This is a genomic window from Bacillus sp. 22475 (genome assembly GCF_052044835.1).
Classification (GTDB): Bacteria; Bacillota; Bacilli; order Bacillales; family Bacillaceae_G; genus Bacillus_A; species Bacillus_A cereus.
On record NZ_JBQENW010000015.1, the window covers coordinates 1 to 57100 of the forward strand.

The window sequence follows — 57100 nt, forward strand, 5'->3', positions numbered from 1 at the left end:
TATCGTTTCACCGCTTGGATTTTTTCTTTTGAAGAAAATTTAGCTATAAAAAATGCACCTCCAATTGTTAGACTGTGTCTAACAATTGGGGTGCACTTCAATTATCTTGGATGGCTTTTGTTATGTTACGTGTGTAAAGTTATTTTAAAATAACGACAGGGTAATAGGTGAGATTATAACAATATTTGTGTAAGAGAATAAAAAATGTAGATAATTTCGATTTTCAAAAAAATCAATTTGAAAATATGTTTTTATTTTGCAACTAAATATGTTACTATATGTGTGATAAAAACAAAGAGGTCTGACAACTATACTCCACGTAATAACACTCTAATGATTTAAAAATTCAAAAAACTCAAAATTCAAAAATAACAATTGTATTAATGATTAGAGTAAAAATAAGGGGAATGGAGAAATTATGGAGAAAGACACTGCTTTGTAAGGGGCATATTTTATCATCTTGAGCAGAGAGGAGGATGCATAGCATATTGTAAAATATAGAGATAAACAATGAAAAAGTGCTATGCAAATGAAGAGCATGAAGGGACGTTTAAGGCCAGGTGATACGGTAGCAATTGGTTTGATGCTATTTGCATTATTTTTAGGAGCAGGAAATTTAATTTTCCCGCCAGTTTTAGGTCAACAAGCAGGAGAGAATGTTTGGATTGCTACAATAGGATTCCTTGTAACGGGAGTCGGATTACCCCTACTAGCTGTAACAGCTGTCGCGTTTGTAGAGGGGGACTTGAAAGCGCTATCTTCTAGAGTCCACCCTATATTTGCGTTTATTTTCCCATTGATTAGTTATTTAGCAATTGGACCATTTTTCGCGATTCCGCGTACTGGAGCTGTTTCGTTTGAAATGGGTATGAAGCCGTTTTTATCAGAGGCAATGGTTTCAGAGTGGTACATGCTATTTCTTTTCACGATAGTTTTCTTCGGAATAACGTGGTATTTATCATTAAATCCATCTAAATTAGTGGATTGGTTTGGAAAGTTTCTTACACCACTATTAGTATTAATTGTTGCTGTTATTGTCGGAAAGGCAATTATTGATCCAATTGGAGAGCCGGCTGCGCCGTTAGCTGCTTACCAAGAGAATGCTTTCTTTGGTGGATTTATTCAAGGGTATTTAACGATGGATGCAATTAGTGCTCTCGTATTTGGAATTGTCGTTGTACAAGTTATTCGCTCTAAAGGGATAAAAGAGAGTAGCCAAATTGCAAAAATAACAGTCGTATCAGGTATTATTGCTGTACTTGGTTTAACGTTAATCTATTTATCACTTGCTTATCTTGGTTCAACAAGTACATCACTTGGTGTCTCAGAAAACGGTGGTCTTATTTTAACGAATGTTGTAAATGAGCTATATGGGACGAGTGGTAAAGTTTTATTAGGACTTGTTATTATACTCGCTTGTTTAACAACTTCTGTTGGGTTAACATCTGCGTGTGCGGGTTTCTTTACAAACTTATTCCCAAAACTTTCGCATAAAACGATTGTAACAATGGTATGTGTATTTAGTTTAATTGTATCTAACCTAGGTTTAACACAATTAATCGCAGTAACATTACCTGTGTTAATGATCATTTATCCAGTTGCAATTGTATTAATTGTACTTTCGTATTTCCATAAGTGGATTGGGAAGCGTAATACAATTTATATTGGAGCTATTTTAGGTGCATTGTTAATTAGTTTCTTTAACGGTTTAGAAAGTGCGAAAATTAAAATTGACGCGATTTCTAATGTACTACAAATGTTACCGTTATATAACGAAGGAATTGGATGGTTAATTCCATCATGTATTGGCGGGATTCTCGGTTTCTTCTTCTATAAATCAAATGAATCAAGTGAATTACAAAAGAAAGGTGCTTAGGCACCTTTCTTTTTTTGAAGGGGATTTTTGTATTTTGTCTAAGTAATAATTGGGAGGAATGATAAATGGTTAATTTTGAAGATTTTTTAAATTTGGATTTGAGAATTGGAACTGTAATACATGCAGAGGAATTTAAAGAAGCGAGAATACCAGCGATTAAACTAGCAATAGATTTTGGAGAAATCGGGATAAAGCAGTCAAGTGCTCAAATTACGAAAAGGTATAGTCCAGAAGATTTAGTTGGTCAACAAATCGTTGCTGTTGTAAACTTTCCACCAAAGCGTGTAGCTGGATTCAAATCAGAAGTGCTTGTGCTTGGCGGCGTTCCTGAAGCTGGTGATGTTGTGTTACTTCAGCCTAATATGGAATTGCCAAATGGAACGAAAATTAGCTAGGGTGAAGGTAGGGGCTAATATGGATATCGGACGAGAATATTTACAATGTGCGATTTCGAACTTTAAAGCAACAAAGAAGCAAGGGGAACGGGCACTTTCTCAATTATCATATGAGCAAATACAATGGTCTTCTCATGAAGAAACAAATAGTATAGCGATTATTATAAAGCATCTGCACGGTAATATGCGTTCTAGATGGACGGATTTTTTAACGTCTGATGGTGAAAAAACAGATCGTAATCGAGATAGTGAATTTGAGGGATGCTATCATTCAAAAGAAGAAGCCCTTATAGATTGGCAAGAAGGATGGAAATATGTTTTTAATACGATGAATACTTTAACGCCGGAACACTTATTGAAGACGGTATACATTCGCGGTGAAGCACATACTGTCATGCAAGCAATTGAAAGGCAAATTTCTCATTATGCATTGCATATTGGTCAGATTATTTACATTGGGAAGATGTTAAAAGAAAATGAGTGGGAATGTTTAAGTATTCCGAGAGGTCAGTCTGCACGTTATGTAGAGAAAAAACGTTCAATATAATAATAAGAAAGAAACCGATAAAAAATGGGAAATAAGAAAATCAGCCAAATAATAGATGGTTCTGTAATCATAAGAATGCAGCCAAAAATAAGTCCATATATAATAAGAAAGAAATTGAAAAGTGTATTCACAGGGATAAATCGTGAGATGAACACTTGCTGTCGTTTAAAACAATCACTGTGAAATAAATAAAAGCGGAAGTACCATATGGCGGTAACAAGATCTTTCTTTCTCACAATTCTTTTTTTGCATGTATGACAGATAAATGGTGGTTGCATTTCATTACGCTCCATTTTTTATTTTTATAATAATGTGAGACATAAGTAGGTACAACGTGTATGTTCCTATATACGCTCCTGCAATAAGGAAAAATGGATTCAGTAAAATCCCATGAATGCTCGTCATGAAAACTAAATCTTGTATTAAAACATCGTATATATTAATGGAAATAATTGTACCGAGTACATACAGTGCCAAGTACGCAGAAATATGTAGCACAATAGAGATTTTTGGATGCTTAGCGGACAAATAAAAAATGAATGATAGAGCGATTGGTAATATTCCTATTAATAGCTTCAATTCATTTCACCTCATTAACAATATAGCCGAAATTTTAACGGTCTATTCTCTAGGGCTTGTACATAACTTGAAATAGAGAGGTGATAGTATGAATCGGGGCTTTTTTTTTATGAAGTTTACAAGTATGCGTAAGTTAGTTTTATTTGTTATTACTACAGTGCTAGCGACTTTTTTTCTTATTAGTATGATGGTAACCTCTATGAAAGAGACGAAGTCAACGTATTTATATAATTGGTTAAATGAGTTATCGATGAATGGTTACATGTATGTACTTGGAAAAGAGAATCATTATTTTACACAGGAGTATCGAAATTTGAATCAAGATTTTTCAATTTCTTCTTTTCTCTTTTCTATGGCTACAAATATTCGCTTTAATGATGTACGCAGTTTTGTCGGGAAAGAGCTACCCGGGTTTGGTAAGTACGATACAGAAATTGTTATTGCGGGTGAGGGTACAAACTATTCTAACTTACCGATAGAGTCGAGTGTACCTCTTGAAGAAGTAGTGAAAGAACGGACTAGTGGAACTGGACAAGCACCTAAACAAGATACGAATAAAGAGAAAAAACAGCCGTCCCAAACGACCGGGAAAAGACAAGTTGCGTTTATTTATCATACACATAGCTGGGAATCTTATTTACCTTTACTTAACTTAACGAATGACCCGAATCCGAATAAAGCAACGAGTTCTGTATCGAATATTTCTATATTAGGAGATCGTTTCCGTGAACAACTAGAAGGTGAAGGGATTGGAGCTACTAACGATAAGAGTGATGTTGGTCAAAAGTTAATAAGTAAGGGTTTAAACAGTAATAGTTCGTATAAAATGTCACGAGAAATTGTGCAGCAAGCTATGGCTGGAAATAAAGATCTTCAATACTTTTTTGATTTGCATCGTGATAGTGCTCGAAAGAATGTAACGACAAAAACAATTGGAGATAAATCATATGCGAAGCTTGCATTTGTAGTAGGGAAAGGAAATAAAAATTATGAAAAAAACTTACAATTAGCGACAGCTTTACATGAGGCGATTAATAAGAAATATCCAGGAGTGAGTCGTGGGGTCATTCAAAAAGGTTTCCAAACAGGAAATGGAATCTATAATCAAGATTTATCAGGACAAGCGATATTAATAGAAGTTGGCGGTGTAGATAATACGGAGGAAGAATTGAATCGATCAATTGATGCACTTGCTAAAGCATTTGGTGAATATTTTTGGCAGGCAGAAAAAGTGAATGGATAAAGTGAAACTTGAATTAGCCAGGGTATCTATCGATAATTATTAGCTCACTTTAATCTTGGAAAAGCGTAAGTGTAATGCTTACGTTTTTTGTGTTGGTTTGAAATGTGGATAGCAAGATGTCACAAAATGGACATGATTAATAATTATTATAGCGATATCGAAATTTGTCTAATTATAATAGGAGAATTAGAAAGGGATTTTTGAAATGGCAGAGAAAATCTTTTTACAAGGAAAATTTTTATATTATGAAATTGATAGGGTGATTTAGGTGATTAGGGAGATCAAAGTAGAAGATGCAGCATCATTTTTGCAATTAAGTAAGCAATTAGATGAAGAAACGAAGTTTATGTTATATGAACCAGGAGAAAGGAAAACTACAGCTGAGCAACAAGAAAAAATGATCCAGCGATTTATAGAAAATGAATATGCAACAATATTTGTAGCAGTTGAAGATGAGAGAATAATAGGTTTTATATTAGTGAATGGAAATAACATTCAAAGAAAGAGGCATGTGGCAAGCATTGTAATTGGTATTTTGCAAGAGTATAACGGGCGAGGTATTGGGACGAGATTGTTTAAAGAGGTTGAGAAGTGGGCAAAATTACATGATGTATGGCGTTTAGAATTAACAGTAATGGCCCACAATACAAGAGCTCAGGCACTATATAAAAAAGCTGGATTTGAGAAAGAAGGTGTCAAAAAAGCTGCTCTTATTATCGATGGAAAGGACATCGATGAGTATGAAATGGCCAAATTATTAAAATAAGAGGTCGTTATATGAAAAAAAGATGGGCACTACTCGGTATCGTAGCTGCAATAATTATTGTTGGAGTAGCAGGAATCAATTATAAAATGTATAAGGATAAGCAGGCGCGGGAAGTAAGTGTAAATAGTATATTTCCGAAAGCGAAAGAAACGATTGCTAATATGGATGGAGATATTGCGGTAATTAATAATCCGAATTCAATGCTTGTACTTGTGAATAAAAGTAGGCGTTTACCAGATGGTTATAGACCGCCAGATTTAGTTATTCCGAAAGTGCGCTACTCTAGTGAAGGTGATCAAGAAAAGAAAAAGATGAGAAAAGAGGCAGCGAGGGCGCTTGAGGAAATGTTCCAGCAAGCTAACAACGAGCGTATTTTCCTTTTTGCAGTTTCTGGATTTAGATCCTTTGATCGACAAAAAGCATTAAATACGATGTATAAAAAACAAGATGGGGAAGCAAAAACAGCAATGTCTAGCGCGGTTCCTGGCACAAGTGAGCATCAAACTGGATTAGCTATGGATATTACGTCTCAATCTGCTAAATTTCAGTTAGAGACGGTTTTTGGGGAAACGAAAGAAGGTCAGTGGCTTTCTGAAAATGCCCATAAATTTGGTTTTGTGATTCGATACACAAAAGCGAAAGAAACGATTACGGGCTATCGGTATGAACCATGGCACGTAAGGTATGTGGGAAATCCACAAGCTACATATTTGTATGATAATCAACTGACGCTTGAAGAAGTAACAGAGTAAATGATTGAGGGGAGAGACGTATAATGACGATGTTATATAAGAAAAAAGTACATGCATATATTACAAGAGAAAAAGAGGGGGTTATGCAATTACTGGTTTTTAAACATCGTGATATACATGAAGCTGGTATTCAAGTGCCAGGGGGAACGGTTGATGAAGGTGAAACGTTAGAAGCGGCTATATTGCGTGAAGTACAGGAAGAATCCGGATTGCGTCATTTATGTATAGAGCGTTTTTTAGCAGATTACATTATACATGTGAAGGAAAAACAGGAATATGAAAAACGTCACTTTTTTCATGTAACTTTACTAACTGATGTAAAAGATACATGGGAACATATAGTAAGTGCTGGTGAGAAAGATCAAGGTTTAGCGTTTAGCTACGAATGGGTTAATATTGCAAAATGCCCTGAATTAGCAGGGAAACAAGGAGAGTTTTTACACTTATTAGATGAGATATATGTAAAGTAATAAAAGAGTCTGAAGCGAAAGTTCATTCGTTTCAGACTCTTTTTATTTTTCGGGAAATTAAAGGCTTTTTGAATAGATAAATTGAATTTCTTTAAAGGAATATTAGTTTGGAATAGTTGGGGTGAAAAGATGAAAAAGTAAGAGTTATACGCAAAAAAGTTGCTATAAGGGAGAATATAAATGGAGATTCAGTTTAATCCAGTATTAAAAAAAGAATTAACAATTCATGATATACAAACCGAAATGGAATCTGGGCAGTTAACTTCAAAGGAATTAGTGATGTATTATCTTCATAGAATCGCAAAGTATGACCAAGACGGACCGGAAATTAATTCTATTTTAGAAATCAATCCAGATGCTATTTTTATTGCAGAAGCGTTAGATTATGAAAGAAAGACAAAAGGTATAAGGGGTCCATTACATGGTATACCTGTTTTGCTTAAAGACAATATTGAAACGAATGACTCCATGCATACAAGTGCAGGTATGATTGCTCTAGAACAAAATATAAGCAGTGAAGATGCATTTCTCGTTACAAAATTACGAGAAGCCGGAGCGGTAATAATAGGAAAAACAAATATGACAGAATTAGCAAATGCAATGTCTTTTGAAATGTGGGCTGGATATAGTGCAAGAGGTGGTCAAACAATCAATCCATACGGAACGGGCAAGGACCATATGTTTGTTGGCGGATCTAGTACAGGATCTGCGATAGCAGTTGCCGCTAACTTTACAGTAGTATCTATTGGGACAGAAACCGATGCTTCTATTTTGAGCCCTGCTGTTCAAAATTCTGTAGTAGGTATTAAACCGACTGTCGGTTTAATTAGTCGTAGAGGAATTATTCCATTTACTTATTCGCAAGATACAGCTGGACCATTTGCTAGAACGGTAACAGATGCTGCTATTTTGCTAGGGAGTTTAATTGGAGTAGATGAGAAAGATGTTGCTACTCATAGAAGTGAAGGTAGGGCAGAGCAGGATTATACAAAATATCTTAATGTTAATGGCTTAAATGGAGCGAAGATTGGTGTGTTTAACGATGCACCAAAAGATTATTACGAAAATGGTGAGTATGATGAAATCTTGTTTAAGGAAACGATCCAAGTATTACGTAATGAAGGAGCGACAGTAGTAGAAAATATTAATATTCCTTCTTTTCATAGAGAATGGAGTTGGGGAGTGCCGCTTTATGAACTGAAGCATAGTTTAGATAACTATCTTTCTAAATTACCTTCTACTATTCCGGTACATTCTATTTCGGAGTTAATGGAGTTTAATAAAAACATAGCAGAAAGAGCTTTAAAATATGGACAAACTAAGTTAGAGGGAAGAAAAGATTTTCCTAATACGTTACGAAATCCAGAATATTTAAATGCAAGATTAGAAGATATATATTTTTCACAAGAACAAGGCATTGATTTTGCATTGGAAAAATATAATCTTGATGCGATACTGTTTCCTTCCTATATAGCTTCTACTATATGTGCGAAAGCGGGTTATCCGTCTATAGCAATACCTGCAGGATATATGGAAAGCGGGAGACCTTTTGGAATTACGATTGCAAGTACTGCCTTTAGTGAAGGAATATTAATTAAGCTAGCTTACGCTTTTGAACAGGTGACAAAACATAGAAAAATCCCGAACTTATCATGAATAGAATAAGCAAAAAGGACAGGGAATGCCTGTCCTTTTTGCTGTATTTACTACAGTGATAGATTATTCTGTTCTGTTTTATGATATTTTAATAAACTAAAAGATAAACAAGCGGAACATAAAATAAGAATAGAAGCGATGATATAAATTGTACGAACACCGAACATATCAGTAATAATGCCAACACTAAGCATAGATAGTCCAGAGGCTGTTGAAAGAAGTGCACCATGTGCTGTATACATTTTTGATAATAAAGCAGGGGCGACACTTGATTGTAAAACAGTCGTTTGGGAAATATCTCTAATTTGATAACATGGTCCCATTAGAACACATAGGAAAATCGCAATAAATCCGCTACTTGTCATACCATATAAAAATGTAAGAATGCTAAACATAAGAGAGCCTATCGACATGGAGCGTATTAAATTGTTTTGAATATAGGAACTCATTTTCCATGCCAATAGACCACCGATTAACGTGCCAACATAATAACTTGTATTAATATATCCCCACCATTCCTCGCCTTTATGAAGGATAGTCGTAACATATGCCATCGTAATAGCACCAATCCATATTGTCCCTGCGAAAGTTTCAATTAAGTCCATATATGTAACGGTACGGAGAGAAGGATTTTGAAATAAGAGTTTCCAACCTTCCGATAAAGCAGTACTTTTTGAAGAGGGAGGATCTGCTATTCGTTCAGTATGTATGGTACGTAATGAAAAGTGTAATGCAATACATCCCAAAATCATTAACATGTTATTAACCATGAGTGTAGATGTAGCGCCAATGAGAAGAACGATAACACTCGTAAATGAATAAGCGGCGGCTTGCGCAATTTGTGTTGAAAAGGAAAAGATACTATTTACTTTTACTAATTTTTCTTTCGGTGTAAGGCGCGGAAGAATGCTGTATAGTAATGGAGCGCTCCATCCACTACATAATGAAATGAAAAAAATAAAAGTTAATAGAGCTATAATGTTTGTGGATAAGACCGGAAACAAAATCATTAATAATAGTAAAAAGACTGTTTTTAGCCATTGTAGCGTATATAACAACGTATAAGACGGAAAACGATTTATTATAAGTGGTGCAGAGATGTTAGCAATTAGATTTGTGATAACTTGTAATAATGGAAAAAGAGCAGTAATAGTAGCTGATTTAGTTGCTATATAAATATGAGTTGTAATAATCATTACATATACGATGTCAGCGAGAGTAATGCATGTTTTGGAACCTAAGTAGTAGGTTAGTGACAGGTTTCTCAATAAGAATAACACCTCATAAAAATAGTATTTAGTAATTAGAATAATTGTAATTTAAAAAATGAAATTTTTAAAGAATTTAATTTTTTGTCACTTTTTGAAAGGGATTTTCATGTATAATGAAGAATATATTGATATAGTATTATATTAATAATCATTGTAACAGTGAGTATGTACAATAGCTTGTAGCAAACGCCCAAGTGTAAGAAAGGGCGGATAAACCATTCTTTTCTTCATATACATATAGAAAATGAGAAAGAAAGTGAGGGTTGCATATGGCTGCTTGGGTAATTTGGTTTATAATAGCTGGTATTTTATTTATTGCAGAAATGTTGTCGATTACATTTTATATGCTTTGGCTTGGAATTGGAGCTGTTGTCGGAGGTCTTATTGCTTTATTTGCTCCTGATGCACTACTGTTACAAGTTACTGTTGGTGCAATTGTAAGTTTAACTTTGACATTCTTTACGAAAAGAATTTCAAAAAACTTTCGAGAAGCAAAAGGTTTTACTGATACAGTAGATATGCTTGTTGGTAAAAAAGGGATTGTTATGCAAGCGATTACAAATGAAGCGAATGGTATTGTGAAGGTAGATGGAGATACTTGGACAGCTATTGCAGATTCTTTAATTGATGCTGGAGAAAAAGTCGTTGTTATAAAGAGGCATAGTACTATATTACAAGTGAAAAAGGAGAGTGAATAAACATGGTAGCATTAACGTTAACGATTATATTCGCGCTAATTGTAGTAACATTTATCGCATTAACAATTAAAATTATTCCTCAGCAAAAAGTTGGGGTTGTTGAAAGATTTGGTAAGTTTCAACGTATAATGCACCCAGGATTAAATATTTTAATCCCAATTGTGGATCGCGTTCGTGTATATCACGATTTACGTATTCAACAAACGAATGTACCACCGCAAAAGGTAATTACGAAAGATAATGTGCAAGTAGAAATAGATACAATTATTTTCTATCAAATTGTTGAACCAGAACTTGCGACATATGGTATTTCAAACTATGAATATGGTGTGCGTAACATTACTTCAGCAACGATGCGTCAAATTATCGGTAAAATGGAATTGGATGAAACGTTATCTGGTCGTGAAAAAATTTCAACAGAAATCCGCTTAGCGCTTGATGAAGCAACAGAAAAATGGGGCGTACGTATTGAACGTGTCGAAGTTGTTGATATTAACCCGCCAAAAGATGTGCAAGCATCAATGGAAAAACAAATGAAGGCTGAGCGTAATAAACGTGCAATTATTTTAGAAGCTGAAGCAGCAAAACAAGATAAAGTTCTTCGTGCTGAAGGGGAAAAGCAAAGTAAAATCTTGATGGCTGAAGGGGATAAAGAAGCGCGTATTCGCGAAGCTGAAGGTATAAGAGAAGCGAAAGAATTAGAGGCACAAGGGGAAGCGCGAGCAATTGAGGAAATCGCAAAAGCGGAACAAAACCGTATTGAATTGCTTCGTGAAGCGAATTTGGATGAGCGTATCCTTGCTTACAAATCATTCGAATCATTAGCTGAAGTTGCAAAAGGACCAGCAAATAAAGTCTTTATTCCGTCTAATGCAATTGAAACACTTGGTACTCTTGGGGCAATTGGAGAAATATTTAAAGAAAAACAAGCGAAGAAACTACCTTCAAATGATACAGGAAAAGAACAATAAAAGTGAGGAAGAGAAATGGGATACCATTTCTCTTTTTTTGTGCGTATATTCCGAAAAGCTTGTACATATCCATGTATAAAGAAGGTGATGCAGTGAAAAAGTATGCAACTCGAATACATGGGAAGAAACTGATTTCGTTACTCCCTTTATATGCGCTAATAGTAATTATAATAGCGTCGATTTTGACGTCACTTTTACATACAATGAAATCGAATTATGCAAATCAATGGTTTGGAAAAGTATCGATGCAAGGTTTTGTTCAAATGATAGAAAGTGAGAATCGCTATTACGGATTTGATTATTTTAAGCAGAATAAAAGAGAGTCAGTTGGGAATTTAATGTTCTCTATTGCGACAGATTTGAAAATTAAAGATTTAAGAACATTCGTCGGTAAAGAAGTACCTGGTATGTCAAAGTATTATTCTAATATTATCGTAGCTGGGGAAGGGACAAACTTGACGAATATCCCAAATGAATCTAGTGTACCGATTGAAGAAGTAACGAAAGAACGGGAAGTAGCAAAAGATAAAGTTACAGAAGCGGAAAAGAATAATCCGGTTCAGAAAAAGAACGGAGCGAAAAAAGGTGAAAGTGCAGTATATATTTATCATACACATAGCTGGGAATCCTTTTTTCCATTATTACCAGGGGCAACTGATCCATCTAGCCCAGATGTAAATGTGTCCTTACTAGGAAAACGTATGAAGGAACAACTTGAGGGGCAAGGAATTCCAGTAATTCACGATAAAACGAATATGGGTGATTTATTAGCGAGTAAAAAGTGGGTATGGTATCAGTCATATAAAGCATCTCATGAATATGTAAAAGGAGCATTAGCACAAAATAATAAAATTGCGTTTCCGATTGATATACATCGTGATGATCAGCGTAAGAAAGTAACAACAAAAGTAATTAATGGAAAATCGTATGCAAGATTATATTTTATTATTGGGATGGAAAATGAAGGCCGTGCTGAAAATGAAAAAATTGCAAGAGCGATCAATAGTTATTTAGATGAAAACTATTACGGATTAAGTAGAGGGATTTTTCCGAAGTATAAAAAAGATGGAAATGGCGTTTATAATCAAGATCTATCGAAAAATGCGATGTTAATTGAAGTTGGTGGTGTTGATAATACGTTAGATGAATTATATAACACAATTGATGTGTTAACAGAAGCGTTTAGTAAATATTATTGGAATGATGCGGAAAAAGTGAATGGATGAGGGACGGGAGACCGTTCCTTTTTATTTTGAAATCTTAAAATATGATATAATAGAATTTTGTGAATGTTAAATAAAGGGGGAGAGAGAAACATGCAAATACTACTAATACGCCATGGAGAATCAGAAGCTGATATTTTACATGTGCATGAAGGACGAGCTGATTTTGAGTTGACTGACAAAGGGAGACGACAAGTACAAAGACTTGTACAGAAAGTGAAAAAAGATTTTGCACCAGATTTCATTTGGGCAAGCACATTAAAACGCGCTCGCGAAACGGGTGAAACATTAGCAGAAGCAATTGGTTGTCCAATTCAATTAGAAGAGGAATTAATGGAGTTTAATAATGGAATACAAGCTGGCTTATCATTTGAAGAAGCAAAGAAATATCCAGAGCCAAAATTTCTTCATGACCGTTTTGAAAACGGAGAGTCATTTATTGAGTTTCGAATGAGAATAGAAGGGATTTTTTCTAAAATTGTGACAGAGAATACATATGATCGAATTGCGATTGTTGCCCATGGAGGCGTAATTAATAGTCTATTACGTGCATTTTTCAATATGCCAATTTCAATGGACTACTATTTCAAAATGGGAGATACGGGAATAAGTTTAATTGAAATTGAGGGTGAACAAAAAACGGTGCATTTCATTAATGATACGAATCATTTGGACGGGATGTAAAGACTTATGTACAAAGTTGCATTTTTTGATGTTGACGGTACGCTTTTAAGCGAGATTGATAGAAGTATGCACGAAAGTACAAAAGACGCGGTACAAAGATTAATAGATAAGGGGATTCACGTAGTTGTTACAACAGGGAGACCATATAGTTTATGCTCACAATTTAAGGGGCTAGGCATAAAAACGTATATTTCTGCAAATGGTGCACATATAAAATATGGGGAAGAAGTTATACATAAATCAGTACTTTCAAGCGAAATCGTTCATGATATTTCAAATTTTGCTGAATTACATGGTCACAGTGTTTCTTACTTTACAGAAGAATTTACAATGAATGATATTGCCTCCAAAGATGAACGTGTCATACGAGCGTTAAATGAAACTTTAAATTTAGAGCGGTATCCTGACAAAGTTAAAAATTTGTCAGATGAGATGTATTGCATATGTCTGTATGCTGATGAAGCAGAAGCTCAAAAATTCATTGAAAGATATCCAGCACTTACGTTTGACCGTTTTCATGGTTACGTTATGAATGTATTGGAAGATAGTAAAGTATCGAAGCTAACTGCAATTCAAAAAGTATTGGAACATTTAAATATTAGTAAATCAGAAGCCATTGCTTTTGGTGATGGTGGAAATGATATTGAGATGTTGCAGTATGTAGGATTAGGAGTTGCGATGGGAAATGGTGGAGAGGAGTTGAAGAGAAGGGCTGATTTCGTTACAACGAAGGCGAGTGAAGGCGGAATTTCTTATGCCTTAAAGAAGTTGCGAATTATTTAAAACTAATAGTTAGTCAGTGTGAAAAATCCTGTTTTAATAATGGCTTTTGTTAATATGTATACTGTTTTAGGGAATTATTTGAGCTCTCCTACTTACAATTTAACTGCAGAACAAATCCTTTATTTTCGCTTAGCAGGGCTGTTTGGTATGTTGCTGTCACCACTTGCAGGTCGTTTAACAAAGAGGTTTGAAGTAAGAAAGGTTCTTCAAGGAGGATTGTTGATTGCTATTTTTAGTCTAAGTTCAATGGGCTTTGTTTCGGATCTATCTCTACTTGTAATGATGAGTGTCTGTTTTGTAATAGGTATTGCTATATCCGTTCCGTCTTTAGTTTCTCTTGTAGGTCAATTAGGAGGGAAAGCAAGGGGAATATACTTTTATTTTATTTTTAGGTACTAGTATAGGACCTATCATTTCTATTTATCTTATGAAAATAGGAGGTTATGCTCAAACATTTATTTTATTAGGAATGATACTTTTTATTGGTTTTGTAGCTTCTCTATTTATAATTAATGAATGAGTGGAAAATCACTCAAATAAAGGAATGCGAGGATCTTTCATATGCTCGCATAATAAAATATGAATTTGTCCACGATGATGATAAAAGTGTGCAACGATTTCAAGTAACCATTCAAAGCGCGAATAAGAAATCCCCCAATAGGCAGTCATAACTTCTGCTAATTCTATTTGGGAGTAGGAAAGAAATGTTTTAGAGAGAAGGTTGTATCCTTCAATCATCGTTTGTTGCATGTGAGCAACTGTTACGGGCATATGTTCTATATAAAAGGTATGTAATTCTTTTTCTGAAATACCATTTAAAATGAGTAAATCAGCATGACAAATAAGAGAAAGATGTGCACATATTTCAAATAATGATCGTTTTGAGTGAATCGGTTGTATTTTTAAATCGTTTTCACTATATTGGTTAAGCATATAAATAGAAGTATCGATTGCAACTTTTAGTTGATGCAATGCAGATTGAACAAACATTGTAATTCTCCTCGTCTCCGTATATAATAGTTTCTTGAGGATATTATATCATACTAAAAATTCCGAAAATTCTAGTAGTTTGACTAGCATAATGAAAAGTATTATATTGTAAAAGGTCATATGAAACGTGAAATAGAATGGAATGCAATTATTGAGTTAGGAGTTAGACCAATGAGTTTGAAATATGGAAGAGATACAATTGTAGAAATTGACTTAAATGCTGTAAAACATAATGTAAAAGAATTTAAAAAACATGTAAATGATGAAGAAATTAAGATGATGGCTGCTGTAAAAGCGAATGGGTATGGCCATGGGGCAGTTGAAGTTGCCAAAGCTGCAATTGAAGCGGGAATACATCAACTTGCAGTTGCATTTGTAGATGAAGCAATAGAATTAAGAGAAGCAGGAATTACTGTACCAATTTTAATTTTAGGATACACACCAGTAGCGGCTGTAGAAGATGTAATTCAATATGACGTTATGATGACTGTTTATAGAGTAGAAGATTTACATGGTATAAATGAAATTGCAAACCGTCTTCAAAAGAAAGTACAAATTCAAGTGAAAATTGATACAGGAATGAGTCGTATCGGTTTACAAGAAGAAGAAGTTAAACCATTTTTAGAAGAATTAAACCGTATGGAGTATGTAGAGGTAGTAGGGATATTTACGCATTACTCTACGGCAGATGAAATCGATAAATCATATACGAATATGCAAACAAGTTTATTTGAAAAGGCTGTTAATACAGCGAAAGAATTAGGAATTCAAATACCATATATTCATAGTTCAAATAGTGCGGGATCAATGGAATTAAGTAACACATTTCAAAATATGGTACGCGTTGGAATAGGAGTGTACGGTATGTATCCATCAAAAGAAGTGGATCATTCAGTCGTTTCTTTACAGCCTGCGTTGTCGTTAAAATCAAAAGTAGCTCATATTAAACATGCGAAGAAGAATCGTGGTGTAAGTTATGGGAATACGTATGTAACAACTGGTGAAGAATGGATTGCGACTGTACCAATTGGTTATGCTGATGGTTATAATCGTCAATTATCTAATAAAGGCTATGCGTTAATTAACGGGGTTCGAGTACCTGTTATTGGCCGTGTTTGTATGGATCAGTTAATGTTGGATGTTTCAAAAGCGATGCCAGTACAAGTAGGAGACGAAGTAGTATTCTACGGTAAACAAGGTGAAGAAAATATCGCAGTAGAAGAAATAGCGGATATGTTAGGTACAATAAACTATGAAGTTACATGTATGCTAGATAGAAGAATTCCGCGTGTCTATAAAGAAAATGACGAAACAACTGCAATTGTAAATATATTAAGAAAAAACTGAATCATTTCGATTCAGTTTTTTTATTTTTTTATTCATATCAAATGCGAATATACCCTCGTTATGTAATACGGAGTAAACTTTGCGAAACACACTTTTTAGTTCAACTAAATTAAACTATCACCGGCAGAGATGACCAGTCCCGCAACAAAGATCTAATATACGAGAGTAGGGAAGAGCATCTTGTAAAACGAGGTTGGATAGGAGTATTCAACAAAATGTCCCCAATGTTTATTATAGATGTCTGCTAAAATATCATAATTAAAATAAATTGTTTTTTTAACATATGTATTCACCTAAAAATTAATTAAATTATAATAGTCATGCCTCGTGTTAATTTCAAAACCACATTGTGTATATAGTTTTAAAGCGTGGATATTTTTCGTTTCGACGTCTAACTCAATTGTTGAAACTCCTTCTGTAATAAGAGTATGTACTATATTACAAAGAATATCTTTTCCGTATCCTTTACCTTGATAAGAAGGGTGAACGGCGAATCCTGATAGTGTAGTAGATTGCTCTTGTTTAGAAACTGTAATTGTTCCTATCACTTTTCCAGCAATAAGGGCACTGTAAACTTGATGGGAAGATGAATTCATCATTTTTTGTAACCATGTAGCCGTATTTTCTACTGAATCACCAAAAGCTTTACTAGAAATTTTAATAAGATCAAGAAGTGATTCTGAAGGTGCAAGAGTAAGCTGTATATTATTATCTGTTGTTTTTTGAATTTCGTTTGTTTTGAACTCCATACTATATTCACTATATAAATATGGTAACTTCATATGTTTTACAAATTCATTCCCAGAAATAGAATCCCCATTAATAATAAGAAGAGCTTCATCTGTCTCTCTATTTTGTATTTCTTTCATTGCAGTTTGTAAAAGGATAGTTCCGAAACGTTGTTTTCTAAAATGAGGATGTACAAAGCCTATTAGTTCAAGCTTTGTTGGTCTTTCGAAATCATACATATTTAAAGCGCCAATTAATTGAGTACCGTTATAAAGAAGAAAATCGTTTATATAATCTTCATTTCGATTTTTTAAAAAGTTGATATGTAAATCTGAAGAGTAATCAAGATTGTCTTGTTGCCCACAAATATAAGCCAAATTCTTCATTTGCTGTATTTCACTTTCTGTTACATAACGCTTTTTCTGAATATCCATTGTATACTCCCTCTCATTTGTATTTAAAAATAGGATGGGTGACTTAACCATTTCTTTAATTCCACATTACCTTGCACAGATAACAGTCGGTATAAATAACGATAAGGCTGTCTATATTCTTCTAATTGAGGAATAGACATAATTGTTTCGTAACCACTTTTAAAGGCATGTGCTTCTTTTTCGGTAAGTGCATATTCTAGTCCGATAAAATCAAGCTCTCGCGGAGCAACAGCGTAAGCTTCAGTATCTATTAAACCTGTAATAGTTGTACCGTCAGATAAAAATTGAGTAGGATCCATATCAATTAAGACGAGTGTAGATTCCTTTGGTACGGACAGGGAAGAAAGTTGTGATTCAAAAGTAGGGAATGCATTTTGTATGCTTTCATCATCGGAATAAAACATATTCACAAGCTCTTTACTCACGTTTAAAATATGTGATTGGAATTCATCTAGTGGAACTTGGAACTTGCCTGACGGATTTCCTATGAAATCGGCTTTAAATTTATGTATTTCTGCAAGTCCTTTTCCTAGGCTGAATAAAATAGAATCTGGTTGCTCGATAAAAGATTGAACTGTGTTACCTACTAACTTTTCGACCACCACAAATTCACGGCCATTTAAAACATGTTTTTCTAATATTGTTGGGATAGGAAGATTCGTATGTTCTTGCAGCAATGTATGTACAGTTTCTAAATGATGGACGTTCCTTGGATCAATTCCAAATAGATTTTTACATCCCCACCAAAAATCATTATTTGGTTCTTCATTCATTTTAGAAGCACGAACGATAACTTCTGTATCTTCTGTTTGAACGAGAAAAACATCACTTGCATGATCTTCATAACCTGGGTGCAAGGCTTGAACGGATAGAATAGGTGAATTGAATAGTTGTTGTAACATGAAAAGACTCCTTTTTCTGTAAATTCCATAAATTCATTATATAACAGATGATGTGTTATGAGGATAAAGATAAAAAGATAGACAGCATACTTACATTTATAGTGAAAACTCATTAAAAATATTATATTTCTCTATTTTTGTATGAATTGTCTAAAAATAATGGTGGTAATACTTGAATGTAAGACTCGTATCTTTAAATCTATGAAGAGTAAAAGTAAAATTAAGCATTCATTTATAAGATTGTGAATCACAATAATGTAGACTATAGAAAATATTTCTCAATAATAAAATGAAGAGAAAAGCATGAAGAAGTAGAATGCATTCATTTATAATAGACTTAAATTAATTAATATAATTAATTGTTAATTTTATTATATTAATTGGATAGGAGAGAATGTTATGGCAAATGTACTCGTAATAAATTTTCCTGGGGAAGGTCATATTAATCCGACTTTAGCTGTTGTAAGTGAGTTAATTCAGCGAGGGGAAACAGTTGTTTCTTATTGTATTGAAGATTATAGAAAGAAGGTTGAAGCAACAGGTGCGGAATTCCGAGTGTTTGAGAATTTTCTCTCTCAAATTAATATTATGGAACGAGTAAATGAAGGTGGGAGCCCTTTGACGATGCTATCTCATATGATTGAAGCATCAGAGCGTATTGTTACTCAAATTGTAGAAGAAACAAAAGAGGAAAAATATGATTATTTAATATATGATAATCATTTTCCAGTAGGACGTATTATAGCGAATATTTTACAATTACCAAGCGTTTCATCCTGTACAACGTTTGCTGTTAATCAGTACATTAATTTTCATGATGAGCAAGAATCGAGACAAGTAGATGAAATGGATCCATTATATCAATCTTGTTTAGCGGGAATGGAAAGATGGAATAAGCAGTATGGAATGAAATGTAATAGTATGTATGATATTATGAACCATCCTGGTGATATTACGATTGTATATACTTCAAAAGAATATCAGCCACGTTCAGAGGTATTTGATGAATCGTATAAATTTGTAGGTCCATCAATTGCTACTCGAAAAGAAGTGGGGAGTTTTCCTACCGAAGATTTAAAAAATGAAAAAGTGATTTTCATTTCTATGGGAACAGTTTTTAATGAACAACCTGCTTTGTATGAAAAATGTTTTGAAGCGTTTAAAGATGTTGATGCGACAGTCGTATTAGTCGTTGGTAAGAAGATAAATATAAGTCAATTTGAAAATATCCCGAAAAACTTTAAGTTGTATAATTATGTCCCGCAATTAGAAGTTTTACAGCATGCTGATGTATTCGTGACACATGGTGGTATGAATAGTTCGAGTGAAGCGTTATATTACGGTGTTCCATTAGTTGTAATTCCGGTAACAGGAGATCAGCCATTCGTTGCAAAACGATTGACTGAAGTAGGGGCAGGAATAAGACTTAATCGCAACGAGTTAACTTCTGAATTGTTACGTGAGACTGTAAAGAAAGTAATGGATGATGTGACGTTTAAGGAGAATAGTCGTAAAGTGGGAGAGTCGCTTAGAAATGCCGGTGGATATCAAAGGGCAGTTGAGGAAATATTTGAATTAAAAATGAAGCCGTACGTAAAGATTAAATAGATGTTAAAAACACACTTACTTTTAATTTGTAAGTGTGTTTTTAGTATTACGCGTTACATGTGTTACATAAAAATAGCGATAAAGGAGAAACTTTTTGTATATAAATCGATACCTTTGAATTAGTAGTAAAATTACGTTAAAATAATACTAAGAAAATATATAAGTTTTGGGGGTAATGAATGAAGAAAGTATTTGAATACGTATTATTAACAATTGGCTCAATTATAGTAGCAGGTTCATTAGAGCTTATTTTAGCACCTAATGGATTAGTAGATGGCGGGGTAACGGCTATTGCTATTATGGCAAATAAAGTCGCAGGATTGCCGCTTTATGGTGTGTTCTTAGGAATTAATATCCCAATTTTATTATTTACTGCAAAAGTAATGGGAAAGAAATTTTTTATCCGTACATCTTATGCGAATGTAGTTACAACACTCGGATTAATTTATTTAAAACCATTTCCAGCAATTACGACTTCTGAGTTATTAATTGTACTTTATGGTGGAGTACTGTTTGGAATTGGTGTTGGGATTGTTGTTAAAATGGGTGGAGCAATTGACGGTTCGGAAATGTTAGCAGTTTGGATGAATAAACACTTTAATGTACCGATTAGTACATTTTTACTTGCAGTAAATGCAGTTATTTTCATCTTTGTTGCCATTTTATTTTCAATCGAACAAGCGATGTTCTCATTAGCAATTTTCTATATTGTTACGAAGATGATTGATTTTATATTAGATGGTATTAATCAAGGTAAGAGCGTTATGATTATTTCTGGTAAGAATAAAGAAATAGGCGATTTACTTATGAAAGAATTGCAACTATCTGTTACGTATCTACATGGAGAAGGTGGTTTTTTAGGGGAGCATAAGAGAATCATTTATTGCATTACAAACCGATTCATTTATCCGAAAATGAAAGATCTCGTTCTCTCTGTAGATCCAGCCGCTATAATCGAAGCTTCCTATTCAACAGAAACGACTGGTGTGAAACGTCCGGGAAGGAAAGCTAGGTCAGGTGAATAACTAGAAGAAGGCTGTCCAAAAAGTTATTTTGGAACAGCCTTCTTTTTTATTTTGTTGAATTGTTAACATGTTACAAGTTAAACCCACTGTTAACAAGTTTCCTTGCAACTAGGGAACCAAGCGTTTTTCAATAATATAGCCAACGTTTCAATTTTATTTTCTGGAATGCTACCAAAACCGAGTAATACGTATGATTCCTTACGTAAATCATTCACGAAATCATATGGAGAAAGCGGGTATAATTTAACGCTTTGTTTTTTAGCGGATTCAATCAGTTCGTTTTCATTCATACTGTTATGGACACATAAAACAATATGAAGTCCGGACTGTTCGCCAAGAATTTGAACATTAGCCCCCATTTCTTTCATAATGGATTTTACTAACGCATGATGTTTTCTTTTATATAGTGTACGACTCCGGTTAAGATGACGTTCCCAATTCCCGCTTTGTATAAAGTTAGCAAAAGCAAGTTGTTGTATTGTAGCGACTGTTTGTTTAAAAATTCCATGCAGTTCTTGATATGTTTTTAAAAGATGTGGTGGTAAAACAACATATCCCATTCGTAAAGAAGGTAAAAAAGATTTTGAGAAAGTCCCCATATAAATAACGCGTTCATTTGAATCAAGACTTTGCAAAGAAGGAATCGGCTTACCAGCGTAGCGAAACTCACCGTCATAGTCATCTTCAATAATGTATCCGCTGCAATCAGTAGCCCACTTTAACAATTCTAATCTTCTAGATAAAGGCATAATAATCCCGAGTGGAAATTGATGTGATGGTGTAACGTATGCGACATTGGCATTTGTATTATATAAGCTAGAAATATCAATACCTTTTTCATCCAATGGTATGGGATGAATTTGTCTATCACAGCTTTTAATGATTGCGTGTATACGGTGAAATCCAGGGTTTTCAATGCCGTATTCTTTTGTAGGGCCAAGCAGTTGAAGTAGTAGCCAGAGAAGTGGCTGCGTTCCGGCACCGATCACAATTTGATCAGGTGAAGAATGTACACCGCGAGAATGATATAAATATGTTGATATATGCTCTCGAAGAGCGAATTCACCTTGAGGGTCTTCTTTGGCAAATAGTGCATTTTCGTATTTAAGAATGGATTCTTGTAATGCTCGTTTCCAATTTGTAATCGGAAATGTATTTTGATCAATAAGCCCTTGGCTACAATCATATTCGAATTTTTCGTCTATTAAATTGCTCGTCTTCATTGCTGCATTTCGTTTTTTATTTGGGATAACGTCAATATCTAAATTTGCTACAAAAATACCCCGTTTCGGTTTACTTTCTACATAACCTTCAGCTAATAATTGTTGATAAGCTGATTCAACAGTAATGCGGCTAATATTAAGTTGTGATGCTAAATTTCTGTGTGAGGGTAGACGTGTGCCGACAGAAATAGTCCCTTGTATAATTTCAGCTTTAATATATTCGTAAATTTGCAAGTAAATAGGTGTGTTACTTTGTAATTGCAATGGGATAGTAAAATCCATATAAAACTCTCCTTTAAAACTGTCCTTATAAAAAATACTTAAACTGTCACTTAAGTAAAGGGCAGTTACTTTCTATAATAATGATATAACATTTAGAAAATTAAATAAATAGTTGGGGAGAGTTAAAAATGAATGTTAAAGAAGTAGTAACGGAAGAGCAATTACATGAAGTATTACCTGTTTTACAGCAATTAAGAACGAAACTTTCAAAAGAGGAAACAAGCTCTTTATTTCGAAATATGAAAGAAGAAAATTATAAATTATTTTCGCTGCGTAATGAGGAGGATGAAGTTGTTAGCCTTGCAGGTGTAGCGATTTGTACGAACTTTTATAATAAGAAGCACGTTTTCGTATATGACCTTGTAACAGCAGACACACATCGTTCAAAAGGACATGGAAATGTATTACTTTCGTATATAGAGAACTGGGGAAAGGAAAACGGATGTGAATCTATCGTCCTCACATCAGCATTTGCAAGAATTGATGCGCATCGTTTTTATGAAAGAGAAGGGTATGATAAGGTGAGTTATTCTTTTCATAAAGAATTATAAATAATAAGAAGAAGCTGTCCCGCAAAAGTTGGGAACAGCCTCTTCTTATTTATTAAGTTATTATTGAACGGTAAATAGGTTGTAAGTTATGGTATATGTATTTGAAAAGGTTATATAGTGTATTTTGTCGAATTGTTTTAATTTAATAAAGAGAATGATTGGAGCGCTTATACTTGAAGAAAATAAAGAAACTATCAATCCCTAATGATGCTAGAGTTATCGTCATATCTGATATTCATGGAGAATTAAATCTTTTAAAAGAAGCACTACATAAAGTTAACTTTAAAGATGAAGATTATTTAATTATTAATGGAGATCTTTGCGAGAAAGGACGAGATAGCGTAGGTGTAGTAAACTACGTTATGAATCTTGTAAAGAACAATTCAAAGGTTCACGTTGTTGAAGGAAATTGTGAAGTTTTAGTTGATGCTCTTCTAAATGCAAATCCTCGTCTTATTAATTATTTATGTACGAAAAAGCATTCGATTTTTAATGAATGGCTAGAGCAATTGGATTTTTCAGTTCATGAAGGCACTTCAATTCGTGAAGTGAGAGAAGCATTGCTAAGTGAATTTTCACAAGAACTATATTGGCTAACGGAGTTGCCAACAGCGATTGAAACAGAAGATTATATTTTTGTGCATGCCGGGCTAGAAGATAGAGTAGATTGGAAAGAAACAGAGCGCAAAAATGCGATAGCAATGCCAGAGTTTTTTAATAAATCACATAAAGCAAATAAGTATGTAATAGTTGGTCATTGGCCTGTCGTAAACTATTCTGAAGAAGCACCGTCTAACAATCCAGTTATTGATAAGGAGAAAAAAATTATTGCAATTGATGGAGGAAATGCAATTAAAGAAGCAGGACAATTAAATGCATTTATCATTCAGAGGAAACAAACGGGCGATACGTTTTCTTATACATATGTAGACTATTTTCCAGGGTACGAAGTAATAGCGGATTTTAATGCGAATTCAGAAATGCAGGGCGGAGTGACATATCCGTATTATTACATAGAGCCTATCGAGAAGATGCAAGATTACACAATATGTAAGCAAAAGGAAACAAATAAATTACTCACTGTAAAAAATGAATACATAAAACAACTTGAGTCAGGTGAATATACAGTGAAAACTGATATTTCTTGTGCGCAAATAAGCGTTAGAAAAGGAGATATCGTTTCTCTCATTGATGGTAGTTGTTCAGGATATGATTTAATTAAAAAAGATGGTGTAGAGGGGTGGATAGAGAAAGGCATTTTGCTTGAGCTGAAATAGGAGGGATGTAACCTCCTATTTTTTATTGCCTATTTTGCGCCTTCGTACTTCAATTAACCTTTTAAATTAGTGGACTGCCTGCTGTCTTTAATAAGTAAATAAATCGTACTCGGTAGAATGATAAGCGTCATTCCTAAAAGAATTGCTAGTATGCCATAACCTCTATAGGGAGCAGAAACGCTAAAAGGAAGTATCGCTAAAAAAATCCCTGCTATCATCATTGAAATACTACTAATATTTGAAGCTCTTTTTTCGAGGTGCTTATCATTCCATTCTAATGAAACGGTTGATTTAGTCGTATCAATTTTGGAACTGAAATAACCTATTAATATAAATAAAAGCCCTAATGCTAAAAATATGAAATGATCAAGAGGAAGTGAAAAGCCAAGAGCGATGAGGGCAATGACAATATCGACAAAAAATAAGAATAGTAACATTGTGTTGCCGATCCAATGGAGAAATTTCTGGTTACTCGCTGCTTTAGATAAAGCTAAAAATACAAAGAATAAGAAGGAACATATAATTATATTTACGATTACAAAAGTGCTTTTATCCATTGTTGATGTAGGCGTTCCATTGAAGTCCCATTTCGTAACAATATTTGATGGTAAGAAGAAATATAGAATAATATTTGTCGTAATAATAGTGAGAAATAAAGCAATACTAAATTGATTATTCATTGAATCACCAGCTTTCTAAATCAATAATTGGTATCTTATAACAAAATTATACAATATAATATATGATATTAGTTTTGATTTTTCTGAAAAAATATTATAATTATATATGAAATAAAGGTGAATGCAGGAGGGAATTATGCAAAACGTTGTATTAAAGGGGAAGAAAGTTACAATTCGTACAATAGAAGAATCGGATATAGAAACATTATGGAATATCATATTTAAAGAAGAAAGCCCAGAATGGAAGAAATGGGATGCGCCATATTTCCCGTTCTCAATGCAAGAATACTCTTCCTATAAAGAGAAGATGCAAACTCGTTTGAAAGAAGAACCACTGTCAAATTTAATTATAGAAAATAACGGTCAAATCATTGGGACAGTCGGGTTTTATTGGGAATATAAACCGACGCGTTGGTTAGAGATGGGGCTTGTGATTTATGACCCAACATACTGGAATGGTGGATACGGTACAGAAACATTGACATTATATAGAGATTTGCTATTTGAAAAAATGGAGATTGGTAGAGTAGGAATCACGACTTGGTCTGGCAATGAACGAATGATGAAAGTAGCAGAGAAAATAGGAATGAGCTTAGAAGGTAGAATGCGAAAGTGTCGTTATTATAACGGAACATACTATGATTCTATTCGAATGGGAATGATTCGTGAAGAATGGGAAGCACTATGTGTAACGAAGGGGTGAGAAAGATTGTACGCTATTATTGCTACATTTGATCGTGTGTTTACTAATAAAATTACAGAATTGCAAAATGAATTAACGAATGTAATTGGAACAAATCAATTAGCTGGAGTAGAACCTCATATAACGATTGCGGATTATAATGAGTTAGATGTTAATTTGTATATTGAAAAATTAAAGGAATTTGTAGCTATTCAAGAAAGTATGTCTGCAGTCACTTTTCCTTCTGTTGGAACTTTTCCTACTAACGGTACGATTTTTCTAGCTCCGACTGTTACCGATGAATTGTTAAAACTTCATCATTCTTATCATGATTATTTTAAAAATTTTCATGACAATCCAAATCCATATTACGTACCGGGAAAATGGGTTCCGCATTGTACGATTGCGAATCATTTGAATTCAACTCAGTTTTTAAGTGCGATGGAGTATATATATGAGAATTTTGATGTTACAACAGCCTCGATTGAAAAGTTAAAATTAATTAAGGTGAATTATGAAAATGGTTCTGCCGTTTTTTCTAGTATATTAGCAGAATGTAATTTAAAGAGAATGGAGACATCGAGATGACATATATAATTAGAGAAATGAAGCAAGAAGACATTCACGCTGTACAATCAGTAGCAAAAATAGCTTGGCATGATACATATGAAGGCATTATTCCGAGAGAAATTCAAGACAGTTTTTTAGACGAGGCATATTCTGATGAAAAAATGAAATACCGCCTTAAAAATACACATTTATTCGTTGCGGAAGAAGAGGGTGAAGTAATAGGATTTGCGAACTTTTCACCTGTTAGACTACAAAATGAAGCAGAATTAGGTGCGATTTATTTGTTACCAGGTCAGCAAGGGAAAGGGATAGGAAGTGCTTTATTACAAAGAGGGATTAAGGCATTAAATGGGATACGGAAATTGTACATACATGTAGAAGCAGCAAATGAAAAAGGAAAACGCTTTTATGAAGCGAAAGGTTTTGCTGAATTAGAGCAATTTGAAGAAGACTTTGAAGGACATTTGATGCAGACAGTAAGGATGGTTTTATACATATAAGGAGGACTAGAAGTGAAGATTTTTGATTTTAGTGAAAAAGCGGGAAAGCGTATATCAGTATTTCAATCTAATTTCATAATGTCAAAAATAGTAAACCACCAAGGGAATGTACATATCTGTGCTATGCATTTACACGAGAATGGAATCATCGGTAATCATGAAGCAGTTGTATCACAGCTGCTTCTTATTGTTAATGGAGAAGGGTATGTATGTGGGGTAAATAAAGAAAAGATAAAGATAGAGGCGGGACAAGCTGTGTTTTGGGAGAAGGGAGAGCTCCATGAAACAAGTACAGAACACGGATTAACAGCAATTGTTATGGAAGCAGAGAATCTTGAACAAGCGATAGTAATGCCTATTATTCAAGGGGAGTTGTGAAAAATGATAATTAAGGCGAATCAAGAAGATACCAATGAAATATTAAAATATGCGGCTCAATCGCTTTTTGAAGGGACGAGAGGGGATTGTCAATTAAGTACCGAGAAAGCGATTGAAATTACAAAGCCGATTGTAGAAAAAGGAGCATATTATTTAATCATTAAAGAAGCAAATAAAGTAATGGGATGGATATTAATAGGGGAAAATACAGACTATTTTTCTCGTGAAAAACTTGGATTTATATATGAATTGTACGTTTTCCCAGAATATCGCGGGAGAGGATTATCGCGAGAACTGATGGAAGCTGGTATTAAGGAATTAAAGGAGAAATATTCAGAAATTAGGTTGAATGTATTTGCTGGGAATTTTGCAAAAGAGATGTACGAAGAGTTTGGGTTTGTTGAAAGGCAGTTAATTATGACTTTGAAGTGAGTATAATAGTCTGAATGAGGGAAGCGCGAAAGCATGAGAAAAGAAAATGAGTATGTAGCGTATTTACAAAGTGTGTATCCTGAACTACAAATAAAATCGGCACATGTAAATGAAATTGGCCAAAATAATGATGTTTTAATTATAAATGATAATATAGTATTTCGTTTTCCGAAATATGAAAAAGGTATTCAAAAACTTCGAGTAGAAACAAAGTTACTGGAGAAAATACGACCATTTATTACGATCCAAATTCCTGATCCAAGTTATCAAAGATTGCAAGATGAAGTGCTAGGAAAAGTATTTGCAGGATATGAAATGATTGAAGGGGAACCGTTTTGGAAAAATACTTTTACGGGAATAAATGATGAAAAGCAATTACAGAAACTTGCGTGCACATTGGCGGGATTTTTAAAGAATTGCATGAAATTCCGTTATCCACATTTGAAGGTATTATGCAAAATGATAGTGCTGATATATATGCAGAAACAAATAGTTTATATAGTCAATTAAAAGATTATGTTTATCCATACATGAGAGAAGAGGCAAAAAGAGAAGTTTCATTATCTTTTGAAACGTATTTAAATGAAGAGAGCCATTTTAATTTTACATCGAGTCTTGTTCATGGGGATTTTGGCATGACAAACATCTTATATAGTGCAACAAAAAAGGATATTTCAGGGGTCATAGATTTTGGTGGTGCGAGCATTGGAGATCCTGCTTATGATTTTGCAGGTATATTAGCTAGTTATGGAGGAGAGTTTTTACAACTATTTGCAGCACATTATCCTAATTTAGAAGCAGTAAGGGAACGAATGTATTTTTACAAAAGTACATTTGCTCTTCAAGAAGCATTATTTGGTGTACTAAATAATGATAAGAAAGCCTTTGAAGCTGGAATAGCACAGTATGTATAAAAGCCGATTTTAAATCGGCTTTTAATTATCGATACATCGTCCACATCCCAATATCTTTAAACCCTAATCGTTTGTAAATACGTCCAGCAGCTGGATTGTTATAAAACAAACAAAGCGTTCGGCCTTCATTCGTAAAGTCTTGAATCATTTTTTGTAATATGAGCGAAGCGTATCCGCTTCCGCGATAATTCGGATGTGTACATACGCCAACTACCATAGCGGATAATGAATTTTCAGCGGAAGTAGAGGCGGATGCAATAATAGCACCGTCTTTTTCAATATAATATGTGCGTCCTGTATTCGTTTCGATAGCCTGCCTTAATATTTTCTCTGATTCATTAGTAGTCGGAAATTCAGCAATGTCACTTCGTAATTTCATAATTCGTCCTATATCATCGAGTGAGGCAAGTTTAATTGTTTCATGAATTGGTGTGCTAGGTAAGTTGTTGTCATTTAGACATTCACAAAAATACATTTCATTTTTGACGCCTAATTGTAGACTTGGAGCAGTTTCAAACTTTTCTACAATAGTTGACTTACCAGAGAGTTTAAGCGGCTTATATCTGGAAAGAAGTGCCTCATAATCAGTGGTAACAAATTCTTCTTTACTATAGGGTATAAATGCCTCATGAAAGCGGAGCAAAATTGATTTTAATGTTCCATTCTCTTTAAATACTCCCCATAATTCTTGAAAATCTGTGTCATAACCGAAAGCTTCAATGTCTCCAATAATAAACAAGTTAAGGGCTGCTTCTTCTTTTAGGTAAGCGAATACTTGTTCATGTTCTTTCTTTGTTAATTTTCGCATCATAACGAATCGACCTCTTTTTTTATTTTTCTAAATATTACAACTTGAATTTTTTGAAATCAATATAAAATTTTATGTTTAGTTCACAAACTTTCGGAAAAACTAGGAAAGATATGACAAAGGAGGTTATGAACGGTGGATCATCCAATTCAAGGGTTAATGAAAGCGGCAATGGAAAATTTAAAAGAAATGGTTGATGTAAATACGATTGTTGGAGAGCCTGTTCAAACGGCTGACGGTGGTGTGGTGTTAACGGTTTCTAAAGTGGCGTTCGGTTTTGGAGCAGGAGGTTCTGATTTCCAAACGAATGATGGACAAAGAGCGAACGGTAACCCTGCATTTGGTGGCGGTAGCGCGGGTGGTGTTTCGATTACACCAGTAGCATTTCTTGTGGTGAATAAAGATGGAGTAAATATTCTTCATTTACAAAATGCGACACATTTAGCAGAAAAAATGATTGAATTAGCTCCACAAACAATTGATAAAATTCAATCGATGTTCCAAAAAGAAGAAAAGAAAGAGGGAAATCATCATCCTCAAAACCCTGATGAAATCCTTTAAAAACGCCTGCTTATGAGCAGGCGTTTTTTCTTGTAATCACTATGTAATAAAACACATGAAATTGTAAATAGTTTTTGAAGTTTTTTCTATGTTTCTAAAATTTTTCATGTTAAAATATGCTATAGAATTGAAACATATAAAACGAAGGTGGCTAGGTGCTTTGTCTGGAGGATCTGACCAAGTAAAGAATATGATATATATTAATGGTAATCGTCGAGGTCATTGTTTTATTACATCAGGAATTACGTTTAAAGAGTTTGCGAGTAACATCCCTTCACCGCTTCATCAAGTGTTGCTTTTGAAGCACAACTTTGAATGGACGGATTTTCATTATCATACTTTATTTGAATATGTTGAGGAAGAAAATATACATAAGTTAATTCAAGCAGAGATTGATGAATTTGATGAATTTTGTTGGGTAGATTTTGATGATGCAAGCGATTTAGATGAATTAGAGCCGAAAGAAATTGCAGAATTATTATATTTGGCTCACAAAAAAGAACCACTTGCAAGAACATTCTTTCCGTTACTGAAAAATAGATTTGTTTATTTTTCACATGATGACGGATGGTACAACAAAGTGTATTATCGTAGAATTGCCGATTTTGTAGGAATGTTAAGTAAAGTCATTCCGTATAAACTCGGTGCTTTCGGTAAGAAACGTTTTTCTTTCTTTCAAAAATCAAAAATTTTCCCAGCAATTTCAAAAGAATTGATTATGGGACTTATTCCACTAATGGAAGATGGTCTTTACATAGATCTAGCAGGGAAGATTGAGTCAAGAAGAGGTCTTGAAATTCCGGTATATGTAGTTGGTTCGTATGAAAGTACGGATGAGGTGCTAGATAATATCGATGAATTGAAAGAGGAAGCAACAGAAACAGGTTGGCTCATTTTTGATAAGAAAGAACAAGAGTGGCAATGGGTTGTTGACTAAGAAAACTTGGCGCATGAAGTCAAGTTTTCTTGTCATTTGAAAGGAGTACAAATGAAGAAATATTATACAATTGTGGGTATTGTAAGTATTATTCTCGTGGCAATATTACTTATAACTTGTCCGAAAGAATCAGATTTTAAAGTGTATGTAGAGGATAAGTATGCGTTGAATTGTAATGAGAGTAGTTTTGAATGCACGCAAAATGTAGATGGTAAAAAAGAAAAACTACAATTTGAAAGTACAGATGCACGAAATGGTGTATTCTTTATGACTGTAAAGCAAACATTTAAAACAGAAGCTGGTGTTTCAAAAGAATATAGCGGAGTAGGAATGTTTGGTACATTTCTTTTTGTTTCAGAGAAGACTTTCTAGTAATAGAAGGTCTTTTTTTTATGCTTATGTTCATATAGATGAAGTAAGACAAGCATAGGAGGGATAGCGATGAAGAACACATGTATCGTTTGCGGTGGTGAGGAGTTTTTTTCCTCAACATTATATGCACGTACGAAACAAGATTGGGCATATGCACCAAACATGTATCGGTTTGAAAAAGTATTTATTGAGCATAGGGATGAAGAAAATTATCCAGTGTTTCAAGAAATTACAGCGAAACATTGTTGTGGATGCGGTCATATTATGTTGTATCATGAATGAACACACCAAGTATAACTTGGTGTGTTTTTTTAAAACGCTGACAAAGCAAGCGGATAAAGTAAAGTAAATAAAACAGAAAAACTACCAAAACCAATTGCTGTATATCCAAGTGTTCTTGCTCCGAAATTGACAGCTAATAGGCCAACTAAAATTGCTAGGGAGCCGAGCGTAACTGGATAAAAAGCAATGGAGAATAACGAAAGAAATAAAGCGACATAGCCTACCATTGCGCCGGTATTTGTACCTTCTATCTCATTTGCAATTTCTTTACGCTTATGTCTAATTGGAATGCCAGCTGGTGATATTTCAGCAGCATACTCTTCGTTTTTTTCACCACTTTTAAAATGATGATTTCTCTTTCTTCGCATGTACATCCCTCTCTTTCAATTGGGTGTATCTATAGTATCTTTCAAAATGAGAAGAGCATGAGTATGAGTTAAACCCAAGTAAAGCAAAAAATGGAGAATACGTATTCCATCGTTAACATATCCATTTCCTATTGAAGATAAAGTGCGGGATTTTTTCCATCACGACTGATTATCAGCTAGCAACAATTGGATTTTTATGAGCAGTTCTCTCCCATTAACTGGTCCGCATCCATTGAATTTTGAGGTAGGTGTCTTACTGCAAGCGGGATAAAACAGGAATTTTGGAAAATGATGTAGAATGAAATGAATGATAATACGTGAAGGTAGGGGAATGTATGACAACATTTAATTGGCATGAATCAGCAGAGAAGAAATGGGATAGTAGTGCGGAGTTTTGGAATAAAAATAGTCAGGAAATGTGGGATAGCGGGAGTAGGAGCACAATTATTCCGTTTTTTGAACAATACGTAAAGAAAGAAGCACAAGTGCTCGATGTTGGTTGTGGTGATGGGTACGGTACATATAAATTAAGTAGCGCAGGCTATAAAGCAGTGGGAGTAGATTTATCGGAAGTGATGATTCAAAAAGGTAAGGAGCGCGGAGAAGGACCAAATTTATCTTTTATAAAAGGAGATCTTTCTGCATTACCATTTGAAAATGAGCAATTTGAATCAATTATGGCAATTAATTCTTTAGAATGGACGGAAGAGCCATTACGAGCATTAAATGAAATAAAGCGTGTGTTAAAGAAAGATGGATATGCATGTATTGCAATTTTAGGACCGACAGCAAAGCCACGAGAGAACAGTTATCCTCGCTTGTATGGAAAAGACGTTGTTTGTAATACGATGATGCCTTGGGAATTTGAACAGTTAGCGAAAGAACAAGGTTTTAAAGTTATAGATGGCATCGGCGTATATAAGCGCGGAGTAAATGAGAAGATGTTAGGTCAACTACCTACAGAGTTACAACAATCGTTAACATTCTTATGGGTATTTATGTTAAAAAACGTATAAAGAAATGAAAGAATTTTTAGGAGGTAAATAAGTGCAGAAAATACAAAAAACTGATACAATATCATCAGAACCAATTAAAGGGGGACTAGGGTATATGACAACTACTACAACAGTGAAATCCGATATTGAAATCGCACAAGAAGCGAGTATGAAGAAGATTCAAGAAATTGCAGCTGATTTAAATATTTTAGAAGATGAATTAGAGCCATACGGGCATTATAAAGGTAAGTTATCTCTTGATATTTTTAAGCGCTTACAAGATGAGAAAGACGGTAAAGTTGTTTTAGTAACAGCAATTAACCCAACTCCAGCTGGAGAAGGTAAATCAACAGTAACAGTTGGTTTAGGTCAAGCTTTTAACAAAATTGGTAAGAAAACAGTAATTGCACTTCGTGAACCATCTCTTGGACCGACGATGGGATTAAAAGGTGGAGCAGCAGGTGGCGGTTTTTCACAAGTCGTACCAATGGAAGACATTAACCTTCACTTTACTGGAGATATCCATGCGATCACAACTGCTAATAACGCATTAGCAGCGTTTATTGATAATCATATCCAACAAGGGAACACACTTGGAATTGATACGCGTAAAATTGTTTGGAAACGCTGTGTTGACTTAAATGATCGTGCCCTTCGTAACGTAGTAATTGGTCTTGGTGGACCTGTACAAGGTGTACCACGTGAAGACGGTTTTGACATTACAGTAGCATCTGAAATTATGGCTGTATTCTGCCTTGCAACAGATATTCAAGACTTAAAAGCGCGTCTATCTCGCATCGTAGTTGCTTATAACTTTGCAAATCAACCTGTAACGGTTAAAGATTTAGGTGTAGAAGGTGCGTTAACGCTATTATTAAAAGACGCATTAAAACCAAACTTAGTACAAACATTAGAAAATACACCAGCTATTATTCATGGCGGACCATTTGCGAATATTGCTCACGGTTGTAACAGTGTTATCGCTACGACAATGGCAGCAAAATTAGGTGATTATGTTATTACAGAAGCTGGATTTGGTGCTGATTTAGGCGCTGAGAAGTTTTTAGATATTAAAGCTCGTGCAGCTGGCATTAAACCAGAAGCAGTTGTTATTGTTGCGACGATTCGTGCGCTTAAAATGCATGGTGGCGTAGCAAAAGATCAATTAAAAGAAGAAAATGTAGATGCATTAGCAAAAGGTATGGAAAACTTACAGAAGCATGTTGAAACAATTCAAAGCTTTGGTGTGCCTTTCGTAATTGCAATTAATAAATTCATTACAGATACAGATGCAGAAGTTACATACTTACAAGAGTGGTGTAATGAGCGTGGCTATGCAGTATCCTTAACAGAAGTTTGGGAGAAGGGTGGCCAAGGCGGAGTTGACCTTGCTGAAAAAGTACTAAAAGAAATCGAAAAAGGTGAAAACAACTACGCACCACTTTATGAATTAGAATTACCATTAGAAGAAAAAATTCGTACAATTGCTCAAAAAGTGTATGGCGCAAAAGATATTGAATTTGCTCCGAAAGCACGTAAGCAATTAGCTCAATATGAAGGAGAAGGTTGGAGTAACCTACCAGTTTGTATGGCGAAAACACAATACTCTCTTTCTGACGATGCAACAAAATTAGGTCGTCCATCTGACTTTATCGTTACAATTCGTGAGTTAAAACCATCTATCGGTGCAGGCTTTATCGTTGCGTTAACAGGTACAATGTTAACAATGCCAGGTCTTCCAAAACAACCAGCAGCACTTCAAATGGATGTAAATGAACATGGAAAAGCAGTAGGTTTATTCTAAAAGGTTGTAATTCATCTCGTTTATCTGTAAACTATATATACATCAAGTGGCGCCTTTCCATCGAAAGGCGCCTGTTTTTTGGAGGAAATTATGTTTGATCCAACTGCTTTTGACAATTTAAAAGTAATCGTAGAAGGTGCTGTGTATGATTTTGATCTACATGGAGATATTCTTGTAATAGATCGAAAAGATATGATGGACCTTGCCTCATTAAGTCGTATATATCATATCTCATTTCAATTAACAGAACCGTTCGAACCATTAGTAGAAGCAACATTTTCATTATCTGTGGATGCAAAGAACTTGTCTGGTGAAATACTAGAAGTGCCTCAGTTTACACCAGGTTGTGAAATGAAGCTAGCATTTTCATTCCCGTTAGAACAACCAGAAGTAGGATGCGAAGAAATTGAAACTTTAATGCGTTCTATATGGGGAAAAGAAAGAATGATTATGCAGAAAGTTTCATACGAATATAATAAGCAAGCGATTTCATATCATAATAAGGTAGAGGTTCTATTTCAAAAAGCGATTACAGAAGACCATGTTGATGATTTAATAGCTGTTATTTCACACATGATAGAAACGGTGCGAACAATACAGCATTTTCTTCAAAAATAGAGATAAAGGAGAAAAACAAATGATAAAAGATATGCAACCATTTTTACAAGAAGCTTGGGAGAAGGCTGGTTTTAAAGAATTAACTGAAATTCAAAAACAAGCGATTCCAACTATTTTAGAAGGACAAGACGTTATAGCTGAATCTCCAACTGGAACAGGAAAAACATTAGCGTACTTATTACCCCTTTTACATAAAATTAGTCCTGAAGTAAAACAGCCACAAGTTGTTATTTTAGCTCCAACGCGTGAACTTGTAATGCAAATTCATGAAGAGGTTCAAAAATTTACAGCAGGAACTGAAATTTCAGGTGCATCTTTAATTGGTGGTGCAGATATTAAGCGCCAAGTTGAAAAATTAAAGAAACACCCAAGAGTAATTGTCGGTTCACCAGGCCGTATTTTAGAATTAATTCGTATGAAAAAGCTAAAAATGCATGAAGTAAAAACAATTGTATTTGATGAGTTTGATCAAATTGTAAAGCAAAAAATGATGGGCGCAGTGCAAGATGTAATTAAATCAACGATGCGCGATCGTCAATTAGTATTCTTCTCGGCGACAATGACAAAAGCGGCAGAAGATGCGGCACGTGATTTAGCAGTTGAACCACAATTAGTACGTGTAACACGTGCAGAATCAAAAAGCTTAGTTGAGCATACGTATATCATTTGTGAGCGACGCGAAAAAAATGATTACGTAAGAAGAATTATGCATATGGGCGATGTAAAAGCAGTTGCTTTCTTAAACGATCCATTCCGTTTAGATGAAATTACTCAGAAATTGAAATTCCGTAAAATGAAAGCAGCGGCTCTTCATGCAGAAGCAAGTAAACAAGAGCGTGAAGCAACGATGCGTGCTTTCCGCGGTGGAAAATTAGAAATCCTACTTGCTACTGATATTGCAGCACGTGGAATCGATATTGACGATTTAACACATGTAATTCACTTAGAATTACCAGACACAGTAGACCAATACATTCACCGCTCAGGACGTACTGGACGTATGGGTAAAGAAGGAACTGTCGTATCTCTTGTAACTCCACAAGAAGAGCGCAAATTACTACAATTTGCGAAAAAACTAGGCATCGTATTTACGAAGCAAGAAATGTTCAAAGGAACATTTGTAGAATCGAAGCCACCAGCACCTAAGAAAAAGAAACCAGCATTTACTGGGAAGAAAAAGCCTAGATAAATAATGGGGAAGGCGTAACTATTTGTAGTTACGTCTTTTTGTTTGTAATTGAATAACAAAGGGAATTTAAATGTATCTATCTTATAAGAAATATCGATAAGGGTGAATCATTTCTCATTTAGTTTGTACAAGGAAGTAATATAAGAAAAGTCGAATATTAAACTGATGCGAAATGATAAAAAGAAGGTTCATATATGGATAGGAAATTAGGAATGTTTTTGAATACGAAACATATTGAAGTAAACGAAGGAATACAAAAAGCAAGGGAATGGGATTTAGAATATATTCAATTATATGCTATGAATAAAAACTTCAACTTAGCTAATATTCCAGTGGTAGAATGGACTGCTTTAAAGAAAAGCTTATCTTTTAATGGAATAAAGATTCCATCATTAGCAATTAGTTTTGGAGAAAATGGAATTACAGGAACAGAAGTTGACAGTGCAATAAATCAGATTAAATATATTACTGACAGAGGTTTGGAGCTGGGAGCAAAGATCATAACAGCTCATATTGGGAAAGTTCCAGATGATGAAAAAAGTGAGTGCTATGATAAAATGATACGGGTTTGTTATGAGATAGGGGAATTAGCATTCAAATTTGGGGGAGTCTTTGCTATTGAGACAGGATCTGAAAAAGCAATAGTATTAAAACGATTTTTAGAAAATGCAAACTCGAAAGGACTAGCTGTTAACTTTGACCCAGCAAATTTAATAAGTGATGTAAATGAAAATCCGTTAGAAGGTTTATTACTATTAAAAGATTATATAGTACAAACTCATATTAAAGATTGTAAAGAAGTGAAAAGTAATAGTTCAAGTAAGTATATAGAAGTAGCAGTAGGAAATGGTGAAGTGGATTTCGATATATTCTTCAAAGTATTAGATGAAATTGGATTCGACGGATATAACATGATTGAAAGAAACAATTATTTTGACGAACTGGATGGGATGAGTCAGTCGATAAATTTTGCAAAGAAGTACATACCAACTCAAAAGGAATAACGATACCAGCTGTAGAAAGCTACATAGAATGTAAAAAAACAATAGGAGGAATACAAATGATTCATAAAGTAGGACAAATTATGTTATATGTAAATAATCAAGATGAGGCAGTAAATTTTTGGACGGAAAAGGTAGGGTTTCATGTAGTTGCAGAGGAAGATAACAAGCAAGGAATGAGATGGATTGAAATTGCTCCAACTAACGGTGCTGAAACGAGCATTATATTACATAATAAAGAAGTTATTTCGAAAATGAGCCCAGAATTAAATCTTGGTACACCGTCCTTAATGTTCTTCTCAGAAAATCTGGATCAATTATATGCAGGTTTAAAAAATAAAAATGTTACTGTTGGAGAAATGGTAACTATGCCTTCTGGTAAAGTGTTTAACTTTGCTGATAGTGAAGGGAATTATTTTGCGGTTATGGAGAAGAACCAATAATAATATTGCTATGTGAAAATCCCCCTCAAATATATTGAGGGGGATTAAATCTTTGAAGTGGATTTTTCATGAGAGAGTTGTTTAATAAAAAATGCACCTTTTTCAATAGCGGTTTCAATGTAACCGACAATTTGATTAAACGTAAACACCTGTAAGACTTCATGCAAATGTTGCTCAGGATACAACATATCTTCAAAAAGATACTTTCGAAAAGCTAAAACGTTTTCTTTAGAAACCTCTTCAATATCCACAATGTGAGCCTCTTGATTGAGAAGAGAGAAGAGCTGTTGTTCTTGATCGTAATGATGAAGCAACTTTGCATTTAACAGTTTAAAATCGTTATAGTACAGGGGTGCGATAGTTTCGTCATTCTCTATTCTATTTTTTAGCCATGGTAGAAAAAAGCCACTTAGCCAATTATCATCGGCAATGAGGTGGGTATAATAGCCTAAAATAAAGGGGGAATCTATATGTGCTTCGTATTTATGAAAGAATGAATCATAATCTATTCTTCTCGTATAGTTCTTCGTTGTACCAGCGTAAAAGTGTGAAGTTCCTTTTTCTTCTGCTGAATGAACCGCATCAGGGGCTACCCCTCCAAGTAAGAAAGAAGTTTTATCTTGAATACATAGTTTCTCAGCAATACCGTTAGCGATAATAACATGCATAATTCGTGATCCCATGAATGCCACCTCTGTTTCAAGTATTCATTTCAGGAAGAAGACTGAACAGTTAGTATTACTTTCCCTATACTTTTTCTACTTTCGACCCATTCATGTGCTTTCCCTGCATCTTGAAGGGGAAAAGATTTTGTAGCTTTAATTTGCAAACTTCCGTCACGCAAATAACGGAAAACTTCATTTGCCGTTTCTTGGAGTAGTTCAGGGCGTTTTTTCCGTGTAGTGCCAAAGCTAAAGCCTAGTATAGAGCGGCAACTTGCGTGTAAATCTTTCGTTTTGAAATTGCCAATTTTACCGCTTGCATTACCGAAATGAACGAGGCGACCGTAATAAGCTAGGCAGTTTAAACTTCTTTCAGAGACAGTTCCAGAAATAGAGTCCAAAATTATATTCACTCCTTCTCCGTTTGTCAGCTCATTGACTTTCTCTACAAAATCTTCATCTTGATGACAAATAACATAATCAGCTCCAGCATCTAAAGCGATTTCTTTTTTCGTTTCACTTCCGACAGTACCGATAACTGTTCCAGCCCCTAATCGTTTTGCAAGTTGAATCGCGGTAGTACCAATCCCGCCAGCAGCCGCATGAATGAGTACAGATTCACCTTGTTGAAGCCTTGCAACATTTGCGAGTAAATTATAGCTTGTGAAAGATACGATCGGACAAGCAGCTGCAGTTTGAAAGTCGACTTCATGGGGTAAAATGAAAGTGAGATTTTCATTTGAAACAACGTACTCTGCGTAAGATCCATTTTGAGGAAAAGCAATGACACGCTGTCCAGGTTGAATATTTTTCACATGAGAACCGACGCGTTCTACAATACCAGTTGCATCTATTCCTGGAATAAAAGGTAGTGCTTTATTTCCTTTTTTGCCATAACGTGATTTAATATCAGCGAAATTTACACTAGTAGCAACTACGCGAATTAAAACTTGATCTTCTGAAATAGCCGGTATATCAAAATCTGTATATTTCATCACTTCAGGACCACCGAACGACGTTACAACGATAGCTTTCATTATATGTCCTCCTAAATTTGACTATATAAATTATTTTAAATCTTTATCAGAAATTGGAAAATTATATAATAGTTATGTGTGGTTATAAGTGAAGCTTATGAACTCAGTGGATCATTATATTAATTTATATAAAAAACTTTTTCGGAAAAATCGAACGAAATATGAATTACCTGCCAATATATAGTGTAAGACAAAGGAGGGCTGGAATATGAAGGGTGAAATAGATTACGCACATTTAATTCAATTAACTTTATCAGGCAATAAAGAAGCGTATAGCGAATTGTATGATGTAACGATTCAAGAAGTATATAAAACAGCACATTTTTTAATTGAAGATAAAACGGATGTAGATGATGTCGTTCAAGAAGTATACATACAGCTATATGAATCGCTTCGTAAATATGATAGCGAGAAACCATTTCGCCCTTGGCTAATTGGGCTTGCGATTAAACAAATTCATTCTTATAGAAGAAAGAGGTGGATGCGACTACGAATTATGAAAAAAGCAGAAGAGCAAAGAAAGCCAGTGCAAATTGATTTTTCTAACGATGTTGTAAGTAAAATATCAAACCAAAAACTAATCGAACTCATTCATAAATTACCGTATAAATTGAAACAAGTTATTATCTTAAGATACTTATACGAATATTCACAAGAAGAAGTAGCACAAATATTACATATTCCAATTGGTACAGTGAAGTCTAGAATTCATGCGGCATTAAAGAAACTACGTCAAAAAGAGCAAGTAGAAGAAATCTTTTTAGGAGAGGTAGGGAATGTGAAATGAGTTTAGATTGTAGAGTTAGAGAATCTATACGAGAAGAAGCGAAGGGGATTGTTGCCCCGCCAGAGTTAAAAGAAAAAGTAATTGTTCAAATCAAAATGAATCGCGGGGGAAATAAGGTGAAGAAACGTCTTATCGCCGGAGTGCTTGCAGCAGCATTTTTAATCCCTACGACCGGTTTTGCATATCAATCTATTATGGCGGATGGTATATACGGATCTTTTGAGAATTTAAAAAAACACGCCGGAGCGATGACGTTAGAAGCGTATATGCGTTTTAATGCAAAGTTATCAGAAGCGAAAGATGAAATGGGCACGAAGGAATATGAGGAGTTTACAAAAGAACTAAAAAAATTAACAAATGCAAAGCTTGCGTACGGAGATTCGAATGGTAATATAGATTATGATGGATTATCACCAGCAAAAAGAGAAGAAATGAAAAAGGTAAGTATGGGCCTTCAACCATACTTTGATAAATTAAATGGTCATAAATCTAGTAAAGAAGTATTAACGCAAGAAGAGTTTGATCGCTATATGGAAGCTTTAATGACACATGAAATAGTACGAGTGAAGACAAAATCAACTGGTGCAATAAAAATAGAAGAAGTACCTGAGGCGTACAAAGAAAGATTTATTAAAGCGGAGCAGTTTATGGAGTATGTAGATGAAAAGGTGAGATAAGTAAAAAAGCTCAAAGCTTTAGCTTTGAGCTTTCTTTATTAAAAGAAAATAGAGCATTCAATTATATTTTTTCATCGTTGCATGATCCTTTTGTATAAAACAATCTAAAAGGGAATAACCAGCTATTAAACTAATAATCGTAACAAAAGTTGTATTTATTAGAATAATATTAACTAAATAAGGTAGGTATTCGGCAAGTGGTGAAAAGAGTAGTGCTGGGGAAAAGGAAATGAATAGTGTAGGCACTGTAATAGCAATAAATTTATCCGGTTGAAAGCTCCAGTTTTGTTTACTCGTTTCGCGATTAATAGATTGAAGGAATCGTAATAAAATGCCAACTATAAGAGGGAAGAGTGTAAAGTAGAATAATCTTGGATAAACGTTAAAGTTCACTTGTGCATCTGTATCTAAATAAAATTGAATTTTTACTCCTACAAATAATAATAAGACGATAAATAATGTGAAGCAGAGGTATAGCATCACTTTTTGCATTATATTCCACCATCCTTTACTCAAAATATATTCGAAAAAAGAAGAGATATACAATAACTACTGTTGTATATCTCTTCTTTTACTGTTAGTTAATAGTGGAGTTTGCTTTTTCTTGCTTCGTGAAATAATCAATAATGCCCATTGCGCTAATTTCTATATCTAGATGTAAAATATTATAGACGGAATGATCTGATGGAACGTTTAACTTTGTAAGATGAGAAGAGATTTTATCCATTAACAAAGTTTGTAAAGCTTTAGTTGCTTCATCGAAATCATTATACTTTTCAAAGACTTCCTTACCAGTATGAACGAAAATAGGTAGCCAATATTCCAGTTGATTATATACTTCTGTAACATGAGAGGATGCGCCGTAATGACCGAAATAAATAGTATCTACATTCATACTTTGAATGTGATTTTTAGAAGTAATCATCGCATCTGGTTGGAATTGTGAAGGGGACGTTGATGGTAGATATAACTCTACATCAACGTCTGCGAGTTCTCTATAATAAATTCCAATTGTATCGCCAGTAAAAATCCCGTTTGTTAATGAATCGTGAATGCTAATATGGTGCTTCGCATGTCCTGGTGTATCATAAAATGTAAGGGTGCGGTCTTTTGCAATTTTTAACGTATCACCATGTTGTACAATATGAACACGTTCTTCTTCAATTGGAAGAATTGGATCAAAGAGTTTATCGAAATCTTCTTTGTAGACAGCTTTTGCACCTAAAATAAGTTTTGTTGGATCAATCATATGACGAGCACCACGAGAATGCACATATAACGTAGCATTTGGGCACTTTTCCATCATTAAACCAGCTGCGCCAGCGTGATCTAAATGCACATGTGTAACGATAATGTTTTTAACATCGTTTAAATCAATATGTAATTGTTGTAAGCCGTCTAAAATATACGGAAGAGAAGGGGCTGCACAAGTTTCAATTAAAGTAATATCGTCACCTAATAAAACGTACGTACCTGTTCGTTCATTATGCTGTAAATCGAAATCATCAATAAGATATAGGTGAGAAGATAATTGCTCTACTTTTTTCATAGTTACCACTCCTTATATACTGCATGTTTTTATTATACGCTAAAATAGAAAAAAGGCAGAAAACGAAGCTCGTCTTCTGCCTTTTTGTAATATTATTATTTCGTTTGTTGTTTATTAATAGACATAATGAACAGTCCAACAATCCCGCCTACTAATGGAAGCATAATCTCTCCTGCTAAATTAAAGTAGGAGCTTAAGAATAAACCATTTACATCGATTACCCAGCCAGTAACATACAATAACATCATATATAGTACGAAATAAAACTCGCGATTTGAAATCGTTTCATGTTGTGCAGTTTTCATAATGAACACCATCCTTTTCTTTTATAATGGAATATAAACTGTCACATTTTGTTCACATTTCAATTGTAAAACTTTCCATCATAAAAGTCTAGTAGTTTGTGTCGAATTTCCGAACAGAAATAAAGCGCTATCATTACAACTTATAAGTACGTAATAAGAGCTGTATATTCACGAATGTAGTATAGTATAAACATAGAATGATAGTGAAGAGAGGGGCAAAGACAATGACAGTTTATGATTTTTCAGCTAAAACAATTACAGGTGAAGAAAAATCGTTAAAAGATTACGAAGGAAAAGCACTTCTTATTGTCAATGTAGCTAGCAAATGTGGTTTCACACCACAATATAAAGGATTACAAGAGGTATATGATAAATATAAAGACCAAGGACTCGAAATACTCGGATTTCCTTGTAACCAATTCGGGGGACAAGAACCAGGTACAGAAGCGGACATTACTAGTTTTTGTGAATTAAACTACGGTGTAAACTTCCCGATGTTTGCAAAGGTTGATGTGAAAGGTGATAAGGCTCACCCTCTATATACATACATGACAGAACAAGCACCAGGTTTACTTGGTATGAAAGCAGTGAAATGGAATTTTACGAAGTTTTTAATCGGAAAAGATGGGAAAGTAGTAGGGCGTTTTGCTCCGCAGACGAAGCCGGTAGATTTAGAGGTTGAGATTGAGAAGGTGCTTGGGGAATAAGTAGGAGTCATTACTTGGATTACTTCCGCTAAATAGCTCGTTTAATTTTTCTGCAACTAATTCTTGCATGCTTGTTAGTACGTGATTGTACGTATACAATGTCATAAAGATATCCATATGACCTAGAAATTCATGTTAATAGTTTGTTATCTTAGCGTTATAGTGGAATTACAAAATTCTATAACGTTAAGATACAATGGAATTACTGAAGAACAAATTGAAGGTATAGTCGGTCAAGCTACCGGCTTTTTTCTTTAGGAACGGGGAGATATTCTGGATTTGTGTTCGTAAGCGATTGTAAATCCCACACAAAACTTAAAATTTCAGGGCTGGAAGTTGAGGGGATATTCGTTATATTTTGTATTCCCTCCATTTTAAAAAAATAATGAAGACTAACGCCTTTTATATTGGCAGTAGCCTTCGTTATTAATAATTATGATAAAAATCTGTGTTTTATTTTCGTTACAAGTTATCGCAATATTTAGATTTAACACTTAATGCTTTGTAACTAGCGTTTATTATTTATTAATTTTATTAATGATATTATTTAAACCCTCAAATAGTGCATCTTTGACTACTTCAGTATAATTACTATAATTATCATTTTTTTCGATTATTATATCTATGACTTGTTTTAACTTCCCATCAACTATAATTGTTAACCCTTGTAACTTTTCACCAGTTTTCTCATTTTCAAATTCTTCATTTAATATAGTTACTACATCTTTATTACTCATACTATTATCATCCTTATCCTGTTTAAATTATAGTGAAAATAGATTAGTATTAGACTCATCAATCCAATATTTCTCTGATTCAGGTATAAATTCAGTAAAATCTTCATATCTACCATCCCAATCTTTCGGTACATATTCTTCATATGATGCTGGTTCTGGAAACATTGAATATAGTATTTTATCATCAAAGTTAATTAATAACACAGGACTAAAATCTAATAAATCTGCTCCTTCATTTTTACTTTTAATATTTTCAAGTAATAAATAATTTAATTCTTCTTTAGTTGTGTTATATTTTTTGATCCTTGGTAAAAATGATTTTACATTTTCATTATCTAATACTTTTATTCCATTTCTTTCTTCAGTTTCATCAGTACCTTCAATGTTTATACCTAAATTTTTATATGCATTATCTAACTTATTATAATCTAAAAACCATAATTCTTTATCTGTTACATACCATTTTAATTCATCATTATATATCACTGCTACAACAATATTTTCTGCATAAAGTGGTTCTAATACCATAATATCCTCCTTTTATTATCACTTTATAACCTTGCCATTTTTGGCGTATTCTTCTATCCATTCAATCCAAGGTGCTGGCAATTCATAAGAATTTCCTGGCGTTGTTGGGTCAACTATTTTCGGGGCGGTTCCTCCTTGGTTTAGTGGATTTGATTTATACCCTTTTTGAGGTATCGCATTTTCATTAATAAAATCATCTAACGATTTAGGTATATCAAATTCAACTATCTCTGCATTACTTCCTCTTTTATTTAAGAAATATTTTGCATGCTCATCATTACCTGTACTTACATTTAAATTAGCTTTTTTATTAGGTATTTTTACATTACTATTTTCATCTATATTTATTCTAGTTCTACTTGCATTTGGAGGGGTTCCACCCTGGACACGCCTATAAGTGATCATTTCCTCTTCAACTTGTGTAATCCTCTTAGTTGCCTTAGAAGCTTCAGTTGCCCTATCAGCATTTTTAGCAGCTTCAACCGCATTAGTAGTCATTTTCACGCCTTTTCCGACTTTAGCCAGTTTTCCAAAAGGTGTGAGCCCAGCTACCGCCATTCCTCCAGCAAATATTCTATCCCAAGTGGAAAGTTTTTCACCAGTAGAGGGATCAATTCCATCCCAAGCGCGTCTAATATCATATTCACCTGTCAATTCTCCTGCTATATCTCTAGCCAGCTTATTTCCGTCAAAACCTTTCTCTTCCATTGCTAGTTTACCACACATTGCACCCTCTACCACTGCTATATCTTGATTATCTGCATTGCGAAACTTTTCAGCAATTCTTGTTAATTCTTCTTCAATATGTGAGATTGCATTGGTAGCTGTAAACACACAAGGTATTGCGTTATTGAACATTTGAACGAAATTTTGATTAGATGCGCCTGTCCATTGATAACATATGTTATCAATTTGATTGCGTAAATTTTTATGTATAGATTCTAACATGTGCTTTGTATCATTTGCACGTTTTGCAACTTGTTCTAATTCTTCAGGTGTTATCTTAATCTGAACCATATTTATCCTCCCATCCTCGATTAAATTATGACCCGTGAGGATAAATATGTAAATATCTAAACGGGTAAATGTCAGTATTTTCTCTATTTTTTAACGTGATAATTCTTTTTAGTATTATTACCTTTATGTATTACGCTGAATTTTTAGATGTTTTAACAATATAATTGGTATTATAAATAGTTATATTGTAATGTAATTTTCCGAAGTTTCTAATTAGGGAAAATGGGAAAGTAGTAGGGCGTTTTGCTCCGCAGACGAAGCCGGTAGATTTAGAGGTTGAGATTGAGAAGGTGCTTGGGGAATAAGTAGGAGTTTCACTTTATTAAAAAACGTCTCAAAGAACAATGTAGTTCTTTGAGACGTTTTCTTTAAACTCAAATTTTCAAGATTAAATAACTGTATCAAAGCCATCTGATTTAGGTAGAGAAGCTGCTTTTTTCATAAGCACTTCCCATAAGTGTACGGATTTCTTCCATTCTACCGTAGCCTGCCCCTGTTTATACATAGCGTTCTCATAACTGGCAGTAAGTTGTTGCATATCGGCCGAGTTGTAAAGTGTATCGATATGGAGAGCGTATTCTCGGAATGTTTGACTTTCACCCCGTGGTATGCCAATTCTCGCAAATTGTTTTAAAAGTGCACCGTAAGCTTTTTGATAAACAGCATCATCTTTTCGGTATTTATAGAAATGAATAATAAGAAATGTCATCCATTTCATTCTAGTGGTGAAGAGAATGTATCCTATAATACTAATTAGTATCGTAGAGAGGAATACGTACCACCAAGAAAAACTAGTTTTAGAATTTGTGACCTTTTTAGTAGAAGCTTCTTCTGTATTTTCAATTAAACTTTTAAGTTTTGCTTCATTATTTCGTTGTTGTATTTGCTCGTTATTAGAATTATTTGCTTCGCTATTTTGTGAAATAGGAGCAGGCGTATTATTTATAAAATTATAGGGATTAGTAAATCCTTTTGTTGGTTCGAATGGAATCCATCCGTATCCTGGGAAATATACTTCGACCCAAGAGTGTGCGTTATCGTTCGTGATTGTATAAACATCCTCACCTTCTGCAGAGGCAAGTGTATTGTCAAGAGTTCCTTCTGTATAGCCTTTTACCCAGCGAGCAGGAATCCCGGCAGAACGAAGTAGTACAATCATAGACGTCGAAAAATTATTACAGTAGCCGCTTTTTGTATCGAAAAGGAATTGGTCTACATAATCTTGGCTTTTGGCAGGGAATAAGACATTCGTTGATTCGTATGTAAAAGAGTTGTCTGTGAAGTAATTTTCAATAGCTAATACTTTATCATATCGGTTGTCTTTATCATTTGTAAGATTGACAGCCAAGTCTTTTACGCGCTGTGGTAATGACTCGGGAAGTTGTGTGTACTTTGTCATAAAATAAGGGTTTGTTTCTTGACCTTCATTTGTTTTTACAGCTTTCAAGTTTTCTATGGAAAACTCAGGGATCTCATATGTTACTTTATACGAATGTAAAGTAGTAGAAGAGTCTCCATTCATTGTATAAATTTTTTCTGAAAACGGGTCAACACTGTATGATACATCAGAAGAAGCCTCAACTGATACTAATCCTGCTGGATAGGTAAGGTGAGGGTAACTTTTTTGCATGGTAATTGTTGCCTCAGTAGTTTCCGTTTTTGTATTTTGTTCGTACCAGCTTACGACGTCGTTTTTATTTTTAAAAGAAACCTTTTTCGGATTTTCAGAAACTTCCCAGCCTTTTCCTGTATAAAAATCTTTTGTTTCTACTCTCCAATATTGTTTGTTTTGCGCTTGTGCTGTGAAAACAGTTGTAGGATCCGCCTTATAAGGACCGCCTAATCGTGAGTCATCTAAACCATACCCAATTGTAGAAACTTTTTGTTCTTTACTTGCTTCATATGTGTTGAATTTTAAAAAATCCATTGGGTTTGACCATTGAGGGCCAAATTTTGGAGCAAAGTATGCGATGGTTGCTAATAATACAATAAATATTGTAAGTGGTCTAAGTAATTTTGAGGTTTCCCTAGCATGATTTTGTATGTGTTCACGCTCTTTTATTCGTTCTACTTGAAGAAGAATAAGCATAAAAAAGCCGATGACAACAGTCCGAATAATAGCGTAGTTTGCATTGTATAAATGTAAGTTATGAAAAGTTACGATATAAATAATAGTCAATACAAGGAATAGAAACCCACGTTTTTTATGAATTATCCAAAATGAAGTGAAAGAACTCAAAAACCAAAATGATAGAAAAAATAAAAATGTCGGAAAAACTGGAGAAATATCTAGTAAATTCCCTTGGAAAAACAGGGAGGAATTTCGAAACATATCAGAAAAGAATGTTGTTAGCCAAGATGGATTTATAAAAGCATTTTTATAATACAGGGAATGAATGATAAATAAGACTGTGACAATTTTTATTGGAATCTGCCACCTCGTTTGAAAAAAAGAGAGAGCGAAGCAAATTCCTATAAATGTTACGAAAATATCTAATCTACCTACATTTGTAATACCTATAAGAGGTCTTAGCCATTCTAGTAAAAGAAGAAATACACATGCATGCATAAAGAATCTGTTCGTATCCCACTTGTATTTTGTTTGTAATGTTATCATTTGCTCACCTCAAAAAACACGTTTGTATACCGGTTTTCATAAACCATGTTTACAAATATTTGTCGTTTTTTTAGAGTTTCTATTATACTGAGTTCTCGGTGTGAAAGTTGATTTGCTTTTTCTTTCACGACAAACACCATACATTTTCTATTTTTTATAGCGGCACAATCAGCCGCCTTTTGAATATCGGGAGAAAGATTACTTGTCACGAGTATAATCGTGACGGGCTCATAAATTTTTCTTAGTTCCATTTCTACACTCTGGGAGAGCGGGAATACACTGTCTGCTTGTACTTTTGCTAAATGACAAAGGATTTGTTGTAACTGCGTATCTCCATTGTTTAAAGGGAAAATAGTTTGTTCTTTTCCAATAGACACGAATGATGCTGGTGAATTTTGTTTCAAGACAGCCCTTACGATAGAGGCAGTAAATGTGACGACTGATTCGAATAGAGGAGACTCGGTTCTGTCTATGAATATCATGACATTATGGCTGCGCTGTTGTTCAAACTCTTTTGTCATAATATTGTTTGTTCGTGCAGTTGCTTTCCAATCAATCCATGAAAAGCGATCACCAGGTTTATAGTCTCTGACACCGACAGAGATTGTAGAGTCTTTTGCTGAATTTATATTTGCTGAAAGCGCTCCTTGTTCGAAATGATTTTCCAATTGTCGATATGCTATATCTACATACTGGGGATAGACTAAAAATGTATCTGGAACTGAAAAAGTTACTTCTTTCTCTATCATGCCGAATAAATCGCCAGTTTTGACACGAACGCTTGAAAAAGTGTGCTCGCCTCTAGGGATTGTGTCAATAACATATTGAAACGAAATATTTCGTTTCAATCCTGGGAAGAGTACTACCTTATTCATCTTTGTTTGTTTACAACTTATAAATTGTGGTGGCAGTTCATCTTCTATAACTAAATAAAGTAAGGGAAAAGGAAATTTTCTTTTTATTGTAATCGTGCTTACAAATTGTTCTCCTACTACATATCCATTTTGGTTTGTTATTCGTTTTACTTCAGCGTCCCGTAAAGCGTAGAAGGGGAGTAGTAGCGAATAAAGAGCAATGGGAATTGTGCTGTAAAACAAAAACCAACTTACAAACCCTCCTTGAAACATAGCGTACACAAATGTTAAGACTAGGCAAAAAGGGAGTAGCAATAACTTCGTAACGTGATATAGCGCTCGCAGTATTCGTTTCATCAAGGGTTCATCGTCCTTTGAGTCGGCACAGTAGTTCGTGCAACGATTTTTGCGATAACTTGTTCTCCAGTTATTCCTTCAAATTTTGCTTCCATTTTTAAAATGAGTCTATGTGCTAAAACGTAAGGAGCTAAAAATTTAACATCGTCTGGAATAACATAATTTCTGCCATGGATAAATGCATAAGCTTGTGAAGCTTTCATTAAAGCAATTGAGCCACGTGGACTTGCACCTAGCTGTATAGAACTGTACGTACGAGTCTGATTAACAAGTTTTACAATGTAAAGCTTAATTGCTTTGTCCATACTTACTACCCGCACGCTTTGTTGTAAATAAAGTAATTCTTTTATTGTAGTAATGGCCTGTAATTGAGAGAGTGGATTTGTTTTTTCCATCCGGTTTAAAATTTCAAATTCTTCTTCTGGTGTAGGATATCCCATTTTTAGTTTCAATAAGAAACGATCGAGCTGAGCTTCTGGTAGAGAATATGTTCCTTCATATTCGACCGGATTTTGTGTAGCCATGACAAAGAACGGCTTTGGTAAAGGCCTTGTAATGCCATCGATTGTAATATTGCCTTCTTCCATACATTCAAGTAAAGCAGATTGTGTCTTTGGAGATGTACGATTAATTTCATCAGCAAGTACAAAATTCCCCATAATTGGTCCAGGCTTGAACTCAAATTGGAGCTCTTTCGGATTATAAATAGAAACTCCTGTTACATCTGACGGCAATAAATCAGGTGTAAATTGAATTCGCTTATAATCAGCATCAATGGATTTAGAAAGAGCACGTACTAGCATTGTTTTCCCGACACCAGGAACATCTTCTAATAGCACATGACCGTCAGCTAAGAGAGCTGTCAAAGCTAAGATCGTTTCTTTTCGTTTTCCGACCATTATTTTTTCAATATTATTGATTATTTTTTCTACAGTGGGATGTAATGAATCAAGCTGGGGCATCGTAATCCTCCTAATGTTATTATCGTTTTCTAATCTATTTAGTGGACATATTTCTAATTCTATTTGTAGATAGTAAAACTTCTACCTTAAATTCTGAGAATATTCAGATTATTTATTTCGATTACATCTAGTATAATTGTTTCCGTAACTAAGGGCAATACAGTAAATAATGATTTGTAGTTTTATGTAAAATCAGACTCGATATAAAATAATAACATTGGGAAAAAATTTTTTACATACAATTTATACTCTTTTCCTTATGGCAGTTTTGAAATAATATCAAAACTCTTTTTCTTTTGCAAAATAGTCGATACCTCAAAATACCATTCTCCTAATAATTAAGATTAACCATAATCTTTACAACGGAACACAAGATTTTCTCACAAACTTATTTTCTACTGAATTTTTGACAATCTCTTGAACTGTGCGAAATGTCACATCTGTATTTTACAACCTCTCTTATAGTAAGGGTATGTAAGAGAGACGTATTAAAGGAGTGAACAGTATGAAGAAAAAAACTTCAGCACTAATGAGACGTTTAAAATATTTTTCACCAATAGATCGTTATAACGATAATCATACACAAGAAACATATGAAGATCGCGAATGGGAAAATGTGTACAGAAAGCGTTGGCAGCATGATAAAGTAATTCGTTCTACACACGGCGTGAACTGTACTGGTTCATGTAGCTGGAATATATATGTGAAAGATGGAATTGTGACGTGGGAAGGGCAGGAGCTTAACTATCCAACGACAGGTCCTGATATGCCAGATTTTGAACCGCGAGGATGCCCACGTGGAGCAAGTTTTTCTTGGTACATTTATAGTCCACTTCGTGTGAAATATCCGTATGTACGTGGTGTTCTTTGGAGTATGTGGCAAGAGGAACTACAAAATAACGAGTCACCACTAGATGCTTGGAAAAGTATTGTGGAAAACCCTGAAAAAGCACGTAAGTATAAGCAGGTGCGTGGTAAAGGTGGATTTATTCGTGCGAATTGGGATGAAGTATTACAACTCGTTTCAGCTTCTCTACTTTATACAGTAATTAAATACGGGCCAGATCGAAATGTTGGCTTTTCACCAATTCCAGCTATGTCGATGTTAAGTCATGCTGCTGGTAGTCGTTTTATGCAACTTATGGGTGGGCCGATGCTTAGTTTCTATGATTGGTACGCAGATTTACCACCAGCTTCTCCGCAAATTTGGGGCGATCAAACAGATGTACCAGAAAGTAGTGACTGGTATAACTCTGGTTACATTATGACATGGGGTTCAAATGTACCGATGACGAGAACACCAGATGCTCACTTTTTAGCAGAGGTTCGATATAAAGGAACGAAAGTCGTTTCTGTCAGTCCTGACTTCGCTGAATCTACAAAGTTTGCGGATGATTGGATTAGTGTGAAACAAGGTACAGATGGTGCACTTGCGATGGCAATGGGGCATGTGATCTTACAAGAATTTTACGTAGATAATCAAGTGGAATATTTCACAAAGTATGCGAAGCAATATACTGATTTTCCTTTCTTTGTCACATTGAAACAAAAAGGAGATCAATTCGTTGCTAATCGTTTCTTAAACGCTGCTGATATTGGACGCGAAACGAAGTTAGGAGAGTGGAAACCTGTTCTTTGGAACGAGAACACGAATGATTTTGCAACACCTCAAGGCACAATGGGCTCACGTTGGGATAACGAAAAGAAATGGAACTTGCGTTTAGAAGATGAAGAAACAGGTGAAAAGATTGATCCACGTCTTTCTTTACTTGGAATGGAAGAAACGATTGGAACGGTACAAATTCCGTACTTCTCTGATGATGGAAACAAAGTATTAGAACGTACAATTCCAGTGAAAAAGGTTATGACAGAAGAAGGCGAAGTGTTCGTTACAACTGTATACGACTTAACGTTAGCAAATTACGGGGTGAACCGAGGGTTTGGCGGACAAGAGCCGAAAGACTTCAATGATGATGTACCGTTTACACCTGCATGGCAAGAGAAAATGACAGGAGTGAAACGAGAACTAATTATTCAAATCGCTCGTGAGTTCGCACAAAATGCCGCTGATACAAATGGTCGCTCGATGATTATTGTTGGAGCTGGTATTAACCATTGGTTTAATTCTGATACGATTTATCGCGCAGTTTTAAATCTTGTTCTTCTAGTTGGGGCACAAGGAGTAAACGGCGGGGGATGGGCGCATTATGTTGGTCAAGAAAAGTTACGACCTGCAGAAGGATGGCAAACAATCGCGATGGCAAAAGATTGGCAAGGGCCACCAAAATTACAAAATGGTACGTCTTTCTTCTATTTCGTAACAGATCAATGGCGCTATGAAGATACACCTGTTGGACATTTAGCATCACCAATTGAAGGTAACTCACGTTATCAACATCACGGTGATTACAATGTATTAGCAGCACGACTCGGCTGGTTACCTTCTTATCCAACATTCGAGAAAAATGGAATTGAATTATATAAAGAAGCTGTTGCTGCTGGTGCAACAACGCAAGAAGAAATCGGAAAATATGTTGCACAAAAATTAAAAGAAAAAGAACTGAAATTTGCGATTGAAGATCCTGATAATAAAAACAACTTCCCGCGCAACTTATTCGTTTGGCGTGCGAATTTAATTTCAAGTTCTGGTAAAGGGCATGAATATTTCTTAAAACATTTATTAGGTACAACAAACGGATTAATGAATGACGATAGTGATTCATTACGACCAGAAGAAATTAAGTGGCATGAAGAAGCACCAGAAGGGAAGCTTGATTTACTCATTAATTTAGATTTCCGTATGGCTGGAACAGCGCTGTATTCTGATATCGTCTTACCTGCTTCAACTTGGTACGAAAAACATGATTTAAGTAGTACAGATATGCATCCATTTGTGCATCCATTTAATCCAGCAATCGGTTCACCGTGGGAAGCACGCTCTGACTGGGATATTTTCACTTCACTTTCTAAAGCTGTGTCAGATTTAGCGAAGAAAATAGATCTTGAACCAATGAAAGAAGTTGTTGCAACACCACTTCTTCATGATACACCGCAAGAATTAGCGCAACCACTTGGCAAGATTAAAGATTGGAGTAAAGGTGAATGTGAACCAATCCCGGGTAAAACGATGCCACAAATTCATGTTGTTGAAAGGGATTATAAAACGATTTATGACAAAATGACAGCACTTGGACCAAATGCCGGAAAACAACCGATTGGTACGAAAGGGATCTCTTGGTCAGCAGAAAAAGAGTATGAGCAATTAAAGAGCAAATTAGGAGTTGTTCGAACGGATACTATTGCGAAAGGTTGCCCAGACATAAAAGAAGCAATCAATGCTGCTGAAGCGGTATTAACGCTTTCTTCTACAACAAACGGTCATATGGCAGTAAAAGCATGGGAAGCACTTGAAAAACAAACAGATCTAAAATTACGTGATTTAGCGGAAGAACGTGAAGAAGAATGCTTTACATTCGAACAAATTACAGCACAACCGAAAACAGTAATTACTTCTCCGGCCTTTACAGGTTCAGAAAAAGGTGGACGACGTTACTCACCGTTTACAACAAATGTGGAACGTCTTATTCCTTGGAGAACGATAACTGGTCGACAATCTTTCTACTTAGACCATGACATGATGAAAGAATTTGGTGAAACGATGGCAACATTTAAACCAATTCTGCAACATAAACCGTTCCGTAAGTCACGCCCTGAAGTAGAAGGGAAAGAGATTACACTAAACTATTTAACACCGCATAATAAGTGGTCGATTCATAGTATGTATTTCGATTCATTACCGATGTTAACGCTGTTTAGAGGTGGTCCAACTGTTTGGATGAATAAAGAGGACGCTGCAGAGGCTGGCGTTGCTGATAATGATTGGATTGAGTGCTTTAACCGTAACGGTGTTGTCGTAGCGCGTGCTGTTGTAACGCACCGTATACCGAGGGGAATGGCATTTATGCACCATGCGCAAGATCGCCACATTAACGTGCCTGGTACGAAATTAACAAGCACCCGTGGGGGAACGCATAATAGTCCAACCCGTATTCATGTTAAGCCAACACATATGATTGGTGGATATGGCCAATTAAGCTATGGATTTAACTATTATGGTCCGACTGGGAACCAGCGTGATTTAAATGTTGTAATCCGTAAACTGAAGGAGGTAGATTGGCTTGAAGATTAAAGCGCAAGTCGGAATGGTAATGAACCTAGATAAATGCATCGGCTGTCATACTTGTAGCGTAACGTGCAAAAACACCTGGACAAATCGTCCAGGTGCGGAATATATGTACTTCAATAACGTAGAAACGAAGCCCGGAATTGGTTATCCGAAACAATGGGAAGATCAGGAGAAATATAAAGGTGGCTGGGAATTGAAAAATGGTGAAATTCAGCTGAAATCTGGTTCGAAAATGAAACGTCTTATGAACATTTTCCACAATCCAGATCAACCAACAATTGATGATTACTTTGAACCTTGGAATTATGATTATGAAACATTAACAAATAGCCCGCAGCGTAAGCATCAACCAGTTGCTCGTCCGAAATCAGCAATTACAGGCGAATTTATCGACAAAATTGAATGGGGTCCGAACTGGGAAGATGATTTAGCTGGTGGACATATAACAGGATTACAAGATCCGAACGTAAAGAAAATGGAAGAAGAAATTAAAACAGATTTTGAAAACGTCTTTATGATGTATTTACCACGCATATGTGAACATTGTATGAATCCGTCTTGCGTATCATCTTGTCCATCTGGTGCGATGTATAAACGTGAAGAAGACGGCATTGTTCTTGTAGATCAAAATGCATGTCGTGCTTGGAGGTTCTGCGTATCATCTTGTCCATATAAAAAAGTGTATTTTAACTGGCAAACGAATAAAGCTGAAAAATGTACAATGTGTTTCCCACGTATTGAGGCTGGTATGCCAACAATTTGTTCAGAAACATGTGTGGGACGTATCAGGTATATTGGGGTAATGCTATATGACGCTGATAAAGTAAAAGAAGCAGCTTCTGTTGAAGACGAAAAAGATTTATATGAATCTCAGCTTACTGTTTTCCTAGATCCAAATGATCCAGAAATAGCAGCTGAAGCGAAAAAACAAGGCATTCCTGAAGAATGGATTAAAGCAGCACAACAGTCACCGATCTATAAAATGATTATCGATTGGAAAATTGCTCTGCCTCTTCATCCAGAGTATCGTACAATGCCGATGGTTTGGTATATTCCGCCGCTTAGCCCAATTATGAATATGGTGGAAGGGAAAGGCAGTAACTGGCAAGCAGAAGAGATTTTCCCTGCTATCGATAATATGCGTATTCCAATTCAATATTTAGCGAATTTACTCACTGCAGGAGATGAATCATACATTCGTCTTACATTGAAGAAAATGGCTGTTATGCGAACGCATATGAGAGCGCTGCAAATTAATAAAGAGCCAAATGAAGCTGTATTAAAAGAACTTGGTTTAACAAAACAGGATGTAGAAGATATGTATCGTCTTCTTGCTATTGCGAAATATAAAGATCGTTTTGTTATCCCGACTTCTCACCGAGAACAAGTTGCAGATTTATATAGTGAACAAGGAAGCTGTGGTTTATCATTCGCAGGTGGCCCAGGCTCTTGTATGACAATTTCTTAAATAAAGGGGGCAGCAAATTATGAAACAAAGTTTACGAACTGCTTTTTCTTGTTCTTCATTCCTTCTCTCCTACCCGGAACTCGGGTGGAGTGAAGCTTTAACTGAATTACTAGAAGAGATGGAAGCGATTGAACAGGACGATGTTAAAGCTTCACTTACAACATTTATAAAACAAGCGCTACATAAAACGAACGATCAACTTATTGATGGTTACGTATATACATTTGATTTTGGTAAAAAGACGAATATGTATTTAACGTATATGAACACTGGTGAACAAAGAGAAAGAGGGATTGAATTACTAGAGTTAAAGCAGCATTATAAAAAATCGGGTTTTGAAGTAACAGATAAAGAACTACCTGATTATTTACCGCTATTACTCGAGTTTTTTGCAAATGCAAATGAGCTAGACAGTGAACCAATTATGAGTAAATACAAGGAGAATATACAAGCATTACACGTTCAGTTAAAAGAAGCAGGTAGTATGTATGAACCAATTCTTGCGGCTGTTCTACTCGCTATCGAAGCATGGGATGTACAGACAAATTAGAAAGGAGAGTTGTTAAAATGATGAATCAATTTCTATGGGTATTGTTTCCCTATATCATTTTTGCAATCTTTATCGGTGGACATATTTTTAGATACAACTATGATCAATTTGGATGGACATCAAAATCTAGTGAACTATTAGAAAAGAAAATGCTCCGAATCGGAAGTCTATTATTCCACTTTGGGATTATGTTCGTAATTGGCGGTCATGTTATGGGGATATTAATTCCAGAAGCTGTATACCGTTCGATAGGTATTTCTGAGCATACGTATCACATAATGGCA

At 34.8% G+C, this 57100-nt stretch carries 61 protein-coding genes and 4 pseudogenes (1 of these 65 cut by a window edge); 43 read left to right on the top strand and 22 right to left on the bottom strand.

The genetic code is table 11. From position 1 onward, the window contains the following. Positions 1-538: 538 nt before the first annotated feature. The 3 genes from brnQ4 to ACTJJY_RS20885 all read left to right on the top strand — a co-directional run bounded on the left by brnQ4 (position 539) and on the right by ACTJJY_RS20885 (position 2818). Positions 539-1876, top strand: coding sequence for a branched-chain amino acid transport system II carrier protein BrnQ4 (gene brnQ4, locus ACTJJY_RS20875; protein ID WP_396530541.1), 1338 nt, complete (start codon positions 539-541; stop codon positions 1874-1876). Between the two features lie 65 nt (positions 1877-1941). Then, the gene (gene csaA, locus ACTJJY_RS20880) at positions 1942-2271 is read left to right on the top strand and encodes a chaperone CsaA (RefSeq protein WP_061661195.1); all 330 of its coding nucleotides are present in this window, start codon (positions 1942-1944) and stop codon (positions 2269-2271) included. After that, a complete protein-coding gene (locus tag ACTJJY_RS20885) occupies positions 2252-2818 on the top strand; it encodes a DUF1572 domain-containing protein (protein ID WP_015055115.1) in 567 nt (188 codons plus the stop codon). The genes csaA and ACTJJY_RS20885 overlap by 20 nt, the downstream gene beginning before the upstream one ends. Here the strand turns inward: ACTJJY_RS20885 and ACTJJY_RS20890 are convergent. Together ACTJJY_RS20890 and ACTJJY_RS20895 are read right to left on the bottom strand one after the other, a co-directional pair. Next, positions 2791-3096 (bottom strand): permease, encoded by a 306-nt coding sequence (locus tag ACTJJY_RS20890; RefSeq protein ID WP_440606431.1) that lies wholly within the window; start codon positions 3094-3096, stop codon positions 2791-2793. The genes ACTJJY_RS20885 and ACTJJY_RS20890 overlap by 28 nt on opposite strands. 4 nt (positions 3097-3100) lie before the next feature. Then, positions 3101-3397, bottom strand: coding sequence for a hypothetical protein (locus tag ACTJJY_RS20895; RefSeq protein WP_000770728.1), 297 nt, complete (start codon positions 3395-3397; stop codon positions 3101-3103). Between the two features lie 88 nt (positions 3398-3485). Here ACTJJY_RS20895 and spoIIP (ACTJJY_RS20900) point away from each other — a divergent pair, with 88 nt between their 5' ends. The 5 genes from spoIIP (ACTJJY_RS20900) to ACTJJY_RS20920 all read left to right on the top strand — a co-directional run bounded on the left by spoIIP (ACTJJY_RS20900) (position 3486) and on the right by ACTJJY_RS20920 (position 8284). Next, on the top strand, positions 3486-4640 hold the full coding sequence (gene spoIIP, locus ACTJJY_RS20900; protein ID WP_001079283.1) for a stage II sporulation protein P: 1155 nt from the start codon (positions 3486-3488) through the stop codon (positions 4638-4640). A 268-nt stretch (positions 4641-4908) separates the two neighbouring features. Next, complete coding sequence (locus tag ACTJJY_RS20905; RefSeq protein WP_002093964.1) at positions 4909-5406, top strand: GNAT family N-acetyltransferase; 498 nt, start codon at positions 4909-4911, stop codon at positions 5404-5406. An 11-nt stretch (positions 5407-5417) separates the two neighbouring features. Continuing rightward, the gene (locus ACTJJY_RS20910; RefSeq protein ID WP_000747650.1) at positions 5418-6158 is read left to right on the top strand and encodes a M15 family metallopeptidase; all 741 of its coding nucleotides are present in this window, start codon (positions 5418-5420) and stop codon (positions 6156-6158) included. 23 nt (positions 6159-6181) lie between these two features. Continuing rightward, a complete protein-coding gene (locus ACTJJY_RS20915) occupies positions 6182-6628 on the top strand; it encodes an NUDIX hydrolase (protein ID WP_016512975.1) in 447 nt (148 codons plus the stop codon). Between the two features lie 180 nt (positions 6629-6808). Continuing rightward, positions 6809-8284 carry an amidase family protein gene (locus ACTJJY_RS20920; protein ID WP_440606432.1) on the top strand — a complete coding sequence of 492 codons (1476 nt, stop codon included), beginning with the start codon at positions 6809-6811 and terminating at the stop codon, positions 8282-8284. A gap of 50 nt (positions 8285-8334) precedes the next feature. Here ACTJJY_RS20920 and ACTJJY_RS20925 read toward each other — a convergent pair whose 3' ends face one another. Next, complete coding sequence (locus ACTJJY_RS20925; protein WP_440606433.1) at positions 8335-9552, bottom strand: MFS transporter; 1218 nt, start codon at positions 9550-9552, stop codon at positions 8335-8337. A 272-nt stretch (positions 9553-9824) separates the two neighbouring features. On the opposite strand from ACTJJY_RS20925, the gene ACTJJY_RS20930 reads away from it, so the two are divergent. From ACTJJY_RS20930 to ACTJJY_RS20955, 6 genes and pseudogenes are all read left to right on the top strand, one after another. After that, positions 9825-10253, top strand: coding sequence for an NfeD family protein (locus tag ACTJJY_RS20930; protein ID WP_440606434.1), 429 nt, complete (start codon positions 9825-9827; stop codon positions 10251-10253). A 2-nt stretch (positions 10254-10255) separates the two neighbouring features. After that, positions 10256-11224, top strand: coding sequence for an SPFH domain-containing protein (locus ACTJJY_RS20935; RefSeq protein ID WP_000226254.1), 969 nt, complete (start codon positions 10256-10258; stop codon positions 11222-11224). A 20-nt stretch (positions 11225-11244) separates the two neighbouring features. After that, on the top strand, positions 11245-12450 hold the full coding sequence (gene spoIIP / locus ACTJJY_RS20940; protein WP_440606487.1) for a stage II sporulation protein P: 1206 nt from the start codon (positions 11245-11247) through the stop codon (positions 12448-12450). A gap of 90 nt (positions 12451-12540) precedes the next feature. Beyond that, entirely contained in the window at positions 12541-13131 is a 591-nt protein-coding gene (locus ACTJJY_RS20945; RefSeq protein WP_001166442.1) for a histidine phosphatase family protein, read from the top strand. Positions 13132-13137: 6 nt separating this feature from the next. Beyond that, positions 13138-13914, top strand: coding sequence for a Cof-type HAD-IIB family hydrolase (locus ACTJJY_RS20950; protein WP_440606435.1), 777 nt, complete (start codon positions 13138-13140; stop codon positions 13912-13914). 30 nt (positions 13915-13944) lie between these two features. Continuing rightward, positions 13945-14434 (top strand): annotated as a pseudogene (locus tag ACTJJY_RS20955) (MFS transporter); the annotation flags it as partial. An 8-nt stretch (positions 14435-14442) separates the two neighbouring features. Here ACTJJY_RS20955 and ACTJJY_RS20960 read toward each other — a convergent pair. Further along, positions 14443-14904: a DinB family protein gene (locus ACTJJY_RS20960; RefSeq protein ID WP_440606436.1), complete on the bottom strand. Its 462-nt coding sequence runs from the start codon at positions 14902-14904 to the stop codon at positions 14443-14445. 171 nt (positions 14905-15075) lie between these two features. Here ACTJJY_RS20960 and alr point away from each other — a divergent pair, with 171 nt between their 5' ends. Next, positions 15076-16251: an alanine racemase gene (alr, locus tag ACTJJY_RS20965; RefSeq protein ID WP_001987589.1), complete on the top strand. Its 1176-nt coding sequence runs from the start codon at positions 15076-15078 to the stop codon at positions 16249-16251. A 30-nt stretch (positions 16252-16281) separates the two neighbouring features. Here alr and ACTJJY_RS20970 read toward each other — a convergent pair. From ACTJJY_RS20970 to ACTJJY_RS20980, 3 genes and pseudogenes are all read right to left on the bottom strand, one after another. Beyond that, positions 16282-16544, bottom strand: a pseudogene (locus tag ACTJJY_RS20970) (class I SAM-dependent methyltransferase); the annotation flags it as partial. Further along, positions 16545-17414: a GNAT family N-acetyltransferase gene (locus ACTJJY_RS20975; RefSeq protein WP_440606437.1), complete on the bottom strand. Its 870-nt coding sequence runs from the start codon at positions 17412-17414 to the stop codon at positions 16545-16547. Positions 17415-17437: 23 nt separating this feature from the next. Continuing rightward, the gene (locus ACTJJY_RS20980; protein ID WP_440606438.1) at positions 17438-18316 is read right to left on the bottom strand and encodes a nitrate reductase; all 879 of its coding nucleotides are present in this window, start codon (positions 18314-18316) and stop codon (positions 17438-17440) included. Between the two features lie 399 nt (positions 18317-18715). Between ACTJJY_RS20980 and ACTJJY_RS20985 the strand changes: the two genes are divergently transcribed. Both ACTJJY_RS20985 and ACTJJY_RS20990 read left to right on the top strand, forming a co-directional pair. Continuing rightward, positions 18716-19924 carry a macrolide family glycosyltransferase gene (locus tag ACTJJY_RS20985; protein ID WP_440606439.1) on the top strand — a complete coding sequence of 403 codons (1209 nt, stop codon included), beginning with the start codon at positions 18716-18718 and terminating at the stop codon, positions 19922-19924. A 179-nt stretch (positions 19925-20103) separates the two neighbouring features. Then, the gene (locus tag ACTJJY_RS20990; RefSeq protein ID WP_000755125.1) at positions 20104-20949 is read left to right on the top strand and encodes a YitT family protein; all 846 of its coding nucleotides are present in this window, start codon (positions 20104-20106) and stop codon (positions 20947-20949) included. Between the two features lie 89 nt (positions 20950-21038). Here the strand turns inward: ACTJJY_RS20990 and pdxR are convergent, their stop codons facing one another. Further along, complete coding sequence (pdxR, locus tag ACTJJY_RS20995; protein WP_440606440.1) at positions 21039-22454, bottom strand: MocR-like pyridoxine biosynthesis transcription factor PdxR; 1416 nt, start codon at positions 22452-22454, stop codon at positions 21039-21041. A gap of 128 nt (positions 22455-22582) precedes the next feature. Here pdxR and ACTJJY_RS21000 point away from each other — a divergent pair, with 128 nt between their 5' ends. Then, on the top strand, positions 22583-23005 hold the full coding sequence (locus ACTJJY_RS21000) for a GNAT family N-acetyltransferase (protein ID WP_001101121.1): 423 nt from the start codon (positions 22583-22585) through the stop codon (positions 23003-23005). Between the two features lie 173 nt (positions 23006-23178). After that, complete coding sequence (locus tag ACTJJY_RS21005) at positions 23179-24282, top strand: metallophosphoesterase (protein ID WP_327947442.1); 1104 nt, start codon at positions 23179-23181, stop codon at positions 24280-24282. Positions 24283-24335: 53 nt separating this feature from the next. On the opposite strand, the gene ACTJJY_RS21010 is transcribed toward ACTJJY_RS21005, so the two are convergent. Further along, entirely contained in the window at positions 24336-24962 is a 627-nt protein-coding gene (locus tag ACTJJY_RS21010) for a DUF1648 domain-containing protein (RefSeq protein WP_053564673.1), read from the bottom strand. Positions 24963-25098: 136 nt separating this feature from the next. Between ACTJJY_RS21010 and ACTJJY_RS21015 the strand changes: the two genes are divergently transcribed. From ACTJJY_RS21015 to ACTJJY_RS21040, 6 genes and pseudogenes are all read left to right on the top strand, one after another. Further along, positions 25099-25665 (top strand): GNAT family N-acetyltransferase, encoded by a 567-nt coding sequence (locus ACTJJY_RS21015; protein ID WP_098355777.1) that lies wholly within the window; start codon positions 25099-25101, stop codon positions 25663-25665. Positions 25666-25671: 6 nt separating this feature from the next. Next, complete coding sequence (locus ACTJJY_RS21020) at positions 25672-26232, top strand: 2'-5' RNA ligase family protein (RefSeq protein WP_440606441.1); 561 nt, start codon at positions 25672-25674, stop codon at positions 26230-26232. Beyond that, the gene (locus ACTJJY_RS21025; protein WP_440606442.1) at positions 26229-26714 is read left to right on the top strand and encodes an N-acetyltransferase family protein; all 486 of its coding nucleotides are present in this window, start codon (positions 26229-26231) and stop codon (positions 26712-26714) included. The genes ACTJJY_RS21020 and ACTJJY_RS21025 overlap by 4 nt, the downstream gene beginning before the upstream one ends. Before the next feature lie 12 nt (positions 26715-26726). After that, entirely contained in the window at positions 26727-27092 is a 366-nt protein-coding gene (locus ACTJJY_RS21030) for a cupin (protein WP_440606443.1), read from the top strand. Positions 27093-27095: 3 nt separating this feature from the next. Beyond that, a complete protein-coding gene (locus tag ACTJJY_RS21035; RefSeq protein ID WP_440606444.1) occupies positions 27096-27524 on the top strand; it encodes a GNAT family N-acetyltransferase in 429 nt (142 codons plus the stop codon). A 33-nt stretch (positions 27525-27557) separates the two neighbouring features. Further along, positions 27558-28438: pseudogene (locus tag ACTJJY_RS21040) on the top strand (phosphotransferase family protein). 25 nt (positions 28439-28463) lie between these two features. Here the strand turns inward: ACTJJY_RS21040 and ACTJJY_RS21045 are convergent. After that, the gene (locus tag ACTJJY_RS21045) at positions 28464-29249 is read right to left on the bottom strand and encodes a GNAT family N-acetyltransferase (RefSeq protein WP_440606445.1); all 786 of its coding nucleotides are present in this window, start codon (positions 29247-29249) and stop codon (positions 28464-28466) included. 132 nt (positions 29250-29381) lie between these two features. Here ACTJJY_RS21045 and ytfJ point away from each other — a divergent pair, with 132 nt between their 5' ends. The 4 genes from ytfJ (at position 29382) to ACTJJY_RS21065 (ending at position 31398) form a co-directional block, all read left to right on the top strand. Next, positions 29382-29807 carry a GerW family sporulation protein gene (gene ytfJ / locus ACTJJY_RS21050; protein ID WP_000349991.1) on the top strand — a complete coding sequence of 142 codons (426 nt, stop codon included), beginning with the start codon at positions 29382-29384 and terminating at the stop codon, positions 29805-29807. A 160-nt stretch (positions 29808-29967) separates the two neighbouring features. Beyond that, positions 29968-30744, top strand: a complete 777-nt coding sequence (locus tag ACTJJY_RS21055) for an oxalate:formate antiporter (protein ID WP_000014087.1) — start codon at positions 29968-29970, stop codon at positions 30742-30744. A 51-nt stretch (positions 30745-30795) separates the two neighbouring features. Next, positions 30796-31116 carry a hypothetical protein gene (locus ACTJJY_RS21060; protein ID WP_000761184.1) on the top strand — a complete coding sequence of 107 codons (321 nt, stop codon included), beginning with the start codon at positions 30796-30798 and terminating at the stop codon, positions 31114-31116. Between the two features lie 69 nt (positions 31117-31185). Beyond that, the gene (locus ACTJJY_RS21065) at positions 31186-31398 is read left to right on the top strand and encodes a hypothetical protein (RefSeq protein WP_000798747.1); all 213 of its coding nucleotides are present in this window, start codon (positions 31186-31188) and stop codon (positions 31396-31398) included. Positions 31399-31427: 29 nt separating this feature from the next. Here ACTJJY_RS21065 and ACTJJY_RS21070 read toward each other — a convergent pair whose 3' ends face one another. After that, complete coding sequence (locus tag ACTJJY_RS21070; RefSeq protein WP_001253201.1) at positions 31428-31766, bottom strand: hypothetical protein; 339 nt, start codon at positions 31764-31766, stop codon at positions 31428-31430. Between the two features lie 335 nt (positions 31767-32101). On the opposite strand from ACTJJY_RS21070, the gene ACTJJY_RS21075 reads away from it, so the two are divergent. The 6 genes from ACTJJY_RS21075 (at position 32102) to ACTJJY_RS21100 (ending at position 37816) form a co-directional block, all read left to right on the top strand. Beyond that, entirely contained in the window at positions 32102-32782 is a 681-nt protein-coding gene (locus ACTJJY_RS21075; protein ID WP_000206577.1) for a class I SAM-dependent methyltransferase, read from the top strand. A 94-nt stretch (positions 32783-32876) separates the two neighbouring features. Continuing rightward, the gene (locus ACTJJY_RS21080) at positions 32877-34565 is read left to right on the top strand and encodes a formate--tetrahydrofolate ligase (RefSeq protein WP_440606488.1); all 1689 of its coding nucleotides are present in this window, start codon (positions 32877-32879) and stop codon (positions 34563-34565) included. Positions 34566-34655: 90 nt separating this feature from the next. Continuing rightward, on the top strand, positions 34656-35183 hold the full coding sequence (locus ACTJJY_RS21085) for a hypothetical protein (protein ID WP_440606446.1): 528 nt from the start codon (positions 34656-34658) through the stop codon (positions 35181-35183). A 19-nt stretch (positions 35184-35202) separates the two neighbouring features. Further along, the gene (locus ACTJJY_RS21090) at positions 35203-36372 is read left to right on the top strand and encodes a DEAD/DEAH box helicase (RefSeq protein WP_088020749.1); all 1170 of its coding nucleotides are present in this window, start codon (positions 35203-35205) and stop codon (positions 36370-36372) included. A 194-nt stretch (positions 36373-36566) separates the two neighbouring features. Beyond that, entirely contained in the window at positions 36567-37376 is an 810-nt protein-coding gene (locus ACTJJY_RS21095; protein ID WP_141493315.1) for a sugar phosphate isomerase/epimerase family protein, read from the top strand. A 56-nt stretch (positions 37377-37432) separates the two neighbouring features. Beyond that, on the top strand, positions 37433-37816 hold the full coding sequence (locus ACTJJY_RS21100; RefSeq protein WP_000581475.1) for a VOC family protein: 384 nt from the start codon (positions 37433-37435) through the stop codon (positions 37814-37816). A 44-nt stretch (positions 37817-37860) separates the two neighbouring features. Here the strand turns inward: ACTJJY_RS21100 and ACTJJY_RS21105 are convergent, their stop codons facing one another. Together ACTJJY_RS21105 and ACTJJY_RS21110 are read right to left on the bottom strand one after the other, a co-directional pair. Then, positions 37861-38499 carry a hydrolase gene (locus tag ACTJJY_RS21105; protein WP_440606447.1) on the bottom strand — a complete coding sequence of 213 codons (639 nt, stop codon included), beginning with the start codon at positions 38497-38499 and terminating at the stop codon, positions 37861-37863. Positions 38500-38528: 29 nt separating this feature from the next. Next, on the bottom strand, positions 38529-39515 hold the full coding sequence (locus ACTJJY_RS21110; protein ID WP_440606448.1) for a quinone oxidoreductase family protein: 987 nt from the start codon (positions 39513-39515) through the stop codon (positions 38529-38531). 208 nt (positions 39516-39723) lie between these two features. Here ACTJJY_RS21110 and ACTJJY_RS21115 point away from each other — a divergent pair, with 208 nt between their 5' ends. Together ACTJJY_RS21115 and ACTJJY_RS21120 are read left to right on the top strand one after the other, a co-directional pair. Next, positions 39724-40302 carry a sigma-70 family RNA polymerase sigma factor gene (locus ACTJJY_RS21115; RefSeq protein WP_440606449.1) on the top strand — a complete coding sequence of 193 codons (579 nt, stop codon included), beginning with the start codon at positions 39724-39726 and terminating at the stop codon, positions 40300-40302. Continuing rightward, positions 40299-40979: a DUF3600 domain-containing protein gene (locus ACTJJY_RS21120; protein ID WP_016124506.1), complete on the top strand. Its 681-nt coding sequence runs from the start codon at positions 40299-40301 to the stop codon at positions 40977-40979. Before ACTJJY_RS21115 ends, ACTJJY_RS21120 begins: the two co-directional genes overlap by 4 nt. Positions 40980-41036: 57 nt before the next feature. On the opposite strand, the gene ACTJJY_RS21125 is transcribed toward ACTJJY_RS21120, so the two are convergent. The 3 genes from ACTJJY_RS21125 to ACTJJY_RS21135 form a co-directional block, all read right to left on the bottom strand. Continuing rightward, on the bottom strand, positions 41037-41471 hold the full coding sequence (locus ACTJJY_RS21125; protein WP_025688285.1) for a hypothetical protein: 435 nt from the start codon (positions 41469-41471) through the stop codon (positions 41037-41039). Positions 41472-41556: 85 nt separating this feature from the next. Next, positions 41557-42528: an MBL fold metallo-hydrolase gene (locus ACTJJY_RS21130; protein WP_000754965.1), complete on the bottom strand. Its 972-nt coding sequence runs from the start codon at positions 42526-42528 to the stop codon at positions 41557-41559. Between the two features lie 95 nt (positions 42529-42623). Further along, on the bottom strand, positions 42624-42833 hold the full coding sequence (locus ACTJJY_RS21135) for a DUF3925 domain-containing protein (protein WP_000844984.1): 210 nt from the start codon (positions 42831-42833) through the stop codon (positions 42624-42626). Between the two features lie 224 nt (positions 42834-43057). Between ACTJJY_RS21135 and bsaA the strand changes: the two genes are divergently transcribed. Further along, positions 43058-43540: a glutathione peroxidase gene (bsaA, locus tag ACTJJY_RS21140; protein WP_000219434.1), complete on the top strand. Its 483-nt coding sequence runs from the start codon at positions 43058-43060 to the stop codon at positions 43538-43540. A gap of 518 nt (positions 43541-44058) precedes the next feature. Here bsaA and ACTJJY_RS21145 read toward each other — a convergent pair. The 3 genes from ACTJJY_RS21145 to ACTJJY_RS21155 are packed head-to-tail and all read right to left on the bottom strand — an operon-like array spanning position 44059 to position 45822. After that, positions 44059-44277 carry a hypothetical protein gene (locus ACTJJY_RS21145; RefSeq protein ID WP_377822367.1) on the bottom strand — a complete coding sequence of 73 codons (219 nt, stop codon included), beginning with the start codon at positions 44275-44277 and terminating at the stop codon, positions 44059-44061. A gap of 27 nt (positions 44278-44304) precedes the next feature. Further along, on the bottom strand, positions 44305-44805 hold the full coding sequence (locus ACTJJY_RS21150; protein WP_377822369.1) for a hypothetical protein: 501 nt from the start codon (positions 44803-44805) through the stop codon (positions 44305-44307). Positions 44806-44823: 18 nt separating this feature from the next. Next, positions 44824-45822: a WXG100 family type VII secretion target gene (locus ACTJJY_RS21155; protein WP_440606450.1), complete on the bottom strand. Its 999-nt coding sequence runs from the start codon at positions 45820-45822 to the stop codon at positions 44824-44826. A gap of 194 nt (positions 45823-46016) precedes the next feature. Between ACTJJY_RS21155 and ACTJJY_RS21160 the strand changes: the two are divergent. Beyond that, positions 46017-46127 (top strand): annotated as a pseudogene (locus ACTJJY_RS21160) (glutathione peroxidase); the annotation flags it as partial. An 83-nt stretch (positions 46128-46210) separates the two neighbouring features. Here ACTJJY_RS21160 and ACTJJY_RS21165 read toward each other — a convergent pair. Genes ACTJJY_RS21165 through ACTJJY_RS21175 form a run of 3 tightly spaced genes read right to left on the bottom strand, consistent with a single transcriptional unit; the run spans position 46211 to position 50612 of the window. Further along, positions 46211-48439: a transglutaminase TgpA family protein gene (locus tag ACTJJY_RS21165; protein ID WP_440606451.1), complete on the bottom strand. Its 2229-nt coding sequence runs from the start codon at positions 48437-48439 to the stop codon at positions 46211-46213. After that, the gene (locus tag ACTJJY_RS21170; protein WP_440606452.1) at positions 48436-49650 is read right to left on the bottom strand and encodes a DUF58 domain-containing protein; all 1215 of its coding nucleotides are present in this window, start codon (positions 49648-49650) and stop codon (positions 48436-48438) included. The genes ACTJJY_RS21165 and ACTJJY_RS21170 overlap by 4 nt, the downstream gene beginning before the upstream one ends. Continuing rightward, positions 49650-50612 (bottom strand): AAA family ATPase, encoded by a 963-nt coding sequence (locus tag ACTJJY_RS21175; RefSeq protein ID WP_434166662.1) that lies wholly within the window; start codon positions 50610-50612, stop codon positions 49650-49652. The genes ACTJJY_RS21170 and ACTJJY_RS21175 overlap by 1 nt, the downstream gene beginning before the upstream one ends. Before the next feature lie 505 nt (positions 50613-51117). On the opposite strand from ACTJJY_RS21175, the gene ACTJJY_RS21180 reads away from it, so the two are divergent. The 4 genes in view from ACTJJY_RS21180 to narI are tightly spaced (at most 19 nt apart) and all read left to right on the top strand, a layout consistent with a single transcriptional unit that may run on beyond the window. Continuing rightward, positions 51118-54801 carry a nitrate reductase subunit alpha gene (locus ACTJJY_RS21180; protein WP_440606453.1) on the top strand — a complete coding sequence of 1228 codons (3684 nt, stop codon included), beginning with the start codon at positions 51118-51120 and terminating at the stop codon, positions 54799-54801. Next, positions 54791-56266 carry a nitrate reductase subunit beta gene (narH, locus tag ACTJJY_RS21185; RefSeq protein WP_440606454.1) on the top strand — a complete coding sequence of 492 codons (1476 nt, stop codon included), beginning with the start codon at positions 54791-54793 and terminating at the stop codon, positions 56264-56266. Before ACTJJY_RS21180 ends, narH begins: the two co-directional genes overlap by 11 nt. 19 nt (positions 56267-56285) lie before the next feature. Continuing rightward, positions 56286-56816: a nitrate reductase molybdenum cofactor assembly chaperone gene (gene narJ / locus ACTJJY_RS21190; protein WP_440606455.1), complete on the top strand. Its 531-nt coding sequence runs from the start codon at positions 56286-56288 to the stop codon at positions 56814-56816. A gap of 17 nt (positions 56817-56833) precedes the next feature. After that, positions 56834-57100: the beginning of a respiratory nitrate reductase subunit gamma gene (gene narI / locus ACTJJY_RS21195; RefSeq protein WP_000981851.1), read on the top strand. 423 nt of this gene lie beyond the right edge of the window; only the first 267 of its 690 coding nucleotides appear in the window; its start codon is at positions 56834-56836; its stop codon lies off the right edge, out of view.

What these genes read in the sequence shown, in the direction of transcription:
- brnQ4 (WP_396530541.1), top strand. Translation starts at nt 539, where the DNA reads ATGAAGGGACGTTTAAGGCCAGGTGATACGGTAGCAATTGGTTTGATG.
- csaA (WP_061661195.1), top strand. Translation starts at nt 1,942, where the DNA reads ATGGTTAATTTTGAAGATTTTTTAAATTTGGATTTGAGAATTGGAACT.
- ACTJJY_RS20885 (WP_015055115.1), top strand. Translation starts at nt 2,252, where the DNA reads ATGGAACGAAAATTAGCTAGGGTGAAGGTAGGGGCTAATATGGATATC.
- ACTJJY_RS20890 (WP_440606431.1), bottom strand. Translation starts at nt 3,096, where the DNA reads ATGCAACCACCATTTATCTGTCATACATGCAAAAAAAGAATTGTGAGA.
- spoIIP (WP_001079283.1), top strand. Translation starts at nt 3,486, where the DNA reads ATGAATCGGGGCTTTTTTTTTATGAAGTTTACAAGTATGCGTAAGTTA.
- ACTJJY_RS20910 (WP_000747650.1), top strand. Translation starts at nt 5,418, where the DNA reads ATGAAAAAAAGATGGGCACTACTCGGTATCGTAGCTGCAATAATTATT.
- ACTJJY_RS20915 (WP_016512975.1), top strand. Translation starts at nt 6,182, where the DNA reads ATGACGATGTTATATAAGAAAAAAGTACATGCATATATTACAAGAGAA.
- ACTJJY_RS20920 (WP_440606432.1), top strand. Translation starts at nt 6,809, where the DNA reads ATGGAGATTCAGTTTAATCCAGTATTAAAAAAAGAATTAACAATTCAT.
- ACTJJY_RS20930 (WP_440606434.1), top strand. Translation starts at nt 9,825, where the DNA reads ATGGCTGCTTGGGTAATTTGGTTTATAATAGCTGGTATTTTATTTATT.
- ACTJJY_RS20935 (WP_000226254.1), top strand. Translation starts at nt 10,256, where the DNA reads ATGGTAGCATTAACGTTAACGATTATATTCGCGCTAATTGTAGTAACA.
- ACTJJY_RS20945 (WP_001166442.1), top strand. Translation starts at nt 12,541, where the DNA reads ATGCAAATACTACTAATACGCCATGGAGAATCAGAAGCTGATATTTTA.
- ACTJJY_RS20950 (WP_440606435.1), top strand. Translation starts at nt 13,138, where the DNA reads ATGTACAAAGTTGCATTTTTTGATGTTGACGGTACGCTTTTAAGCGAG.
- ACTJJY_RS20960 (WP_440606436.1), bottom strand. Translation starts at nt 14,904, where the DNA reads ATGTTTGTTCAATCTGCATTGCATCAACTAAAAGTTGCAATCGATACT.
- alr (WP_001987589.1), top strand. Translation starts at nt 15,076, where the DNA reads ATGAGTTTGAAATATGGAAGAGATACAATTGTAGAAATTGACTTAAAT.
- ACTJJY_RS20975 (WP_440606437.1), bottom strand. Translation starts at nt 17,414, where the DNA reads ATGGATATTCAGAAAAAGCGTTATGTAACAGAAAGTGAAATACAGCAA.
- ACTJJY_RS20980 (WP_440606438.1), bottom strand. Translation starts at nt 18,316, where the DNA reads ATGTTACAACAACTATTCAATTCACCTATTCTATCCGTTCAAGCCTTG.
- ACTJJY_RS20985 (WP_440606439.1), top strand. Translation starts at nt 18,716, where the DNA reads ATGGCAAATGTACTCGTAATAAATTTTCCTGGGGAAGGTCATATTAAT.
- ACTJJY_RS20990 (WP_000755125.1), top strand. Translation starts at nt 20,104, where the DNA reads ATGAAGAAAGTATTTGAATACGTATTATTAACAATTGGCTCAATTATA.
- pdxR (WP_440606440.1), bottom strand. Translation starts at nt 22,454, where the DNA reads ATGGATTTTACTATCCCATTGCAATTACAAAGTAACACACCTATTTAC.
- ACTJJY_RS21000 (WP_001101121.1), top strand. Translation starts at nt 22,583, where the DNA reads ATGAATGTTAAAGAAGTAGTAACGGAAGAGCAATTACATGAAGTATTA.
- ACTJJY_RS21010 (WP_053564673.1), bottom strand. Translation starts at nt 24,962, where the DNA reads ATGAATAATCAATTTAGTATTGCTTTATTTCTCACTATTATTACGACA.
- ACTJJY_RS21015 (WP_098355777.1), top strand. Translation starts at nt 25,099, where the DNA reads ATGCAAAACGTTGTATTAAAGGGGAAGAAAGTTACAATTCGTACAATA.
- ACTJJY_RS21025 (WP_440606442.1), top strand. Translation starts at nt 26,229, where the DNA reads ATGACATATATAATTAGAGAAATGAAGCAAGAAGACATTCACGCTGTA.
- ACTJJY_RS21035 (WP_440606444.1), top strand. Translation starts at nt 27,096, where the DNA reads ATGATAATTAAGGCGAATCAAGAAGATACCAATGAAATATTAAAATAT.
- ACTJJY_RS21045 (WP_440606445.1), bottom strand. Translation starts at nt 29,249, where the DNA reads ATGATGCGAAAATTAACAAAGAAAGAACATGAACAAGTATTCGCTTAC.
- ACTJJY_RS21060 (WP_000761184.1), top strand. Translation starts at nt 30,796, where the DNA reads ATGAAGAAATATTATACAATTGTGGGTATTGTAAGTATTATTCTCGTG.
- ACTJJY_RS21065 (WP_000798747.1), top strand. Translation starts at nt 31,186, where the DNA reads ATGAAGAACACATGTATCGTTTGCGGTGGTGAGGAGTTTTTTTCCTCA.
- ACTJJY_RS21070 (WP_001253201.1), bottom strand. Translation starts at nt 31,766, where the DNA reads ATGCGAAGAAAGAGAAATCATCATTTTAAAAGTGGTGAAAAAAACGAA.
- ACTJJY_RS21075 (WP_000206577.1), top strand. Translation starts at nt 32,102, where the DNA reads ATGACAACATTTAATTGGCATGAATCAGCAGAGAAGAAATGGGATAGT.
- ACTJJY_RS21080 (WP_440606488.1), top strand. Translation starts at nt 32,877, where the DNA reads ATGACAACTACTACAACAGTGAAATCCGATATTGAAATCGCACAAGAA.
- ACTJJY_RS21085 (WP_440606446.1), top strand. Translation starts at nt 34,656, where the DNA reads ATGTTTGATCCAACTGCTTTTGACAATTTAAAAGTAATCGTAGAAGGT.
- ACTJJY_RS21090 (WP_088020749.1), top strand. Translation starts at nt 35,203, where the DNA reads ATGATAAAAGATATGCAACCATTTTTACAAGAAGCTTGGGAGAAGGCT.
- ACTJJY_RS21095 (WP_141493315.1), top strand. Translation starts at nt 36,567, where the DNA reads ATGGATAGGAAATTAGGAATGTTTTTGAATACGAAACATATTGAAGTA.
- ACTJJY_RS21100 (WP_000581475.1), top strand. Translation starts at nt 37,433, where the DNA reads ATGATTCATAAAGTAGGACAAATTATGTTATATGTAAATAATCAAGAT.
- ACTJJY_RS21105 (WP_440606447.1), bottom strand. Translation starts at nt 38,499, where the DNA reads ATGGGATCACGAATTATGCATGTTATTATCGCTAACGGTATTGCTGAG.
- ACTJJY_RS21110 (WP_440606448.1), bottom strand. Translation starts at nt 39,515, where the DNA reads ATGAAAGCTATCGTTGTAACGTCGTTCGGTGGTCCTGAAGTGATGAAA.
- ACTJJY_RS21115 (WP_440606449.1), top strand. Translation starts at nt 39,724, where the DNA reads ATGAAGGGTGAAATAGATTACGCACATTTAATTCAATTAACTTTATCA.
- ACTJJY_RS21120 (WP_016124506.1), top strand. Translation starts at nt 40,299, where the DNA reads ATGAGTTTAGATTGTAGAGTTAGAGAATCTATACGAGAAGAAGCGAAG.
- ACTJJY_RS21125 (WP_025688285.1), bottom strand. Translation starts at nt 41,471, where the DNA reads ATGCAAAAAGTGATGCTATACCTCTGCTTCACATTATTTATCGTCTTA.
- ACTJJY_RS21130 (WP_000754965.1), bottom strand. Translation starts at nt 42,528, where the DNA reads ATGAAAAAAGTAGAGCAATTATCTTCTCACCTATATCTTATTGATGAT.
- ACTJJY_RS21135 (WP_000844984.1), bottom strand. Translation starts at nt 42,833, where the DNA reads ATGAAAACTGCACAACATGAAACGATTTCAAATCGCGAGTTTTATTTC.
- bsaA (WP_000219434.1), top strand. Translation starts at nt 43,058, where the DNA reads ATGACAGTTTATGATTTTTCAGCTAAAACAATTACAGGTGAAGAAAAA.
- ACTJJY_RS21145 (WP_377822367.1), bottom strand. Translation starts at nt 44,277, where the DNA reads ATGAGTAATAAAGATGTAGTAACTATATTAAATGAAGAATTTGAAAAT.
- ACTJJY_RS21150 (WP_377822369.1), bottom strand. Translation starts at nt 44,805, where the DNA reads ATGGTATTAGAACCACTTTATGCAGAAAATATTGTTGTAGCAGTGATA.
- ACTJJY_RS21155 (WP_440606450.1), bottom strand. Translation starts at nt 45,822, where the DNA reads ATGGTTCAGATTAAGATAACACCTGAAGAATTAGAACAAGTTGCAAAA.
- ACTJJY_RS21165 (WP_440606451.1), bottom strand. Translation starts at nt 48,439, where the DNA reads ATGATAACATTACAAACAAAATACAAGTGGGATACGAACAGATTCTTT.
- ACTJJY_RS21170 (WP_440606452.1), bottom strand. Translation starts at nt 49,650, where the DNA reads ATGAAACGAATACTGCGAGCGCTATATCACGTTACGAAGTTATTGCTA.
- ACTJJY_RS21175 (WP_434166662.1), bottom strand. Translation starts at nt 50,612, where the DNA reads ATGCCCCAGCTTGATTCATTACATCCCACTGTAGAAAAAATAATCAAT.
- ACTJJY_RS21180 (WP_440606453.1), top strand. Translation starts at nt 51,118, where the DNA reads ATGAAGAAAAAAACTTCAGCACTAATGAGACGTTTAAAATATTTTTCA.
- narJ (WP_440606455.1), top strand. Translation starts at nt 56,286, where the DNA reads ATGAAACAAAGTTTACGAACTGCTTTTTCTTGTTCTTCATTCCTTCTC.